General features: G+C 67.8%; 60 protein-coding genes and 1 pseudogene (1 of these 61 only partly in view). 37 read left to right on the top strand and 24 right to left on the bottom strand.

The features are described from left to right. Positions 1-37 precede the first annotated feature (37 nt). From CYAGR_RS17910 to CYAGR_RS18615, 3 genes are all read right to left on the bottom strand, one after another. Positions 38-760, bottom strand: coding sequence for a type II toxin-antitoxin system HicA family toxin (locus CYAGR_RS17910; protein WP_015110831.1), 723 nt, complete (start codon positions 758-760; stop codon positions 38-40). Positions 761-1186: 426 nt separating this feature from the next. After that, positions 1187-1903 carry an alpha-ketoglutarate-dependent dioxygenase AlkB family protein gene (locus CYAGR_RS17450; RefSeq protein ID WP_015110830.1) on the bottom strand — a complete coding sequence of 239 codons (717 nt, stop codon included), beginning with the start codon at positions 1901-1903 and terminating at the stop codon, positions 1187-1189. Between the two features lie 33 nt (positions 1904-1936). Beyond that, entirely contained in the window at positions 1937-2680 is a 744-nt protein-coding gene (locus CYAGR_RS18615) for a class I SAM-dependent methyltransferase (RefSeq protein ID WP_156818497.1), read from the bottom strand. Positions 2681-3029: 349 nt separating this feature from the next. Here CYAGR_RS18615 and CYAGR_RS15690 point away from each other — a divergent pair. Next, positions 3030-3915, top strand: a pseudogene (locus tag CYAGR_RS15690) (IS5 family transposase). A 297-nt stretch (positions 3916-4212) separates the two neighbouring features. Here the strand turns inward: CYAGR_RS15690 and CYAGR_RS17445 are convergent. From CYAGR_RS17445 to hisIE, 5 genes are all read right to left on the bottom strand, one after another. After that, a complete protein-coding gene (locus CYAGR_RS17445) occupies positions 4213-4464 on the bottom strand; it encodes a type I restriction-modification enzyme R subunit C-terminal domain-containing protein (protein WP_342662085.1) in 252 nt (83 codons plus the stop codon). Then, positions 4374-4820, bottom strand: coding sequence for a hypothetical protein (locus CYAGR_RS15685; protein ID WP_015110828.1), 447 nt, complete (start codon positions 4818-4820; stop codon positions 4374-4376). The genes CYAGR_RS17445 and CYAGR_RS15685 overlap by 91 nt, the downstream gene beginning before the upstream one ends. Positions 4821-5021: 201 nt before the next feature. Further along, entirely contained in the window at positions 5022-6383 is a 1362-nt protein-coding gene (locus CYAGR_RS18610) for a hypothetical protein (RefSeq protein ID WP_015110827.1), read from the bottom strand. Between the two features lie 203 nt (positions 6384-6586). Further along, positions 6587-6952, bottom strand: a complete 366-nt coding sequence (locus CYAGR_RS15680; RefSeq protein ID WP_043326000.1) for a hypothetical protein — start codon at positions 6950-6952, stop codon at positions 6587-6589. Continuing rightward, positions 6949-7611, bottom strand: coding sequence for a bifunctional phosphoribosyl-AMP cyclohydrolase/phosphoribosyl-ATP diphosphatase HisIE (gene hisIE, locus CYAGR_RS15675; protein ID WP_043327446.1), 663 nt, complete (start codon positions 7609-7611; stop codon positions 6949-6951). The genes CYAGR_RS15680 and hisIE overlap by 4 nt, the downstream gene beginning before the upstream one ends. A 99-nt stretch (positions 7612-7710) precedes the next feature. Here hisIE and CYAGR_RS15670 point away from each other — a divergent pair, with 99 nt between their 5' ends. The 5 genes from CYAGR_RS15670 to CYAGR_RS15650 are packed head-to-tail and all read left to right on the top strand — an operon-like array spanning position 7711 to position 11662. Beyond that, on the top strand, positions 7711-8214 hold the full coding sequence (locus CYAGR_RS15670) for a 6-carboxytetrahydropterin synthase (RefSeq protein ID WP_015110825.1): 504 nt from the start codon (positions 7711-7713) through the stop codon (positions 8212-8214). Then, on the top strand, positions 8211-9179 hold the full coding sequence (locus CYAGR_RS15665) for a permease (protein ID WP_015110824.1): 969 nt from the start codon (positions 8211-8213) through the stop codon (positions 9177-9179). Before CYAGR_RS15670 ends, CYAGR_RS15665 begins: the two co-directional genes overlap by 4 nt. Beyond that, a complete protein-coding gene (locus CYAGR_RS15660) occupies positions 9176-9883 on the top strand; it encodes a TIGR03943 family putative permease subunit (protein ID WP_015110823.1) in 708 nt (235 codons plus the stop codon). Before CYAGR_RS15665 ends, CYAGR_RS15660 begins: the two co-directional genes overlap by 4 nt. Then, a complete protein-coding gene (locus tag CYAGR_RS15655; protein ID WP_015110822.1) occupies positions 9880-11250 on the top strand; it encodes a hypothetical protein in 1371 nt (456 codons plus the stop codon). Before CYAGR_RS15660 ends, CYAGR_RS15655 begins: the two co-directional genes overlap by 4 nt. Before the next feature lie 10 nt (positions 11251-11260). Continuing rightward, on the top strand, positions 11261-11662 hold the full coding sequence (locus CYAGR_RS15650; protein ID WP_015110821.1) for a Fur family transcriptional regulator: 402 nt from the start codon (positions 11261-11263) through the stop codon (positions 11660-11662). Between the two features lie 31 nt (positions 11663-11693). Here the strand turns inward: CYAGR_RS15650 and CYAGR_RS15645 are convergent, their stop codons facing one another. Beyond that, positions 11694-12101, bottom strand: coding sequence for a tellurite resistance TerB family protein (locus CYAGR_RS15645; RefSeq protein WP_015110820.1), 408 nt, complete (start codon positions 12099-12101; stop codon positions 11694-11696). Between the two features lie 94 nt (positions 12102-12195). Here CYAGR_RS15645 and CYAGR_RS15640 point away from each other — a divergent pair, with 94 nt between their 5' ends. From CYAGR_RS15640 to CYAGR_RS15630, 4 genes are all read left to right on the top strand, one after another. Further along, positions 12196-13404: a CobW family GTP-binding protein gene (locus tag CYAGR_RS15640; RefSeq protein ID WP_015110819.1), complete on the top strand. Its 1209-nt coding sequence runs from the start codon at positions 12196-12198 to the stop codon at positions 13402-13404. Positions 13405-13488: 84 nt separating this feature from the next. Further along, positions 13489-13632 carry a hypothetical protein gene (locus CYAGR_RS18775; protein ID WP_015110818.1) on the top strand — a complete coding sequence of 48 codons (144 nt, stop codon included), beginning with the start codon at positions 13489-13491 and terminating at the stop codon, positions 13630-13632. 134 nt (positions 13633-13766) lie between these two features. Further along, positions 13767-14858, top strand: a complete 1092-nt coding sequence (locus CYAGR_RS15635; RefSeq protein WP_015110817.1) for an extracellular solute-binding protein — start codon at positions 13767-13769, stop codon at positions 14856-14858. Between the two features lie 62 nt (positions 14859-14920). Further along, positions 14921-16429, top strand: coding sequence for an ABC transporter permease (locus CYAGR_RS15630; RefSeq protein WP_015110816.1), 1509 nt, complete (start codon positions 14921-14923; stop codon positions 16427-16429). A gap of 42 nt (positions 16430-16471) precedes the next feature. On the opposite strand, the gene CYAGR_RS18605 is transcribed toward CYAGR_RS15630, so the two are convergent. The 7 genes from CYAGR_RS18605 to CYAGR_RS15600 form a co-directional block, all read right to left on the bottom strand. Further along, positions 16472-16615 (bottom strand): hypothetical protein, encoded by a 144-nt coding sequence (locus tag CYAGR_RS18605; RefSeq protein WP_015110815.1) that lies wholly within the window; start codon positions 16613-16615, stop codon positions 16472-16474. A gap of 45 nt (positions 16616-16660) precedes the next feature. Continuing rightward, the gene (locus CYAGR_RS15625) at positions 16661-17254 is read right to left on the bottom strand and encodes a Crp/Fnr family transcriptional regulator (protein WP_015110814.1); all 594 of its coding nucleotides are present in this window, start codon (positions 17252-17254) and stop codon (positions 16661-16663) included. Between the two features lie 317 nt (positions 17255-17571). Next, a complete protein-coding gene (locus CYAGR_RS15620; RefSeq protein WP_051017250.1) occupies positions 17572-18039 on the bottom strand; it encodes a Fur family transcriptional regulator in 468 nt (155 codons plus the stop codon). A 32-nt stretch (positions 18040-18071) separates the two neighbouring features. After that, positions 18072-19103, bottom strand: a complete 1032-nt coding sequence (locus CYAGR_RS15615; protein ID WP_015110812.1) for a lysylphosphatidylglycerol synthase domain-containing protein — start codon at positions 19101-19103, stop codon at positions 18072-18074. Continuing rightward, complete coding sequence (larC, locus tag CYAGR_RS15610; protein WP_015110811.1) at positions 19100-20335, bottom strand: nickel pincer cofactor biosynthesis protein LarC; 1236 nt, start codon at positions 20333-20335, stop codon at positions 19100-19102. The genes CYAGR_RS15615 and larC overlap by 4 nt, the downstream gene beginning before the upstream one ends. Continuing rightward, positions 20332-20973 carry a hypothetical protein gene (locus tag CYAGR_RS15605; protein WP_015110810.1) on the bottom strand — a complete coding sequence of 214 codons (642 nt, stop codon included), beginning with the start codon at positions 20971-20973 and terminating at the stop codon, positions 20332-20334. The genes larC and CYAGR_RS15605 overlap by 4 nt, the downstream gene beginning before the upstream one ends. 1 nt (position 20974) lies before the next feature. Further along, the gene (locus CYAGR_RS15600; protein ID WP_015110809.1) at positions 20975-21715 is read right to left on the bottom strand and encodes a hypothetical protein; all 741 of its coding nucleotides are present in this window, start codon (positions 21713-21715) and stop codon (positions 20975-20977) included. 117 nt (positions 21716-21832) lie between these two features. Here CYAGR_RS15600 and CYAGR_RS15595 point away from each other — a divergent pair, with 117 nt between their 5' ends. Further along, the gene (locus CYAGR_RS15595; RefSeq protein ID WP_015110808.1) at positions 21833-22684 is read left to right on the top strand and encodes a tetratricopeptide repeat protein; all 852 of its coding nucleotides are present in this window, start codon (positions 21833-21835) and stop codon (positions 22682-22684) included. On the opposite strand, the gene CYAGR_RS15590 is transcribed toward CYAGR_RS15595, so the two are convergent. Then, the gene (locus tag CYAGR_RS15590) at positions 22614-22961 is read right to left on the bottom strand and encodes a hypothetical protein (RefSeq protein ID WP_015110807.1); all 348 of its coding nucleotides are present in this window, start codon (positions 22959-22961) and stop codon (positions 22614-22616) included. The two genes, CYAGR_RS15595 and CYAGR_RS15590, sit on opposite strands and share 71 nt — an antisense overlap. A gap of 82 nt (positions 22962-23043) precedes the next feature. Here CYAGR_RS15590 and xth point away from each other — a divergent pair, with 82 nt between their 5' ends. Then, complete coding sequence (xth, locus tag CYAGR_RS15585) at positions 23044-23892, top strand: exodeoxyribonuclease III (protein WP_043327431.1); 849 nt, start codon at positions 23044-23046, stop codon at positions 23890-23892. A gap of 15 nt (positions 23893-23907) precedes the next feature. On the opposite strand, the gene CYAGR_RS15580 is transcribed toward xth, so the two are convergent. Beyond that, entirely contained in the window at positions 23908-24528 is a 621-nt protein-coding gene (locus tag CYAGR_RS15580) for a PAP/fibrillin family protein (RefSeq protein ID WP_245552550.1), read from the bottom strand. Between the two features lie 102 nt (positions 24529-24630). Here CYAGR_RS15580 and mqo point away from each other — a divergent pair, with 102 nt between their 5' ends. Then, positions 24631-26118, top strand: coding sequence for a malate dehydrogenase (quinone) (gene mqo, locus CYAGR_RS15575; protein WP_015110804.1), 1488 nt, complete (start codon positions 24631-24633; stop codon positions 26116-26118). Here the strand turns inward: mqo and crtL are convergent. After that, positions 26115-27371 carry a lycopene beta cyclase gene (gene crtL / locus CYAGR_RS15570; RefSeq protein ID WP_015110803.1) on the bottom strand — a complete coding sequence of 419 codons (1257 nt, stop codon included), beginning with the start codon at positions 27369-27371 and terminating at the stop codon, positions 26115-26117. The genes mqo and crtL overlap by 4 nt on opposite strands. 77 nt (positions 27372-27448) lie before the next feature. Continuing rightward, the gene (gyrA, locus tag CYAGR_RS15565; RefSeq protein WP_015110802.1) at positions 27449-30139 is read right to left on the bottom strand and encodes a DNA gyrase subunit A; all 2691 of its coding nucleotides are present in this window, start codon (positions 30137-30139) and stop codon (positions 27449-27451) included. 33 nt (positions 30140-30172) lie between these two features. Here gyrA and CYAGR_RS15560 point away from each other — a divergent pair, with 33 nt between their 5' ends. From CYAGR_RS15560 to rsmD, 7 genes are all read left to right on the top strand, one after another. Beyond that, complete coding sequence (locus tag CYAGR_RS15560; RefSeq protein ID WP_015110801.1) at positions 30173-31327, top strand: homocysteine biosynthesis protein; 1155 nt, start codon at positions 30173-30175, stop codon at positions 31325-31327. A 71-nt stretch (positions 31328-31398) separates the two neighbouring features. Further along, entirely contained in the window at positions 31399-32013 is a 615-nt protein-coding gene (locus CYAGR_RS15555) for a CAAD domain-containing protein (protein ID WP_015110800.1), read from the top strand. 72 nt (positions 32014-32085) lie between these two features. After that, entirely contained in the window at positions 32086-33249 is a 1164-nt protein-coding gene (locus CYAGR_RS15550) for a GuaB3 family IMP dehydrogenase-related protein (protein ID WP_015110799.1), read from the top strand. Positions 33250-33487: 238 nt separating this feature from the next. Continuing rightward, on the top strand, positions 33488-33811 hold the full coding sequence (trxA, locus tag CYAGR_RS15545) for a thioredoxin (protein ID WP_015110798.1): 324 nt from the start codon (positions 33488-33490) through the stop codon (positions 33809-33811). A gap of 121 nt (positions 33812-33932) precedes the next feature. Continuing rightward, the gene (locus CYAGR_RS15540; protein WP_245552549.1) at positions 33933-34907 is read left to right on the top strand and encodes an LOG family protein; all 975 of its coding nucleotides are present in this window, start codon (positions 33933-33935) and stop codon (positions 34905-34907) included. Next, complete coding sequence (hisH, locus tag CYAGR_RS15535) at positions 34904-35527, top strand: imidazole glycerol phosphate synthase subunit HisH (protein WP_015110796.1); 624 nt, start codon at positions 34904-34906, stop codon at positions 35525-35527. Before CYAGR_RS15540 ends, hisH begins: the two co-directional genes overlap by 4 nt. After that, positions 35524-36129 carry a 16S rRNA (guanine(966)-N(2))-methyltransferase RsmD gene (gene rsmD, locus CYAGR_RS15530; RefSeq protein ID WP_015110795.1) on the top strand — a complete coding sequence of 202 codons (606 nt, stop codon included), beginning with the start codon at positions 35524-35526 and terminating at the stop codon, positions 36127-36129. The genes hisH and rsmD overlap by 4 nt, the downstream gene beginning before the upstream one ends. A 202-nt stretch (positions 36130-36331) precedes the next feature. On the opposite strand, the gene petG is transcribed toward rsmD, so the two are convergent. Further along, positions 36332-36445 carry a cytochrome b6-f complex subunit V gene (petG, locus tag CYAGR_RS15525; protein WP_015110794.1) on the bottom strand — a complete coding sequence of 38 codons (114 nt, stop codon included), beginning with the start codon at positions 36443-36445 and terminating at the stop codon, positions 36332-36334. 126 nt (positions 36446-36571) lie between these two features. Here petG and CYAGR_RS15520 point away from each other — a divergent pair, with 126 nt between their 5' ends. The 10 genes from CYAGR_RS15520 to CYAGR_RS15475 are packed head-to-tail and all read left to right on the top strand — an operon-like array spanning position 36572 to position 43746. Next, entirely contained in the window at positions 36572-36970 is a 399-nt protein-coding gene (locus tag CYAGR_RS15520; protein WP_043327427.1) for a c-type cytochrome, read from the top strand. After that, on the top strand, positions 36967-37716 hold the full coding sequence (locus CYAGR_RS15515; protein ID WP_015110792.1) for an RNA methyltransferase: 750 nt from the start codon (positions 36967-36969) through the stop codon (positions 37714-37716). Before CYAGR_RS15520 ends, CYAGR_RS15515 begins: the two co-directional genes overlap by 4 nt. A 30-nt stretch (positions 37717-37746) precedes the next feature. Then, complete coding sequence (locus CYAGR_RS15510) at positions 37747-38808, top strand: serine hydrolase (RefSeq protein ID WP_051017156.1); 1062 nt, start codon at positions 37747-37749, stop codon at positions 38806-38808. Continuing rightward, the gene (locus CYAGR_RS15505) at positions 38808-40295 is read left to right on the top strand and encodes a DUF3370 domain-containing protein (RefSeq protein WP_015110790.1); all 1488 of its coding nucleotides are present in this window, start codon (positions 38808-38810) and stop codon (positions 40293-40295) included. The genes CYAGR_RS15510 and CYAGR_RS15505 overlap by 1 nt, the downstream gene beginning before the upstream one ends. Continuing rightward, positions 40292-41377: a magnesium chelatase ATPase subunit I gene (gene bchI / locus CYAGR_RS15500; protein WP_015110789.1), complete on the top strand. Its 1086-nt coding sequence runs from the start codon at positions 40292-40294 to the stop codon at positions 41375-41377. The genes CYAGR_RS15505 and bchI overlap by 4 nt, the downstream gene beginning before the upstream one ends. Before the next feature lie 24 nt (positions 41378-41401). Beyond that, positions 41402-41884 carry a crossover junction endodeoxyribonuclease RuvC gene (gene ruvC, locus CYAGR_RS15495; protein ID WP_015110788.1) on the top strand — a complete coding sequence of 161 codons (483 nt, stop codon included), beginning with the start codon at positions 41402-41404 and terminating at the stop codon, positions 41882-41884. A 44-nt stretch (positions 41885-41928) separates the two neighbouring features. Continuing rightward, on the top strand, positions 41929-42591 hold the full coding sequence (locus CYAGR_RS15490) for a 5-formyltetrahydrofolate cyclo-ligase (RefSeq protein ID WP_015110787.1): 663 nt from the start codon (positions 41929-41931) through the stop codon (positions 42589-42591). Further along, complete coding sequence (locus CYAGR_RS15485) at positions 42582-42788, top strand: hypothetical protein (protein WP_043325994.1); 207 nt, start codon at positions 42582-42584, stop codon at positions 42786-42788. The genes CYAGR_RS15490 and CYAGR_RS15485 overlap by 10 nt, the downstream gene beginning before the upstream one ends. Before the next feature lie 8 nt (positions 42789-42796). Beyond that, a complete protein-coding gene (locus CYAGR_RS15480) occupies positions 42797-43285 on the top strand; it encodes a hypothetical protein (RefSeq protein WP_015110785.1) in 489 nt (162 codons plus the stop codon). A gap of 17 nt (positions 43286-43302) precedes the next feature. Beyond that, on the top strand, positions 43303-43746 hold the full coding sequence (locus tag CYAGR_RS15475; protein ID WP_015110784.1) for a SufE family protein: 444 nt from the start codon (positions 43303-43305) through the stop codon (positions 43744-43746). Positions 43747-43932: 186 nt separating this feature from the next. Here the strand turns inward: CYAGR_RS15475 and CYAGR_RS18600 are convergent, their stop codons facing one another. Further along, the gene (locus CYAGR_RS18600) at positions 43933-44658 is read right to left on the bottom strand and encodes a hypothetical protein (RefSeq protein WP_156818496.1); all 726 of its coding nucleotides are present in this window, start codon (positions 44656-44658) and stop codon (positions 43933-43935) included. 708 nt (positions 44659-45366) lie between these two features. On the opposite strand from CYAGR_RS18600, the gene CYAGR_RS15470 reads away from it, so the two are divergent. The 3 genes from CYAGR_RS15470 to CYAGR_RS15465 all read left to right on the top strand — a co-directional run bounded on the left by CYAGR_RS15470 (position 45367) and on the right by CYAGR_RS15465 (position 47566). After that, positions 45367-45663 carry a hypothetical protein gene (locus tag CYAGR_RS15470; RefSeq protein WP_156818495.1) on the top strand — a complete coding sequence of 99 codons (297 nt, stop codon included), beginning with the start codon at positions 45367-45369 and terminating at the stop codon, positions 45661-45663. A gap of 74 nt (positions 45664-45737) precedes the next feature. Then, positions 45738-45971: a hypothetical protein gene (locus CYAGR_RS18595; RefSeq protein ID WP_156818494.1), complete on the top strand. Its 234-nt coding sequence runs from the start codon at positions 45738-45740 to the stop codon at positions 45969-45971. Between the two features lie 488 nt (positions 45972-46459). Further along, on the top strand, positions 46460-47566 hold the full coding sequence (locus tag CYAGR_RS15465; RefSeq protein ID WP_015110782.1) for a methyltransferase: 1107 nt from the start codon (positions 46460-46462) through the stop codon (positions 47564-47566). A 100-nt stretch (positions 47567-47666) separates the two neighbouring features. Here the strand turns inward: CYAGR_RS15465 and CYAGR_RS17440 are convergent, their stop codons facing one another. Next, positions 47667-48914 carry a 3-oxoacyl-[acyl-carrier-protein] synthase III C-terminal domain-containing protein gene (locus tag CYAGR_RS17440; RefSeq protein WP_015110781.1) on the bottom strand — a complete coding sequence of 416 codons (1248 nt, stop codon included), beginning with the start codon at positions 48912-48914 and terminating at the stop codon, positions 47667-47669. Positions 48915-49615: 701 nt separating this feature from the next. On the opposite strand from CYAGR_RS17440, the gene CYAGR_RS15455 reads away from it, so the two are divergent. Both CYAGR_RS15455 and CYAGR_RS15450 read left to right on the top strand, forming a co-directional pair. After that, complete coding sequence (locus CYAGR_RS15455; RefSeq protein ID WP_015110780.1) at positions 49616-50920, top strand: homoserine dehydrogenase; 1305 nt, start codon at positions 49616-49618, stop codon at positions 50918-50920. A gap of 92 nt (positions 50921-51012) precedes the next feature. Further along, positions 51013-51843 carry a hypothetical protein gene (locus CYAGR_RS15450; RefSeq protein ID WP_015110779.1) on the top strand — a complete coding sequence of 277 codons (831 nt, stop codon included), beginning with the start codon at positions 51013-51015 and terminating at the stop codon, positions 51841-51843. A gap of 1 nt (position 51844) precedes the next feature. On the opposite strand, the gene CYAGR_RS15445 is transcribed toward CYAGR_RS15450, so the two are convergent. After that, complete coding sequence (locus CYAGR_RS15445; protein WP_015110778.1) at positions 51845-52675, bottom strand: hypothetical protein; 831 nt, start codon at positions 52673-52675, stop codon at positions 51845-51847. Between the two features lie 131 nt (positions 52676-52806). Between CYAGR_RS15445 and CYAGR_RS18590 the strand changes: the two genes are divergently transcribed. Further along, positions 52807-53589, top strand: a complete 783-nt coding sequence (locus CYAGR_RS18590; protein ID WP_015110777.1) for a hypothetical protein — start codon at positions 52807-52809, stop codon at positions 53587-53589. A 62-nt stretch (positions 53590-53651) separates the two neighbouring features. Beyond that, positions 53652-54615, top strand: the 5' portion of a protein-coding gene (locus CYAGR_RS15435; protein WP_015110776.1) for an ABC transporter substrate-binding protein. Its footprint extends 662 nt past the window's final position; the window shows 964 of its 1626 coding nt (coding positions 1-964); its start codon is at positions 53652-53654; its stop codon lies off the right edge, out of view.

Raw genomic sequence — 54615 nt, 5'->3', positions numbered from 1 at the left:
TTCATGGGCTCGAGAAAGCCACTGCGGTGTGGATTACTTATCGGGTCAAGGGCCGGGGGCGACAAGAATAGAATTCCTTTAGCCCCATATCCACTCCTGCCATCCGAAGAATTGACTTCACAGTACCATTAGGAATATCAGATGACCTTCTTGGAATTACGACAGTCTTGCCATCACTAGTTTTCCACTTTCCATGGCTACCGCCACCAGGCGAAGGCTCAGGCCGAAGCCCGACCATTACTCTAAGCTTTGCAATTAGATCTCGGCCAGAGATCGCCCCTTTGAGCATCGATGCGCCTGCGACTGTGATCCGGTCTCCATCAGCCAGTCGATAGCACATCTCGACTGACAAGCCGTTTACCTTAATGGCTAGAGCAGCAGGATGAATTGTTGTAACACTGATGAATGTGATCGAGAAGAGAAAGTCCTCTAAGCTGGCACCGGCATGCACGCGAAACTCGCCCCAATCCTCGCAGTTCATTCGAGCGAGGACAACTAACTCATTGTCAGTTTCTTCCACAGGCTGAACCGATTGCGCCTCAACCTGGATGTGATCTTCAGGCATGAGCATAAAATCGCCCCCAGCTGGGGTGCCATTAACCTTAAACCTCAGAAGATGAGGATTAACTCCTATGGTAGTCAAAAAGTCATTCGTTAGATACAACCCCTCAAGATCCGTTCCTGGCTCTACGACAAACAACATCCTCCCCCCTGTGGGATTAAGCATTTGAACTGTAATCCGGACGAGTTGATTATCCATTAATTTAGATGCCAAGCGAGGAGTTTCGCATGACGCGCTCGCCAAGACTCGCCGGATAGAGGCACGTCAACAATACGTTTATCAGCGCAGAAGACAAAACTAGGTCCATATCAATAGAATGAATCAGTTTTGCGTTTCGAAAGACTCAGCAGGGCAATATCGCCTGGGTGGCAGCACGCCGCAACACAGTCATGATCAGGCACTTCAGAGCTTGCTGGAAGTTTGAGAATAGCAGTCTTCAGCCAGAGTAGTGAGTAGCAATGCTCATGGCACTTCCTTTTCGAATTGCCTGTTATTCACCCCTTAGGCATCTCAATAGAAACTACAACACAAAGAGCATTTCATTACACCTCTGCGTAACACAAGAAAATTGGCAGGATTCAGACATTTGAGTTCAGGCCAACTGAAAAATCCAGTTGGTAGTCACTAAGCGGATATCTTGCGGAATGTCAGATTAAATCTCGATCCTAGCACGCGCTTTCTTTTTGGAACAGAATGCTGCCAGTGCTGCTGGATATCCCCCATCATAACAAGCAGAGTTCCATGATGCAAAGGAAGAACAAGCTTAGTCTGATGATCTTTGTTCAGGCGAAGAACAAAGTCTCTAGATACTCCAAAACTGGCAGAGGCAATAACTGGATGATTGCCTAGCTCCGGTTCATCATCAGCATGCCAACCGAGGCAGTCCTGGCCGTCACGGTACCAGTTAAGCAGCACACTATTGAAACTGGCACCAGCAGCCTTTTCAACCATGGTCTTGAGGTAAAGAAGCCCATCATTCCATTCGTGGGGAACGGATGTGATCCCAGAGTATGAGTAGACCTTACCAGCATCGCCATACCAAGCGGTCAGACGAGGCAGAGGCACCTCTCTTCCATACATCCGTATGTAATCCTGTCTCCACTTAATGTTGAAAAACCGAATTGATTCAAACTGACTAAGAGAAAGCTTTCTCCAGCTCGCTTGGCGAAAGTCAAAGCCGTGAGCCTCTTGGAAGAAAGCGACGGCCCTGTCGGCAGTCTTTATGTCAAAGAAGTGCTGAATATAAAGCAGCTCGCCGTGGCGGATCCGTACCTTGTAGCCTTGCAATTTGTTGCACCATTTAGCTTCAGAGATGCCAGCTTGCTGGGTATTGAATGGCAAGCTGGGGCCGGGATGCGTAAGCAAGTTCACTTCCTAGACCTCTGTGGTCATATACAAGGAGACTTGAGGCTGATATCCTCTGGTAGAACGTAATCGTGCATCATGGACAATTACTCCTTCTAGAGAGCCTACAAACTCATGAAATGCACCTACCCGTCGCGACCCGCTATTACCCTTAGGGCTGACGGCAAAGATGAGGTGCGTCCCACGCCGGACAAACAACTTACGAGCAAGGCTCTCATAACTGAAAGTATGAAGGTCAAGCACATTTGACATTAAGTGCAACGTGCTGGCTCGATCACTTTTCTGAGAATCAGAAAGATCCACTTCATCCAACCCCTTGTTATGCAGTTTAATGACTGCAGCAGGACAGTAGGAGGAATAGACCGCATGAGCTCTCGCAAGGGCTATTTCAGAGATTTCGATCAACTCAATACAATCGACTCTTTCTCTGAGTTCATTGCCATAGTGATCCAAAAGACAAGATCCCGCAAGGCCCTGGCCACACCCGTAGTCAACAATATGAATCGCACCTTCTGGCAGGTTTATACCCTTCAGAAGGACATGCCACTGGCCTTGGGTCATGGGGCCATAGGAGTGAAGGTACTGGTCTAGCTGCTCAGTTGTCTCCAGAATGCTCCTTCCTCTGCGAAGAGAATCCCACATTTCTCGACCATGGTCCTTCATTCCAATTGAACGGAGCAGGTCAAATGAAATGTTTGCACTGTTGATTGCGCCAGATCCAATGGCAGACAGAATCGCATCCGAGACAGACATTTCGGTTGGGCGTGGGCAAAGCATTGACGACAAGACAGATTAACGGAAAGATTCAAGCAGCCTAGCTCAGTAGATTCCTGAAAGGACGACCCATAGATTCTCAGCGAAATACATAGACAAGCTTAACTGACTCTGAATTAGGTTCAGTCAATGGTGCGCTTTAGCCTGTTCACGTGGGCAGCACTCAAGAACCAGAACTGAGATAGGGAGCCTCTGGAAAACCATGGCCAACTACGGGACAATGGCTCTGTAATAACAGGCCAGGATTGGGTTGATGGGTAACAAGTAGCTCGACTTCTCGGACTAGGAGCAATCCAGCGGCAAGAATCACACCAAACGCGAGAAGTTCCTGGCCTGGATGGTAGTGGTAGTACTTTGGCAGGCCCAGCTTGATCTGATTGATCGCCATTACCCAAGACCAGTAGGAAGGGCGGCAGTCTTCCGTACCCACTGGCCACGATGCTGCACATCAACCCGTTGCAGGAGTGGTATCTACTCAGTGATCCTGCCATGGAAGAGCCCTTGTTTAAGGTGCCCGCCATGCGGCGCGTTGTGTGCATTAATCTGATCAGTGACCGGGTCCTGGATGAGAAGACGATCCTAGCCTTCCGCCACCTGCTGGAGAAGCACTAGCTGGGCGAGCAGATTATTGAAACCGTCAAAGCGCACCTCAACGTGCGTGGCATGAAGATGCGCTGTCGATGCCACCTTGATCGCGGCACCCTGCTCCACCAGGAACAAAGAGGGGGAAGCGGAATCCGGAGATGCACCAGAGCAAGAAGGGCAAACAGTTGTATTTCGGGATAACAGTCCACCTCAGTGTGGACAAGGATTCTGGCCTGATCCACTCAGTTGTCACCATATCCGCCAACGTCCACGACCTCACCCCGGCTGCAGAGCTGTTGCATGGCGATGAGGCCGTGGTGGACGCCGATGCCGGCTGCCAAGGGATCGCCTAGAGGCCTGAGATGTCAGGTAAGACAACAGAATTCAGGGTGGCGATGCGTCCGGGGAAACGCCGGGCATTGCCAGATTCTGAGGATGGGAGGCTGCCGGATCTGATCGAAGTGGCCAAGGCACACGTCCGCGCCAAGGTCGAACATCCGATCCGCGTGATCAAGCAGCAATTCGGATTCCACCAGGCCCGTCTGCGTGGCATGGCCACGAACTGCTCATTGATAGCGGCGCTCACGAATCTGATCGTGGCACGCCGCCTGTTGCTTGCGGCGTCATGAACGAGGGAAAGGTTAGCCTGGGAGTCCTGATTGGAGCTCATTAAGCAAAAAAGGTGAGGCGGCAAGAGCGGTAAAGCCCTGAGCGAGGCTCTGTTCAGTCAAATCCGAGCCCTGCACGGAGGCTTTGGCCTCAGCCACTGCTCAAGCACCTCTTGCCCAGAGATTCTCTAACGCCTACAGTCACCTTCGCGCCAAGAGCTCATGAGTGAACTATAAAGTGTTCGTTGGTGTGTCAAGCGCTTCGGATGGTTAGGCACTTTCATTTTCGGCGTCAGGCCATCATGAACCAAGCAGGAGTCAGGTAGAAGTCTCATAAAGATATCTCTGGAAGCCAGAAAAGATCTGGCCAATTTCTTCAGGTCTTCCCAGTTCTGCCACTGCATCAGCAATGGAGTTCTGGTAGCGGAGCCTCAGCAGCGGCGTGAGCTTTTCCTGGGCCAGCTCCTGTACGCCCATCGTCACATCGTGCTGGAGAACAAAGTCCAGGAAGAGCTGCTGCTTGCTGGTGAAGCGGGAGTGGGTGTAGAGGCGGCCTCCTTGCGCATGCAGTCGTCGATGGCGCGGAACGCCTGCTCAAAAGAGCTGGGGGCCGAGGCAGCGCGGGAACCTCTGGGGGGGCGTGTGTGGTGGGCGCGGCTGGCGCCCTGAGCATTGCCGGAGGCTTGCCCCGCCGAACCATCCACTAGGGCGACCGAGCCACCCCGGCCGCGGCCGGTCACGATCAGGCGGCGTCCTTGGAGATCGCCCTTGACGGCTTCATATTGGGCCACATCCCACTCTAGGTGCTCCCGCAAGCGGCCATTGCCTGCAGATCCGCCCAAGGCGGCGAGGGCGCCGAGGAACTCGTCGTGGAGGTCGTCGTTGGTGCCGGCGTCGCTCAGCGGGCTCTCAGCGGCGTAGGTCAACGGGGGGAGGAGTTTTGCCCTCTCAGGATGCCAGCAGGGCTACGACCGAGGCAAGTCTGGCCGGAGATGGACTCGCAGGAGTAGGGCAAGGCGATGCATGATGAGGTGAGCTGCTCTGTAGAGATAGGAAGGCAGGGTGAAGGTTTTCTGGTATCTGCCTAATGCTCAAAATCATTGGCGGGAAGAAGCCCAAAACGACCATCAAGCATCATTTCCTCCGACCGCCGGATCTTGTCGCTGGAGTGTGGCTTCATCAATCTCAGTATCACCAAGGTTGCCATCGTCGATTACATCAATACCTTCGCTCTGATCCTCTAAAGGCTCTACGGCCAAAGACTCTGCATGCAGCGCAAAGTCCTCACCAAAGATTTCAGAATAAGCAGCGAGAAACTCTTCTTTCTCTCTAAACTTCTTGAAGATGGGCCAGTCTCTATAGTGGCTTGATGGCATAGAATCACTTCTTCCAATGCGTCGCATGATCAATAGAGCATCACTAAATCTATCCGTCAGAACGGCATTGGCAAGCTGGAAGCTATCTGCCTTGGCAGACCAGTCAACGGTATTCAAGATTTCAATGCATTTGCCTGGATCGCCTTTCCACTTGTATGCTTGAGCACGGTTGATTAGCAGAGTAAGCTCTGCTGCGTCATTCGAAAACGTTTTGATTCCCTCAAACGCGAAATCGAGCAGGCAGATAGCACGTTTGTAATGTCCACGATCAATCAAGTCATATGTGAGACCAATCAGACTGGAATCCGCCTTCTGCCTATAACCTGGAAATAGCTTTCTCCAAAGTACATGACCAAGCTTAACTCCAATTTCGTAAACACATTCATGAGATTGAATGAAGTATTTAGCAGATACTGACAGAGGCGAACCTTCACCAATACTGGAATCCAAATTGCAGCCATGCTTTCTGCAATTCAACAAATATTGATTCGAGATGATACCGTCAGTATGAACGAATAGGTTCCTGCGTTCTGTGAGCTCAATAAAAACTGGCCAGCATTCAAGGCCCTTGGTAAGGGGCAAGCTAAATGCGTTTTCCATCCATTTGAATTGCTCCGAATGGCTTGATCGAAGAAGTGACTCGATCTCCTTCTTTAGGATAAAGTCTCTTGCCTCCTCAATGCTTCCTAGGCTGGCAATATCCTCAAAAGAGAGCTTGCGTTCCGAATTCCTTAGCAAATCTGGCTTATTGATAAAGATCGCCCGCAGAAGCCTTCCTAAATATGCATCGTACTGAGATACAAGCGATACAATCAAGCTTCTTGGGACAAGCTTGCTGGCGAGTGCAAAATTCTCATGCTTCCTGGAAAGTTTCTTCCACTCGCTCAGCTTCCGGTATGGAACTAATACTGTCCGCTCTTTGTCGTCGTCTATTGTCTCGCAATTATTTTCCTCAAACCTCTTTAGGTCTTCCCATGTCTGCTTAGACACTCCTTGAACTGCCATAACCATGCCAGGCAAGACACTACCAATTGAATCAACATGCCTGATAAAAAGATCAATCTCCGTGGATATACCAAGTTGGTCTTCGTCAAGAACCGGCGTGTAAGTCATCTACTAGTTCCACCTGTGCTGATCCTAGCCAACTGGGCACTACCCAGGAATCCTGTCCAACCACCAGAGGTTCACTCCAATTCAACAGACTTGGACGGGCTTCACAGGTCCGAGAACCACTTGTATGTTTCGCCACATAATGTCTGCTTCGATACAGACGCTAGGCGGGCTCCGATTCGTGACATGTGCAAAAGCATCACCCCTCACCCATCCAGCTCCAGCCACTTCCGCGCCTCCACCGCCGCCTTCTCCTGCCCCTGCCGGTGCCCGAAGGCAAATGCCGCTACGCAGATCAGCGTGATCGCCGCCGGCACCGTCCCAGACGGCAGCCGGTTGCGGCTGGCCAGATCGTCTGGCAGGCCCCCCAGCGTCAGCACCAGGAAGCCCACCGCCGCCAGGGCCGTCAGGCCATAGAGAAACGGTGTGATCGTCCGGCGCGTCAGGGCGTGCAGCAGCAGCACCGCCAGCCCCACCCAGGGCAGGCTCGAGCCCAGGGCCCACAGCCAGCGTTCGCCCGATCCATCGGTGAGCCGCCGCCGGCAGGCCAGTTCCCGCTGCAGCCGGCTCATTCGCGCCGTGGCGCCCCGCGCCGCGCCGCCAGCACCTCCTGCACCCGGCGCCAGTCGACGCCGTGGTGGGCCAGGGCCACCTGCAGGTGGAAGATCAGATCGGCGGCTTCACCGGCAATCGCGTCCGGGTCGTCGTCCTTGCAGGCCATCACGAATTCGGCGCTCTCCTCGCCGATCTTCTTGAGGATCCGGTTATCACCCCCCTCCAGCAGCTTGTTGGTGTAGCTGCCGGGCTCCGGGCAATCGCGGCGGCCGTTGATCACCCGCGCCAGTTCGGTGCACACATCCGCCGGCGGCGGCAGGGCGTCCGGGCCGCCGGCCGTGGCCTCGGCCCCCTCTTCGTAGAAGCAGCTGCGGGCGCCGGTGTGGCAGGCCACCTGCCCGGTCTGCTCGATGGTGAGCAGCAGCACGTCGGCGTCGCAGTCGTAGCGGAGGCCCCTCAATTTCTGGAAATGGCCGCTGCTGGCCCCCTTGTGCCAGAGCTCCTGGCGCGAGCGGCTCCAGTAGTGCACCTCACCGCTGGCCAGCGTCCGCTCGATCGCCTCCCGGTTCATCCAGGCCACCATCAGCACCGCCCCGTCCAGCCAGTCCTGGGCCACCGCCGGGATCAGCCCGGCCCCGTCGAAGCGCAGCGTCCCGATCAGCTCCGGGCCGGGCAGCGCCGCCCCCCCACCGGGGATGGGCGGATGACAGGATCCAGAGGAAGCGGCGGAGGGAGCCCCCACGGGACGCGACGTCAGCTGCAGTGATCCTCCCCCATGCCCATCCCCGCCGCCCACACCTGCAGCAAGAGCTACGGCGGCTTCCCCTGCTGCCACCGCCAGTGGCGCCACCCGGGTCACTGCCGCTTCGTGCACGGCTACAGCCGCAGCTTCACCTTCTGGTTCGCCGCCCAACACCTCGACATCCACGGCTTCGTGGTCGACTTCTCCAGCCTCCAGCCCCTGCGAGCCCGGCTGGAAGAGCAGTTCGACCACACCTTCCTCGTCAACCACGACGACCCCCTCCTCGCCCAGTGGCAGGCCCTGCATGACCAGGGCGCCCTCGACCTGCGGGTGATGGCCAACGTGGGCATGGAGGCCAGCGCCGAACTGGCCTGGGGCTGGGCCAACGACCTGCTCCACCCCCGCGACGGCGGCCGCAGCTGCTGCTGGCGCGTCGAGGCCCGCGAGAACGAGGCCAACGCCGCCCGCTTCACCGCCATCCCCGACTGGTTCGAGGCCGCCACCCCCGCCACCCCGGAGCCCTGGCCGGCGCCGTGATCCTCACCCGCCTGGCCACCGCCTGGGCCCTGTTCCAGGGCCTGCTGATCGAGGCGCTGCCCTTCCTGCTGATCGGCGTGCTGATCTCCGCCGGCGCCCGCTGGTTCGCCCCCGGCGGTCGCTGGCTGCGGCGGCTGCCGTCCCATCCCCTGCTGGGGCCCCTCACCGGTGCCGCCCTCGGCTTCGCCCTGCCGGCCTGCGAATGCGGCAACGTGCCGGTGGCCCGCCGCATGCTCAGCGGCGGCGCGCCCCTCGGCGCCGGCCTCGGCTTCCTGTTCGCCGCCCCCGTGCTCAACCCGATCGTGATCGCCAGCACCTGGGCCGCCTTCCCCGACCAGCCCTGGCTGCTGCTGGCCCGCCCTCTGGGCGCCGTGGCGGTGGCCGTGGGCCTGGCCCTGCTGTTGGGGCTGGTGGGCGAACCCCAGCTGCTCCAGGCCGACCTGCTGGCCGAACGGCGCCTGCACCAGCCCCTGGCGGCGGTGGGGTTGCTGGAGCGCTCCAGCGGCCTGGTGGGGGCGCCGCCACCGTCGGCCCTCAGCCCTGAGGCCGCCCCGGTCCGCCCGCCCCTGGCCGAGCTGGTGAAGCACGCCAGCCAGGAATTCCTGTATCTGGCCCTGCTGCTGGTGATGGGCAGCGTCATCGCCGCCCTGGTGCAGTCCTTCGTGCCCCGCAGCTGGCTGCTGGCGGTGGGCGGCGCCCCCACCCTCTCGATCCTGGCCCTGATGCTGCTGGCCCTGGTGGTGTCGGTGTGCTCGAGCGTGGATGCGTTCCTGGCCCTCAGCTTCGCCGCCCAGGTCACCCCCGGGGCCCTGCTCGCCTTCCTGCTCCTGGGTCCGGTGATCGACCTCAAGCTCGTCAGCCTGCTCGGGCTGCTGTTCCGCCCCCGCGGCCTGGTGCTCACCACCGCCGGGGCCGCCCTGATGGTGCTGCTGATCGGCCAGTGGGTGAACCTGTGGCGCCTGTGACGCCCCCCCTCCTGCAGCGGGCCGCCCTCTGGCGTGCCGCCAGCCTCGGCCTCTGGGCCCTGGTGATGCTCCATAGCAGCGTCGACGGCCGCCTCGACCTCCTCCTGCGGGCCGTGTTCCACCCCCTGGTGGCCCTGGCCGGCCTGCTGCTTTTGGCGGTGGCCCTGCTGCAGCTGCGCCTGGCCTTCGGGCCCGGCCGGCAGGAGCGGGGCGACCGGCGCCAGGCCCGCACCCTGCTGCTCACCGCCGCCATCGCCCTGCTGGTGCTGCTGCTGCCACCGGCCCCCTCCTTCGCCGACCTGGCCGGCCAGCGCCCCCGCGACGAGACCGCCGACAGCGAGCTCAGCTTCGTGCTGCCGCCCGCCCAGCGCAGCCTCACCGACTGGGTGCGGCTGCTGCGCAGCCAGCCTGATCCCAGGCTGTTCGCCGGCGATCCGGTGCGCATCAGCGGCTTCGTGCTGCCGATGGAGGGGGAATCGCCCCAGCTGGCCCGCCTGCTGGTGCGCTGCTGCCTCGCCGATGCCTCCCCGGTGGGGCTTCCGGTGCACTGGCCCGCCGGCCAGGCCCCCTTCCCCGCCGACCAGTGGCTGGCCATCGACGGGGTGATGGGCCTCAAGCCCGCCCCCGGCGGCGGTGAACGGCTGGAGGTGGTCCCCAGCCGCATCCGGCCGATCCCCCGGCCCGCCCGGCCCCTGGAACCATGACCCGACCCTTCCGCCTCCCCTGGGCCGGCCCCCTGCCGCTCACCCTGGCCCTGGCCGGGCTGCTGGCCCTCATCCAGCAGCAGCTGCTGCTGCGCCAGCCGCCCCGGCTCGAGCGGCTCACGCCGGTGGCCGCCAGCTCCGGCCCCGCCGCCCTGCAGGCCCGCTTCAGCCGGCCCATGGACCCGGCCAGCCTCCAGGCCGCCAGCTCCCTCGCCCCGCCCCTGGCCCACCGCTGGCTGGGGGACGGCGACACCCTGCTGCTGAACCTGTCCCCGGACCAGCGGATCAGCTCCCCCCTGCTGCTGGAGCTGGCCGGCCGCGATCGCCGCGGCCTAGCCCTGCCCCCCCAGCGCTGGCAGTGGGATCCGCGCCCCCGGTTGCTGGCGGTGGTGCCGGCGGGCAGCGGCGAGCAGCTGCAGGTGCGGGAGCACGACGGCCGCTGGCGGCCGATCTCGCCGGTCTGGCCGCGCATCACCATGGTCGAACCGCTCGGCGGTGGCGAGGCCGTGGCGGTGGTGTCGCGCTCCGAAACCGGCCGCTTCCGGGTCTGGCGGCTGCCGCTGCGCCAGCAGCCCCTGCGCCCCCTGGGCCGCGGGCGGCCGGCGGCGCCGGCCCCCGTCCAGGCCGGTGCCCCCGAGCCCATCGGCGCCGGCGAGATGGTCTTCGCCCACATCAGCGGCAACCGCCGCGGCGATCTGCTGGTGCAGGCCGGCGGCGAGCAGCCCGACCAGGTGAGCATCAGCCTCTGGCCCGCCCGGGGCGGCCCCCGAGTGCTGCCGCTGGAGGCCAGCGGCGCCTTGCGGCTGCTGCCCGAGGGGGGCGCCCTGGTGGTGCCCGAGATCGATGGGCTCAGCCTGCGGGACCTGCCCCCCCGGCCGGAGCGCCGCCAGACCCTGCCCGGCAGCCGCGACCTGAGCAGCTTCTGTCCCCGGGCGGGGCGGGCCCTGCTGGTGCGCCACTGGCCCGATTTCCGCCGCTCCCTGGAGCTGGTGGAGCCGGGGGTGGCCCCGCGCCAGCTCTGGCTCGGCCCCCAGGCCCTGGCGGCCACGGCCTGCAGCCGGGGCGGGGAGCGGATCTGGGCGCTGCTGATCGAAGGGGTGGGCCGGCCCGCCCTCACCCTGGTGAGCCTCGACCGGCGCGGCAGCGTGCTGGCCTCGCGGCGCCTGGCCGGCTGGGAACTCGAACCCGGCACCGGCCTCAGCTACGACCCCACCAGCGACCGGCTGGCGCTGGTGCTGCGGCCGCTGGGGAACCGCCCTGGAGCACCCCCGGCGGCCCCCCGGGCGGTGCTGATCGAGGCCTCCAGCCTCACCCTCCAGCCCCTGCCCCAGGAGGCCCTCCAGGCCATCTGGCTGCCGGCAGGGTAGAAACGGAACCATGCAGGCCCCCTCCGTCCCCGACCTCCCGCCGCGCCAGGCCTCCCTGCTGGCGGAACTGCGCGATGCCGACGGCGAACTGAGCGGCCAGGACCTCCATGCCCGGCTGCGGGGCGGCCCCTCCGCCATGGGCCTGGCCACCGTCTACCGCCATCTGCGCCAGCTGCAGCAGCGGGGGCTGGTGCGCTGCCGCCACCTGCCCAGCGGCGAGGCCCTCTACGCCCCGACCGAGCGGGACGAGCACCACCTCACCTGCGTCGACTGCGGCACCACGATGGTGCTGCCCCACTGCCCGGTGCACGGCCTGCACCTGCCGGGCGAGGACCTGGGCGACTTCCTGCCGCTCTATCACACCCTGGAATTCTTCGGGCTGTGCGGCCGCTGCCGGGGCACCAGGTCCTGAGGCCTGGCGTTCAGGCCCTGAGGCCTGGCGTTCAGGCCCTGAGGCTGTCGCGGTGGAGCACCGCCATCACCTCGAGGATCTGGCTGCAGCGCTCCGGCGGCACGCTGATCAGTTCCCCCAGCCGCTGCAGCATCGCCTGCTCCACCGGCTTGAAGCTGCGGTTGGTGTGCACCAGCAGGGCCGCCATCGCATAGGCCGTCTCCTGCTGGGGAGCGCTCAGCACCGGTGCGGCCTCCGCAAGCAGCTGTTCCCAGCCGTCGCTGCTCAGGCGCCCCAGCAGCCCATCGAACATCGCTCCCATCGCCTCCTCGCCGAGGTTGGCGTAGGGCGAGCGCACCTCCAGGAGCTGGCGCAGCATGGCGGCTTCGTCGCCATCGAGGGCACCATCGCAGGCCACCGCGGCCAGGGCGATGGCGGCGAAGGCTTCGCTGGGGTTCATGGAGCCGGTTCGGAGACCGCCATTCCAGCAGCCGCGGCGGCGTGGCTGGGGGGAGCGCGCCGGCAGAATCACCACATCGGTTTTCCTTCCGGCCATGACCAGCACGAAACTGGACGCCCCGACCCAGGAGGCGGCGACCGAGGCGGCGAGCGAGGCGGCGAAGGAGGCCCGGCCCATCACCGTGCCGGTGACGATCCTCACGGGCTTCCTCGGGGCGGGCAAGACCACCCTGCTCAACCACATCCTCAGCAACCAGGAGGGTCTCAAGACCGCCGTGCTGGTCAATGAGTTCGGGGAGATCGGCATCGACAACGAGCTGATCGTGGCCACTGGCGACGACATGGTGGAGCTGAGCAACGGCTGCATCTGCTGCTCGATCAACGGCGAACTGCTGGAGGCCGTCTACCGGGTGCTGGAGCGCCCGGACCCGGTCGATTACCTGGTGGTGGAGACCACCGGCCTGGCCGATCCGCTGCCCGTGGCCATGACCTTCCTGGGCAGCGACCTGCGCGACCTCACCCGGCTCGATTCGATCATCACCCTGGTGGACGCGGAGAACTTCGGTCCCGAGACGCTGCAGGGGGAGGTGGGCCGCTCCCAGATCGTCTACGGCGACATGATCCTGCTCAACAAGTGCGACCTGGTCAGCGAGGAGCGGCTGGAGCAGCTGGAGGCCGAACTGAGGGCGATCAAGAGCGAGGCCCGCATCCTGCGCTCGGTGAAGGGCGAGGTGCCCCTGCCCCTGCTGCTGAGCGTGGGCCTGTTCGAGAGCGACAGGGTGGTGGCCCAGCAGCAGGCTCCCGCCGCAGGCGACCACCACGACCACGGGCACGACCATGACCAGGGGGCCCACCACGGCCATGACCATGGGGCCGAGGACCACAGCGACTGCGACCACGACCACGGCCACTGCGCCCACGCAACGGAAGCAGGCCACGACCACGATCACGCCCATGGCCACAGCCATGACCATGGCGGCCATGCCGACCACCAGGCCATCGAGGGGTTCACCTCCCTCTCCTTCAGCAGCGACGGCCCCCTTTCCCTGCGCAAGTTCCAGAACTTCCTGGACAACCAGATGCCGGCGGGGGTCTTCCGGGCCAAGGGCATCCTCTGGTTCAACGAAAGCGAACGCCGCCACGTGTTCCACCTGGCGGGCAAACGCTTCTCCATCGACGACAGCGACTGGCCGGGGGAACGCAAGAACCAGCTGGTGCTGATCGGCAAGGACCTCGACCACAAGCGCCTGCGCCAGCAGCTCCAGGCCTGCGTGGCCGGCGAGGCGGGCAAGGGCTTCGGCTGATCGGCCGCCCCCGGCCCGTTGTGCTGCATCCACTACGGAACCACCGGCTGGCGCCGCTAGGGTGTCGTTCTACGTAGCACTCCCATGACCGAGTTCCTCCTGATGACGGGCGTGCTCGCCCTTCTCGGTCTGGTGCTGTGGATGGCGATGGATTCCGACGACGACAACGGCGGCGGGGGTCTGATGCAGCCCGCCCTGATTCCCGTGCGTCGCTCCAACTCCTACTGAGCGGTCCCCGCGAAAGGGATCTGAGCGCCATAAGTGCGCCACGGACGTAAGCATTGTTACGCGACGTCGCGTCGTTTGTTCCGACCACCCCTGGTGGACCCTCATAGGGTCCGGGCAGACACCCGTTTGTCCTGATGCCCTCGTCCAGGTTCCTCCGCCGTCGCCTCCTGCTCCCTGTCGGCGGATCCGCGGCCCTGGCCGCAGCCCTGCTCGCCGTCTTCGGCGGCGGTTCGCTGCCGGCCATCGGTCAGTCGCAGCCCAAGGCTCCCGCCGTCGCCCAGGCCGGCACCACCATCGGTGTCTACTCCGGCCGCCACTACAACACCGACAAGGAGCTCTACCGCCAGTTCACCGCCCGCACCGGCATCAAGGTGAACGTGCTGGAAGCCAAGGACGACGCCCTGCTGGAGCGCCTCAAGAGTGAGGGCAAGAACAGCCCCGCCGATGTGCTTGTTCTCGTCGACGCCGCCCGCCTCGACGCCGCCACCGACCAGGGCCTGTTCCGGCCCACCCGTTCGGCCGCCCTGCAGCGGGACGTGCCCGCCAACCTGCGGGATTCCCAGGGCCGCTGGTATGGCCTCACCCGCCGGGTGCGCGCCGTGGTCGTGAACCCGAAGCTGGTGAATCCGGCGACGATCCGCACCTACGCCGATCTGGCCAGGCCGGCCCTCAAGGGCAAGCTCTGCCTGCGGGATCGCAAGAGCCCCTACAACCAGTCCCTGGTGGCCAGCCGCATGATCCTCAACGGTGATGCCGCAACCCGCACCTGGATCCGCGGCATGGTGGCCAACGTGAGCCAGCCCTTCTTCACCTCCGACACCCCCCTGGCCCGGGCCGTCGCCCGGGGCGAGTGCGGCGTCGGGGTGGTGAACACCTACTACATCGCCCGCATGCTCTCCGGGGAAGGCGGCGCCCAGGACAAGCAGCTGGCCGAACGGCTGCGGGTGGTCTATCTCAATCCCTCCCACGTCAACATCACCGGCGCCGGCGTCACCCGCCATGCCAAAAATCCCCAGGCGGCGATCCGGCTGATCGAGTTCCTGGCCTCCCCCACCGGCGGCCGCGGCTACGCCGAAGCCAACAACGAGTACCCCCTGAAGGGCTTCGGTGACAACCCGATCCTGAAGCGCTTCGGCACCTTCCGGGCCGATGGGGTCTCGGTGGAGCAGATCGGGTCCAAGAGCCGCGCGGCCACCCAGATGATGGAATCGAACGGCTGGAAGTAGGACAGCGGATGGCGAGCGCGGCAACGGCGGAGCGGGCACCAGCCCCCCGGACAGCTCCGCCGATGCGGCGGGCCTCCCTCGCGGCGGCCGTGCTGCTGGTCTGCGCCCTGGCGCTGCTGCCGTTCCTGGCCCTGGCCGGCTTCGCGGTCCGCGATGCCGGCTCAGCCGGCCTCTGGCTGGGGGCCGAAGGTCTGGAGCAGCTGAGCAACACGCTGGTGCTGGTGGTGGGCGTCGGCCTGATCGGCGCCCTGCTGGGCACCGCCAACGGCTGGCTCACCGCCTGCTGCCAGTTCCCCGGTCGCCGCTGGCTGCGGCTGGCCCAGGTGCTGCCCCTGGCGGCTCCAGCCTTCGTGCTCGCCGCCGTGCTGGTCGACCTCGGCAGCCGCTGGGGTTTTCGCGTGCACGGCATCGGCTGGGCCCTGCTGCTGCTCAGCCTCACCACCTACAGCTATGTGTTTCTGCTCTCCACCGAGAGCTTCTCCGGCAGTGGCCAGCGCCAGCTGGAGGCCTGCCGCAGCCTGGGGGTGGGCCCCTGGGGCAGCTTCCGGAGGGTTGCCCTGCCCCTGGCGCTGCCGTCGATCGGCGCCGGTGTGGCCCTGAGCGGCATGGAGGTCGTCAATGAGCTCGGCGCCGTGGAACTGCTGGGGGTTCCCACCCTGTCGCGGGGGATCCTGCAGCGCTGGCAGGCGGAGGGCGACCTGCCGGGGGCCGTGGGGCTGGCCCTGATCGCCCTGGTGCTGGTGAGCCTGCTGGTGGGGGCCGAACGCTGGATGCGCCAGCGCAGCCGCCGCTGGAACCTGGGGCAGGGGGACGCCGGCACGCTGCAGTGGCCGCTGCGGGGCTGGCGTCGCCTGCTGGCCCAGCTGCTCACCCTGCTGCCGCCCCTGGTCAGCCTGGGGCTTCCCCTCACCTGGCTGCTGGCGAGCCGCGACCACCTGCAGAGCGATCCGCTCGAGGACCTGCTGGCCCTGACCCTGCGCAGCCTGGGGCTGGCCCTGGTCGCCGCCCTGGTCACCGTCGCGGGGGCCCTGGTGCTGGCCATCAGCCGCCGCTGGCTGGCCGACCGGCTGCTGGGCCGGCTCACCTTCTTCTCCGGCATGGGCTACGCCGTGCCCGGCACCGTGCTCGCCCTGGCCCTGATGCTGATCGGCGGGCCCCTGCAGCTCAGCCCCCTGCTGCTGCTGCTCTGGGGCTACGCCGACCGCTTTCTGGCCGTCTCCAAGCAGGGACTCGACGCCGCCTTCGAGCACATCCCCCCCAGCCTGGACGAATCCGCCACCAGCCTGGGCTGCGGATGGCTGGCGGTGCTGCGGCGCATCCACCTGCCGCTGCTGCGGGGTCCGCTGCTGGTGGGGGCACTGCTGGTCTTCGTCGACGTGGTGAAGGAGCTGCCCCTCACCTTCTCCCTGCGCCCCTTCGACTTCGACACCCTCTCGGTGCGTGTCTACCAGTACGCCAGCGACGAACGGGTGGGGGCGGCCCTGATTCCGGCGCTGCTGATCCTGGCGCTGGGACTGGCCGCCTCGATCGCCCTGATGCCCAGCCTGGAGCGGCAGGGCCGGGGCGACTGAAGCCTGCCCCTGCAGGAGCGGAGCCCATGGTGCCGGGTGATCTCAGTCGCGGCCGCAGCAGCACTTGCCGCCCTTCCATTTGGAGCATTTCTTCTGGCGGCAGCCCTTCTTCTTGGACTGGGGCTGGGGACCGCGGGTGGTGATCGGGGCGGGGACGTCGGGGAGGCTGCCGAGGGAGGGGGCCATGGGGGCGAAGGGAAGGGAAAGGGAGGAGAAGGAGAAAGGGGGGCGTCAGGCCGCCAGGGGAGCGCCGTCCACCAGGGCCGGTGCCAGGCGCAGGCCGGTCTCGCCGCTGGGGGCCTCGAGCAGATCGGCGGCCCGGATGCGGGAGATCAGCCGGGTGGTGGTGACGCGGGTGGTGCCGATCAGCTCGCCGATGCGCTCATGGGTGAGGCGGAAGGGGAGATCGCACCAGGGGCCGCAGCGGCGCCCCAGCCGGCGCACCAGCAGGGAGAGCAGGGCATGGAGCCGCTGCTCGGCGCTGCCGAGGTGGCGGATGCGCAGCAGCTGCAGGGTCCACTCGTTGACCGGATCGAAGCCATGGCCATCGAGGGGCTCGGCATCGCTGCGGAAGCAGAGGGGGGTGAGGGCCTCGACGCAGACGCCCTCGCTGCAGAGACGGTCGGTGCGGAGCTGGTCGCCGGATTGGAGGAAGGCCAGGGTCATGCCCTCGGTCTCCTCACAGGGGCAGTAGACGCGGGCGATGCCGTCGAGGACCTCGAGGCAGGAGCCGCCGGGACGGGGGGTGGGGTCGAGCAGGACCGCCTGACCGGCGGGCATGCGCACGGCACTGGCGGGGTCGTCGGGGAGGAAGCGGTAACGCATCGGGCGAAGGGAGAGGCCTTATTGCGAACGGCTCTCAACCTAGAGGACCCACCGTCACTTTTGCAAGCGATTCTCAATAGCAGCTGGTGATTGCGAAGCGGGGCGGGCCCCGGGCACCCACGCCCGTCGCCATCGATGCCCGGGGCGGTGCCCGAAACGGCGGCTGCGGCGCCGAGCGTCTGCAGCCTGGAGCGATCCCATCGCTTCAGCCCCCATGCTCCGCATCCGTGGCGACCGGTCCAGCCTGCTGGCGGCCCTGGCGGCCCACTGGGCCGATCAGCAGCTGCAACTGCCGCTGCTCGGCCCCCGCGCGCCCCTCAGCCCTGCTCCTCAGCCGCGCAGGCCGGACAGAGGGCCCGCACGTTGAGGACGCACTCCAGCAGCCGGAAGCCGAAGGCCCCGGCCGCCGCCTCGCCGGCGGCCAGCACGGCACCGCTCTCGAACTCCTCGGTGCGGCCGCAGCGGACACAGACCAGATGGTGATGGTCGCGGTGGGCGTCGCCGGCCAGCTCGAAGCGGCGCCCCCCCTCCGGCAGCTCCAGCTCCTGCAGCAGCCCCATCGAACTCAGCAGCCGCAGGGTGCGGTAGACGGTGGCCAGCGACACCCGCTCCTGGCTGCGCACCAGGCGCAGATGCACCTCCTCGGCGCTCAGGTGGCTGCCCTCGCCGATCCGCTCGAACAGATCCAGAACCCGCTGACGCTGGGGCGTGAGCCGCTGGCCCCGGTCGTTGAGGGTGGTGCGCAGGCTGCGGGGCTGGGCCAGGCTGGTGGGGGGAGTGTTCACCACGCGATCCCAGACCGTCGCAATACTAGGGCCTATTGAGAAGGGCTGTCTGGCGTCGGCGTGCTGGCCAACGTCGCGCGCCTGGCCGAAGCCCCCCGGGCCAGGCTGCCGTCCAGGCTGACCAGGGCGGCCCCCAGCAGATCGGTGAGCGTGACGATCAGGCGGTAGCTGAGGGCCACCGCCAGCAGCGGGGCCTCCGGCAGGGCCACCCCCATCCGCAACAGCAGCACCGCCTCGAACACCCCCAGGCCCCCCGGCGCCCCCGGCACCACCAGGCCGGCGGTCCAGGCCAGGGCGAATCCCGCCAGCCAGACGCCGGCATCGCTGGCCAGCGGCAGGTCGAACGCCTGGATGCAGCAGCAGAAGCCGGCGAAGCGCAGCAGCACGAAGGCCATCTGCGCCAGCAGGGGCGGCCAGGGATAGCCCGGCAGCCAGGTGGACCGCTCCATCGGCGTCTCCAGCGCGAGTTCCTCCTCCAGGCCCAGGTCCCGGGCCCGGCGCCGCTCCAGCCGCACCAGCAGGGGGTCGAGCCAGCGGGGCAGCAGCAGGGCCAGGGGCAGCAGGCACACCAGGCCCAGCCCGCCCTGAAAGCCGCCGAGGGGCACCAGCGCCAGGGCCGCCACCGCCGTCACCAGGGGATCGAGCAGCACCGCAACCAGGGCCCTGGTGGTGCTGAGCGGGGCGGCCAGGGGCGCGCCCTCGCTGCGCAGCCGCTGCACCCGCGAGGCCAGATGCCAGATCCCACCGGGCAGGAACTTGCGCAGGTTGGTGGCCACGTGCAGTTCCACCACCGCGGCCCAGTCGGGCCGCAGCCCCAGCCAGCGCAGCACCACGCCCCAGGCCACTCCGTTCACCACCAGGCTCAGCAGGCTCACACCGACCCCCAGCAGCAGCCACAGCCAGCCCTGGCCATCGAGCCGCAGCTGCACCAGCTGGCGACCGTGGCTGAGCAGGGCCGCCATCACGAAACCGATGCTGCCCAGGGTGATCCAGGGGCGCAGGCCGCCGGGGAGCGCCGGCAGGCGGCCGCGCAGGCGCAGGAGCCGGGAGGACCAGGCGCTCATGGGGCTTCCCCGCCGGAGGCCAGGGCCCGGCGCACCTCGTCGCGCACCTCCTCGATCGAGCGTCCCAGGCGCCCGGCCAGCTCCACGAGGTCGGCGTGCTCCGGCTTGGCCCGCCGGCGGCCGTCGGGCAGGGTGGCCCACTTGATCCGCACCGGCCCCAGCGGGGTGGCCAGCGTCTCGCTCTGCCGCGGCAGGATCCAGCGGTCCTGCAGCTGCTCGCGCACCCCCAGCGTCGTGCCATGGCGCCACCACACCCGGCGCAACCGGGGCCCCAGCTCCGGGGGCATCAGGGCGGTCATCAGGGTGCCGGTGCGTCCCTTCTTCATCGCCACCGGCTGGCTGAACACCTCCAAGGCCCCCTCGAGGCGCAGGGCCTCGGCCAGGTAGGCCAGGTCCTCGGCCGTGGCGTCGTCGATCTGGGCCTGCTGGTGCAGCAGGGCTTCGCGCACCTCGCCCCCCTCGCTGCCCCCCTCGATGGCCCCCTCCGCACCCGCCTCCCCCAGGGGCCGGGCCAGGGTGAGCCGGAGCAGGTTGGCCCGATCCAGCTGGCGGCTGCCCAGACCAACCCCCACCTGCAGCGGCAGGGCCGCGGGGGAGGGGCCGAAACGGTCGGCCCAGCAGGCCGCCAGGGCCATCCCGGTGGGGGTGGTGAGCTCGCCGGCGGGGAAGCCCTCGCTGGAGCCCAGGGGCAGACCCCGGGAGCGGGCGATCTCCAGCACCGCCGGGGCGGGCAGGGGCAGGGCCCCGTGGGCGGTGACGACACGGCCGTGCCCGGCGGGCGGCACGCCGCAGACGAGCTGCTCCACCCCCAGATGGAGCAGGCCGGCGCAGACACCGACGATGTCCACCAGGGCGTCGATCGCCCCCACCTCATGGAACGCCACAGCCTCGGCGGGATGGCCGTGGACCGCCGCCTCCGCCTCGGCCAGCAAGCCGAACACCGCCAGCACCTTCTGCTGCAGCGCCGGTTCCAGCGGGGCGGCCTGGAGCTGGCCGCGCAACGCCCCCCAGGGGCGATGGTGCGGCTGGGGGTCCAGCGACTCCACATCCAGGTGGAGTCCCCGCAGCCCGGCGCTGCGGCGCTCCTCGATCCGCAGCCGGTAGCGGCCCTCCAGCCCCAGGGCGGCCAGGGGCACCGTGATGATCTCCTCGGGCACCCCGAGGTCCAGCAGGGCCGCCAGCAGCATGTTGCCGGCCAGGCCGGTGGGGCAATCCAGCAGGGCCAGGGTCATGAAGGGGTCCGGCGTCCGAACCGGGGGGCCGCCGCCAGCAGCCGGTCGGCCTCCGCCTCGATCTCGGCGCGGCGCGCCCGCAGGGCCTGCTCCACCTCCCGGCGCGCCCGGCGCTGCTCCAGCCGGGCCATCTCGACGTCGAAGCCGGAGAGGCCCCAGAGACGGCCCAGCAGGGCCCGGTCGTCATCGCCGCCGACGCTGTCGCCGTAGACCAGGGTCTCGGCCACCATGCCGGCCTGCAGCACCCGGCTCCAACGGCGCAGGTCCTCGGCGGAGAGCCGCACGCTGTCGGGCAGGGCGAATTCGGTGCAGCCGCCGCTGTCGACGCCGGCCCGCAGACAGGCCAGGCTGCCCACCAGCACCCGCCGCACCGCCAGGCCGTCGCTGTCCGCCGCCAGGGCGTGGCCGGCCTCGTGCACGGCGATGCGGCGCAGGCGCCCCTGGCCTCCCGGCAGGGCTTCGGCCAGCAGATGGCCGCCCCGTCCACCGAAGCGGGCGGCGTCCACGGTGAGGGAGCCCAGGCCCAGGACCACCAGCAGGCTGATCCACCAGGGGGAGAGTCCGACGAGGGGGCCAGCCACAGCGGCCAGACTGACCAGCAGCACCACGACCCCGGCCGTGAAGGCACCGCTGGTCATCTCAGCGGCCCTGTCGGGTCACGGCCCGCCCATGGCCCTTCGGTTTGGCCGGGCCGCCCTTGTCAGCCCCGGGGCGACGGGCCCGGCCGCCGCGGTTGCCCCGCTGGGCCACCGGGCCGATCACCTCGAAACGCTCGACGGCGAGCTGCTGGCCCTCGCGGCGCAGGTCGAGGGCGACGAAATGGCGCAGGTGCTCCAGGGGTATCTCCCCCCGCAGCTGGAGCTTGAACGGCACCGGCCGGTTGCCGTCGGGGCGGGGCTGCTGGCGCACCTTGATCACCAGATCCCCGGTCTCGGGGCGGGTGAAGATCAGCTCGCCGCGGATGGAGAAATAGTCGTCGCCCTCGGGGAGCTGGTCGGCGGCAGGGGGCGCCGCGGCGGTGGGCCCATCGGCCTGGGGCCCATCGACGTCGCTCGCGGCGGCGTCGCTCGCCGCGGCGTCAGGCCCTGGCGTCGAGAGGGTGCTGGGTTCCCACACCCCCACCATCTGCAGGTGCAGCTGGTTCTCCTCCCGGGAGCGGGGGTAGACGACCCACAGATGGGGGGTCTCCAGGTCGAGGTGGCGGCGCATCAGGGTGAGCAGGCGGCCGAGCACCACCGCTTCGATCTCGGTGCCTTCGGCCGTGCGGATCACTCCCCGGGTGAGCTGGGCCGGATCGGCCGGCAGGTAGAGCCCGCGCACCACTCCGATGGCCCGGTACTGGAGCGGCTCGGTGACCGGGGAAATGGGATGCTGGCGCATGGTGGAAGGAAAAACCCCGTGGCGGTACCTGGACTGGCCCGGGTCAATGTAAGCAGCAGCGGAAGCGCGATGCCCAGGCCAGACTCGGTCGCGACCCCGAGCCCACACCGTCAACGGATGCCCTCCCCGAACCGAAGCCTGAGCGGCCTCTGGTCGCTGCTGGCCGTCAGCCTGGTCGGGATCCTGGCCCTCGGGGGGGGCTGGTGGCTGGGTCATCGCCAGTCGGCGACGCAGGCCAGCGCCGACCCGAAGCGGACCCTGCTCACCAAGGAGGCCACCCGCCTGCGGCTGCGGCTCGATGCCGATGAGGCCACCCCGGCCGACCGTCAGCGGCTGCTGGAACTGCTGGTCGCCCTGGACCGAAAGGGGGAGGCCATCGGCCTGCTGGAGCCGATGGCCGACCGGGAGCCCGAGCGCTGGTCCCTGCGGCTGATGCTGGCCGAGCTGCGTCGGGACCAGGGCGACCGCAGCGGCGCCGAACGGGAGCTGCGCCAGATCCTCAACCTGCGCCCCACCCAGGTGGAGGGCCTGCAGCTGCTCAGCCTGCTGAACCTGGAACAGGGTCGTGGCGCCGCCGCCGAGGCCCGCGTCAAGGCGGCCTACGGGATGGCGATCAGACCCGACGTGAGGCCGGAGGCCCTCGGCATCGGCCTGTTGCTGGCGGAACTGCAGCTCAAACGCAATCAGGCGGCAACGGCGGCGGCCACCTACCTGCAGCTGGCCAACCTGTTCCCCCAGGACCAGCGCCCCCTGCTGGGTTTGGCGATGCTGCGCCACGAACAGGGGGATACCAAGGGGGCCCAGGAGGCCCTGGCCCAGGCACGGCTGCGCAGTCCGGATCCCGACAAGCCGGATCCGAGGCTGGACAAACTGGCGGCCAGCTGGGGACTGGAGCCGCTCAGATCCCCTTCAGCTGCCCTGCCGACGCTGCCGGCGCCGGCTTCGGGGCCTGGGCGTCGAACTCCCTGAGGGCCTGATCGATGGCGGAGCTGGGGGGGGTGGCGTCCTCGAGGGCGGTGCTGCGCTTCAGCTTGTTCATCAGGTCGAGCGGATTGGTGCTGTCGAGGATCGAACCGCTGCCGGACCCCGACTTGCTCGGCCCGTAGTCGTAGAGCTGGCGCTCCTGGATGCTGGTACCCAGGGTCTGGCCGTAGCCGGCCTGCTGGGCGCGGGCCTCGCCGAGCATGAGCAGGGCGAAGGCCCCGGCGCCGACGGCCCAGACACGTTGAGAGAACGAAGGGTTCATGGCTCCTGCCGGCGGAGGGTCAAATCACCAAGGCCTTCATGATAAGGGCCCCCAACCGGTTCCCCGTCCCGTCGCCATGGCCCTGCGGATCGCCACCTGGAACGTCAACTCGGTGCGCACCCGGCTCGATCAGGTCTGCGCCTGGCTCCAGGCCGAGGCCCCCGACGTGCTCTGCCTGCAGGAGACCAAGGTGGCCGATGACCTGTTCCCCCACGCCGCCTTCGAGGCCCTGGGCTACCGGGCGGTGATCAGCGGCCAGAAGGCCTACAACGGCGTGGCGATCCTCAGCCGGCAGCCGATCGAGGATGTGCGGGTGGGCTTCGCCGCGCTCCTCCCGGGCGATTCGGCCGCCGTGGAGCTCGGCGAGCAGAAACGGGTGATCAGCGCCTGGATCGAGGGGGTGCGGGTGCTCAACCTCTACGTGCCCAACGGCTCTTCCCTGACCTCTCTGAAGTACCCCTACAAGCTGGAATGGCTGGCCTGCCTGCGGCGCTACCTGGAGGCCCAGGACGCTCAAGGGGAACCCCTGGCCATGGTGGGGGACTTCAACATCGCCCTGGAGGCCCGCGACATCCACGACCCGGAGCGCCTCAGCGGCGGGATCATGGCCAGCGAACCCGAGCGCCAGGCCCTGAGGGACGCCTTGGGGGACCGGCTGGAGGACGTGTTCCGTGTCTTCGAACCGGATGCCGGCCACTGGAGCTGGTGGGACTACCGCACCGGCGCCTGGGACCGGGACATGGGCTGGCGCATCGACCACATCTATCTGTCCGAGGAGCTGCTGGCCTGTGCCATTGGCTGCGTGATCCACAGGGACCAGCGGGGCAACGAGCAGCCCAGCGACCACGCGCCGGTGACGGTACGCCTGGCCTGGCCGCCCGAACCGGCGCAGGACGGGGACGGCGAGGGGGACGACGCCGGGGGCTGGTGAGGGGGCTCGGGCCCTTCAGTCCAGAAACGCCGCCAGCTCGAGGTCCGCTCTCCGCACCAGGGCGAACAGGGTGCCATTCTGGCCGCGGCTCACCCGCAGCTCGTCATCGAGCACGGTGACATCGAGCCAGGCGGCAAAGCTCTGCCGCACCTGCCGGAACAGCTCCAGCCGCTGATCGCCGAACCGGGGCCCCCGCCAGCCGCCACGCTCGAAGCGCACCGACACCCGCTGGTGGGGGGCCTCGGAAGCCACGGCGATGCTGGCCTGCACAGCGATCCCCGCCAGGGGCCCGAGGGGCCCGGCCGGCCGCAGCAGGTTGAGGGCCCGGCCGCCGGCCGGATCGAGCAGTTGCAGATTCTCCAGCCAGGGCCTGACCGCCAGATAGGGCTGGGAACTGCTGCTCCAGCGCAGCTCCCACACGCCCGCCAGCTGGGCGGCCTGGGACCTGAGATCGGCGGGCAGCAGGAGTTCCAGCCGCCCGATCAGGGCCTCGATCCGCCGGGCGGCCGGGGGGGCAGCGCCGGGGGATCCACCCCGCAGCAACCTCAGCAGTTCCTGGCGGCAGGCCGGGGCCCCGCCGGCGGCAGCGGCCGGGCCATCGGGGGTGGCAGGGGGAGCCTGGGTCACTGCTCTCACCCGCGGCACGGGGCGCATCAGGATCCATGCTGCCAGGCGCCGACGGCCATCGGATACCGTGTCGCCCGGCCCGCTCGCCGAACCGACCCCACCGCTGACCCCGTGACGCTGACCACCGTCGATGTGACCCTGGTCGGGGCGGGGATCATGGGCGCCACCCTCGGCACCCTGCTGCGGCAGCTGCAGCCGGACCTGAGCCTGCTGCTCGTCGAGGGCCTCCCCCGGGAGGCCCAGGAGAGTTCCAGCGCCTGGAACAACGCCGGCACGGGCCACGCGGGGAACTGCGAGCTCAACTACACGCCGATGGCGGCGGACGGCTCGATCAGCCTGGCCAAGGCGCTCGACATCAACGAAGCCTTCGATCTCTCGCGCCAGTTCTGGACCCATCTGGTGCGGGACGGGGCCCTGGGCTCCCCCGGGGCCTTCATCCAGGGCGTCCCCCACATGAGCTTCGTGCTGGGGGAGGAGCGGCGGGCCTACCTGCGGGAGCGCCACCGGCGGATGGCGGCCCACCACTGCTACGCGGGGATGGCCTACAGCGAAGACCACGCCCAGGTGGCGGCGTGGGCACCGCTGCTGATCGAAGGACGGGATCCCGCCCAGGCGATCGGCGCCACCCACATCGCCGCCGGCACCGACGTGAACTTCGGAGCCCTCACCAGCCAGCTGCTGGATCACCTGCGGGCCAGCGGGGCCTTTGAGGCGCGGTTCTCCACGGCGGTGCAGTCGCTGCGGCGGCGGCCGGAGGGTGGCTGGCGCCTGGAGACCCGCGACCGGACCACCGGGGAGACCCGGCTGATCGATACGGGCACCGTGTTTCTGGGGGCCGGCGGCGGCGCCCTCACCCTGCTGCAGAAATCGGGGATCCCGGAAGGGCGCGGCTACGGCGGCTTCCCCGTCAGCGGCCTGTGGCTGCGCTGCGGCGACCCCGCCCTGGCCAGCCGCCACCACGCCAAGGTCTATGGGATGGCCGCCGCCGGCTCACCGCCGATGTCGGTGCCCCACCTCGACACGCGCCTTGTCGACGGCCGTCAGTGGATCCTGTTCGGGCCCTACGCGGGCTTCTCCAGCAAGTTCCTCAAGAGCGGCTCCCTCTGCGACTGGCCCCGCTCCCTGCGGGCCGGCAATCTCCTGCCGCTGCTGGCGGTGGCGCGGGACAACCTGCCCCTGACCGAGTACCTGATCGGCCAGGTGTTCGCCAGCGCCGAGCAGCGCTTCGCCGCCCTGCGCGACTTCTATCCCGACGCCCGCCCCTCCGACTGGACCCTGGCGGTGGCCGGCCAGCGGGTGCAGATCATCAAGGCCGATGCCAGGCGCGGCGGGGTGCTCCAGTTCGGCACCGAGGTGGTGCATGCCGCCGACACCTCCCTGGTGGCCGTGCTGGGGGCCTCCCCCGGCGCTTCGGCCGCCGTGGCGATCGCCCTGGAGATCCTCCACTCCTGCTTCCGCGAGACGCTGCCCGACGGCTGGCAGGCCACCCTGAAGCGGATCCTGCCCTCCTACGGCGCCTCGATCCGCGACGATGCCGACCTCTGCCGGCGGATCCGCAGCGAGAGCGCCGAGGTGCTGGGGCTGGCGGCGCCGGCCTAGGGCCGGCGCGGCGGCAGCAGCAGGCCGGCCCGGACGGACCACGGGGACAGGGCGAACAGGCGCAGCATGGCCGCCAGGAGCTGCGGCACCGTCAGGGTGTTGGTCAGGAAGCCATACCACTGAGGGCCACCCAGGGAGAAGAAGCTGGCGAAGAACTGGCGCAGCTCGGCTTGGGAGAAGCCCATCAGCTTGCCCAGCCCGAACTGGTAGAGGGCGTGCTTGCTGCGAAGCTCCGGGGGCCAGAGGGCCTGCCAGCCCGCACGGGCCAGCACCTGCGAAGGTGCCGTGGTGTCGGCCATCGCCGCCGCCACCGCCGCCGCCACCGCCGGAGCCCGGCGCAGCAGGGCGCCCACCATGTAGCCCGAGGCCGGGTGCACCATCGACGCCGCCCCCCCGAAGCCCAGCACCGGCTGCTGCAGATCCGGCAGGGGCAGGTTCATCGGGAACAGGCAGAACTCCTCGTGCTCCACCGCCAGCACCTGCACGCCGCGCTGGGCCAGGCGCCGGTGCAGGCGCTGCCGGAGCACCTCGAACGGGACCGGGGGGGCCAGGGCCAGCGACGTCTCCTCGACGAAGAAGCGACCGCTGCCCAGGTCCATGGCATAGAGGAAGGTGGGGGGCCCGGCCCGCTCCGCCTCGCTGAGGTGGTCGCTGCGGTAATCCATCAGCACGAACTGATCGGGCTCGACGGGCGGCGCCGAGAAGCGGCCGATGACGCCGTAGGCCGACTGGCCGGCCACCGGGCCCCGGTCGGGTCGCTGCACCAGCGCCGGCTGATGGCCGGTGGCGTCCACCACCAGCCGCACCTGCAGCCGGCGCCCATCCGCCAGCTCCACCACACTCAACGCCCCGGAGGCGTCGCAGCTGCTGGCCAGACCCTGGAGCAGCTCCACCCCGCCGCGTCCGCAGCCCTCCAGCCAGTGCCGCTGCAGGGCCTCTCGATCGAACAGGCCGTAGTCGCGGCCGTGGGCCGTGGGGCGGTTGGCCGCCGCGCCCGGGTCCGGATCACCGGCGCCGAAGTAGCTGACCGTATGGCTCCAGCGGTGCTCCAGCAGATGGCCCAGGCCCAGGGCATCCACCTCGTCTCCCCAGATCCCATAGGTGTTGGGCCACGGGGCGCGCGGATCGTCGGGCGCCAGCAACGCCATGGCGAGCCCCTCGTCCGCCAGGGACGCCGCGATGCAGAGGGCGGCGGGGCCGCCGCCGAGCACCAGCACATCCCTCGCCATCTCGCCGGTACGGAGAGGGCTCATCCTGCACCACAGCCATGCGAGGCTACGAAATGCTGCTGCTCTGGGCCCTGGGCCAGCGCTGAGACGGCCGGAGGCATTCAGTCGTCGGTGGGCTCGTCGGTGGCCTCCTGCTCGGCCGCAGCATCCGCCGTGGCTTCAGGACCCATGTCCGGGCTGGCTTCGCTGGCCACCGCAGTGGCCTCCCCCGCATCGGCGGGCTCCTCCTCCTCCTCAGCGGCCGGCGGCACCAGCACCACCTCGGTGAGGCGATCGCCGGCATCCAGCTTCTGCAGCCGCACACCGGTAGCCGCCCGGGACTGCTGGGGAATGGCGTCGGCCTTCATGCGCACGATCACCCCCCGCTCGCTCACCAGCAGCAGCTCCTCACCGGCGCCGAGCACCTTGAGGCCCACCAGCACGTCGCCGTCGCGGCGGAACTTGATCGCCCGCAGCCCCATGCCGGCGCGGCGCTGCAGCCGGAACTGATCCACCGGCACCCGCTTGCCGAGGCCGCTGGCGCTGGCCACCAGTACCCAGGGGCCCTCACTGGGGGCCACCTCATCACCCTCCTCGTCGTCAAGGCCGGTCTCGGCCGTGCTGGCGACACGGTCGGCCAGTTCCGCCGTGAGCACATCCATGCTCACCAGTTCGTCGCCGGGTCGCAGGTTCATGGCCCGCACGCCGCGGGCACTGCGACCCAGGGGGCGCAGCTCCTCGTCGCTGAGGCGGAAGTGGATCGTCATCCCCTTGAGGGAGCCGATTAGCACGCTGTCGCCGGGGAGGGCCAGCCGCACCCAGCGCAGGGCGTCGCCATCCTCGAGGGAGATGGCGATCAGGCCGTTGGAGCGGATGTTGCTGAAGGCCGACAGACGGGTGCGCTTGATGTAGCCGCCGCTGGTGAGCATCACCAGCTGGACGTCGTCGTCAAAGGCGCTCACCGCCAGCAGGGAGGTGATGGCCTCTTCCCGCGGAATCGGCAGCAGCTGCACGATCGGTGTGCCCTTGGCGGAACGGCTGCAGATCGGCACCCGGTAGGCGGGGATGGAATACACCACCCCCCGGTCACTGAACAGCAGCAGGGCGTCGTGGTCGTTGCAGCTGATGAACAGCTTTACCGCCTCCTCGCCCTGGCTGCGGGTGCCGGCCTTGCCGCGGGTGCCGCGGCTGGTGGCCTCGAACTCGCTCACCGGCATCCGCTTGAGGTAGCCGTTCTCGGTCAGCAGCACCACCGAGCGCTCATTGGCGATCAGGTCGATGTCCTCCAGCCCGCCCTCGAGGTCGAGGATCTCGGTGCGGCGGGGGGAGTCGTAACGGGTGCGGAGCACCTGGAGCTCCTCCCGGATCAGCCCCAGCACCCGCTCCTTGCGGCCGAGGATGTCCTTGTAGTCGGCGATCTTGGCGACGAGGTCGTCGTGCTCCAGGCGGATCTTGTCGGCCTCCAGGGCCGTGAGGCGCCGCAGCTGCATCTGCAGGATGGCGTCGGCCTGGATCTCGCTGAGGCCGTGGCGTTCCTGCAGCTGGACCCGGGCGGTGGCGGTGTCGGGGGCGGCCCGGATCAGGGCGATGATCGGATCGAGCTGGTCGAGGGCCAGCAGCAGACCCTGCAGGATGTGGTCGCGCTCCTCCGCCTTGCGCAGGAAATAGCGGGTGCGCCGCTCGATCGTCTCGATGCGGAACTCGAGGAACACCCGCAGCATCCTGCTGAGGGTCAGCAGCACCGGTTCGCCCTTCACCAGGGCCAGCATGTAGGCGCTGAAGTTGTTCTGCAGCGGCGTGAGCTTGAACAGGTTGTTCAGCACCACCTGGGGGTAGGCATCGCGGCGCAGTTCGATCACGATGCGCATGCCATCGCGATCGCTTTCGTCGCGGATGTCGGCGATGCCCTCCAGCTTCTTGTCGTTGACGAGTTCGGCGATGCGCTCGATCAGGGAGGCCTTGTTGGTCTGGTAAGGGAGTTCGGTGATGATCACCGCGTCCCGATCGGGGCGGCCCTTGGCCTCCACCGTCTCGATGGAGGCCACGCCGCGCATGGTGATCGAACCGCGGCCGGTGGTGTAGGTCTCGCGGATGCCGCGGCGGCCGAGGATCTGGCCCCCGGTGGGGAAATCGGGGCCGGGGATGATCGCCATCAGGGCCCGGTCCTCGATCTCAGGATCGTCGATCAGGGCCAGAAGCCCGTCGATCAGCTCGGTGAGGTTGTGGGGGGGGATGTTGGTGGCCATCCCCACGGCGATGCCGGAGGAGCCGTTGAGCAGCAGATGCGGCACCCGGGCCGGCATCACGGTGGGTTCCTGCTGGGAGCCGTCGAAGTTGTCGATGTAGTCGACGGTCTCGGCTTCGATGTCTTCGAGCAGGCTGTCGGTGGTCAGGGCCTGCAGACGCGATTCCGTGTACCGCATGGCGGCCGGCGGATCGTTGTCGACCGAGCCGAAGTTGCCGTGCCCGTCGATCAGGGGCATGCGCATGGAGAAGTCCTGGGCCATGCGCACCAGGGCGTCGTAGACGGCCGTGTCGCCATGGGGGTGGTACTTGCCGAGCACCTCCCCCACCACACGGGCGCATTTCCGGTACGGCCGATCGCTGGTCAGACCGAGCTCGTACATCGCGTAAAGGATGCGCCGGTGCACCGGCTTGAGGCCGTCGCGGGCATCGGGCAGGGCCCGGCCCACGATCACGCTCATCGCATACTCCAGATAGGAGCGCGACATCTCGTTGCGAAGGTCGGTCTGGATGATCCGTCCGTCGGAGTCGCCGGGGGTGGATTCACCGGGTCCGGTTGGATCCGCCATGCAAGACCGTATGGGGCACAACCCACTCTATCGATGACCCTGCCGGCCCGTAGTGAATCGGCCCTGCGCCAGCGCCAGCGCAAGGGGGTGCTGCGGGTGCGGGCCGCCGCCGACTTCCGCCGGCTGGTGGCCGAGGCCGGGCTGGCGGAGGCCTACGACGCCACCGACGTGGTGGTAGCCGCCAATGCCGAATTCACCGATCAGGGCAGCCTGCACCTCAACATCGGCCCCAGCGATCCGCCGATCCGCTTCCGGGACGCCCAGCTGGAGTCCCTCGGCGCCCAGAGCGGCGGCGGCGGCGGCGATCTGGTGCTGCCCATCGGTGGCGGGCTCGGGGAAGCCCAGCGCCAAGGGGGAGCCCACCTGCTCGACCGGCTGCTCCGGGGCGGGACCGTGACCCTTGCCGCCACCGGGGAGATCACCGCCCTGCATCCCCGCCGGGACCTGCAGGCCCAGCTGGATCTGGAGCGGATCGGCTCCGGCCGGCTGCTGCTGCACCGGGGCATCACCGAGAACGGCCTGGTGGCCGTGAGCAGCGCCGAAGGGGTGCTGCGCAGCCCGTGGGGCCCCGTGCTGGGACCGTTCGGCAATGCCCTGCACAGCTGCGGCGGCGCCGGCAGCATCGGCCTGACCATGCCGGGGCTGGCCCTGCTGGGGCCGGGCTCACCGGTGCTGGTGGCGGGGGCCATCGGCTGGGTGGTGGGCAGCGGCAGCGGCCACCAGCCCGGCGTGCCCCGCTCCGCCGCCGGCCACGCCCTCAGCCCCGGGGCGGTGGCGGCGGTGAGCGTGGATCTGCACGGTCTGCGGCCCGAATGGCTGCGGCCCTGCTTCTTCGAGGGCCACGGCGCCGCCCTGCTGGTGGGCCTGGCGGCTCCGATCCCCCTGATCAACGAAGCGGTGGCCCGCCAGGCCGCCTGCGGCGACGAGGACCTGGAGGCGCCGGTGCTGGATGTCTCGATTCCGCGTCGCCTGCGGCCCCGCCTCGGTTCGGTCAGCTACGCCCGGCTCAGGTCCGGCCGGATCCAGCTGGAGGGACGCCGCGTCACCGCCGCTCCGGCCCACAGCCCACGGCTGGCCGAGGCGATCGGCGCCGAGCTGATCACCTGGCTCCAGGACGGCCGCTTTCCGCTCCGTCTCCCGGTCCGACCCCTCTCGGGCCGCGGCGGGCTGATTCCCCTCGACAGCTGAACACCCTGCACACCTCCGGGGCGACGGGAGAAAACGGCCGTAAGCTCCGCCGTGAGCTTCCGGCGCCTGCCATGGCCGAGACCCCCTTCAGCCCCGAGCCCCCCTCCAGCCCCGAGCCCCAGGAGAACGGACCTTCGGCGCAGCCGTGGGCGACGGAACCGACCGTGACCCCTGAGCCGGAGCACGTGGCCCCCGAGCCCGAAGCGCAACCGGAGCCGGAACCGGTCCTGGCCGGTTTCGAGCCCCTGGCCGAAGCCGACAGCGCGATCCCGACGCCGGTGCCGGCACCCGTGAGCGAGCCGGAACCCGGCATCACCGCCACCCTGGAGGTGCCCCCCCTGGAGGGCTCCGCCGAGCCGGGCGCCGAAGGCGGCGGCGAGTTCGAGCTGCTGCTGCAGAAGATCAAGGACTGGCTCGGCAGCGGCGAACTGCAGGCCCAGTGGCAGCGCTTCCGCGGCCCGCTCAAGGGGCTGGCGATCCTGATCGGGGTGGTGCTGCTGCTGCGGGTCTACGCCTCCCTGATCGGCACCCTCGACAGCCTGCCCCTGGTGGGCGGCCTGCTGGAGCTCGTGGGCCTGATCGCCGCGGTCCGCTTCACCGCCACGCGGCTGGTGCGCAAGAGCGACCGGGAGCAGGTCTTCGCCGACTGGAGCCGCCGCTGGAACGACTTCCGCGGCCGGGAGTGATCCTGGGCACGGGCACGGGGCGGGGCCGTCGCGGACCGGTTGATAGTTTGTGCCCACTGTGTCCGTCCAACGGTGAACATTCAGCTCGGTCGCTCCCGGACCGTACGCCGCGCCTACGGCATCGATGAGATCGCTCTGGTCCCGGGCGGTCGCACCGTCGATCCCGAGGTGACCGACAGCAGCTGGAGCCTGGGGGGGATCCAGCGGGAGATCCCGATCATCGCCAGCGCCATGGACGGGGTGGTGGATGTGGGCATGTGCATCGAGCTCACCCGGCTGGGGGCGCTCGGGGTGCTCAACCTCGAAGGCGTCCAGTGCCGCTACGACGATCCCGAGCCGGTGCTCGAAAAGATCGCTTCGGTGGGCCGCGACGAGTTCGTGGGCCTGATGCAGGAGCTCTACAGCCAGCCGGTCCGCGAGGGGCTGGTGCGTCAGCGGATCGCCGAGATCAAGGCGGGCGGCGGCATCGCGGCGGTGAGTGCCACCCCGGTGGCCGCCCTGCGCTTCGGGGCGGCGGTGGCGGAAGCGGGCGCCGACCTGTTCTTCGTGCAGGCCACGGTGGTCTCCACCGAGCACATCGGCCCCGAAGGCCGCCAGACCCTCGACCTGGCCGCCCTCTGCCGCGACCTCGGCGTGCCGGTGGTGATCGGCAACTGCGTCACCTACGACGTCACCCTGCAGCTGATGCGGGCGGGGGCCGCCGGGGTGATGGTGGGCATCGGCCCCGGCGCCGCCTGCACGTCCCGGGGGGTGCTCGGCGTCGGCATTCCCCAGGCCACCGCCGTGGCCGACTGCGCCGCCGCCCGGGATGACTACGAGCGGGAGAGCGGCCGCTACGTGCCGGTGGTGGCCGACGGCGGCATCGTCACCGGTGGGGACATCTGCAAGTGTCTGGCCTGCGGGGCCGATGCAGTGATGATCGGCTCCCCCATCGCCCGGGCCGCCGAGGCCCCCGGCCGCGGTTTCCACTGGGGCATGGCCACCCCCAGCCCGGTGCTACCCCGTGGCACCCGAATCAAGGTGGGCACCACCGGCAGCCTCGAGAAGATCCTGCGCGGCCCGGCCGGCCTCGACGACGGCACCCAGAACCTGCTGGGCTGCATCCGCACCTCCATGGGCACCCTGGGGGCCCGCACCCTCAAGGAAATGCGCGAGGTGGAGGTGGTGGTGGCGCCATCCCTGCTGACCGAGGGCAAGGTTTACCAGAAGGCCCAGCAGCTGGGCATGGGCAAGTAGGTCGTCCCAGGTCTGGACGCCACGGCCTCAAGGCGAGATGGGGGCTAACCTCTGGATGTGGGGGCTCCGGCTCGCACACTCCTCACACCCCCCGGCCCGGCGTGTCCGGGCTTTTTGTCTTCTGCCGCCACCTCCCGGCGGCCCTGGCTTCCGCTACGGCCTGCAACGCTGGCCCCCATTCCCGGGAAGAGTGGCCGAACCCGGTTGCTAGATTCACTACATCCCGAGTCTGCAAGGAATGTCCAGCGCCGCTGCCGTCACCGACGCCTCCTTCGAGCAAGACGTGCTCAAGAGTGATGTGCCCGTGCTGGTTGATTTCTGGGCACCCTGGTGCGGCCCCTGCCGCATGGTGGCGCCGATCGTCGATGAGATCGCCAAGGAATACGAGGGGAAGATCCGCGTCTACAAGCTGAACACCGACGAGAATCCCAACGTCGCCAGCCAGTACGGCATCCGCAGCATTCCCACCCTGATGCTCTTCAAGGGTGGCCAGAAGGTCGACACCGTGGTCGGTGCCGTTCCCAAGAACACCCTGTCGGGCACCATCTCCAAATACCTCTGACACAGCTCCGCTGACGCCGCCCCTCTCCCCGAATCCCCCGCCGGCGGCGGGCATCAGTCCTCTTCAGGCCCTTGCCGAAGCTCTTCGCGGCCACCCCCAGCGCCGCCAGATTGAGCGCGCCGTGGTCTCCCTGCTGCAGGTGGCGCGCCAGGAGAAGGAGGAGGAGGAGTGGCGGCTGATCGCCGGTTGTCTGGCTGACATCAGCGAAGCCCTGGAGGTGTTCCGCCCCAGGCGCAGCGCCCGCAAGATCAGCGTCTTCGGCTCCGCCCGCACCCGCCCTGACGATCCCTGCTACGTGCTGGCCGAGGAGGTCGCCCGCCAGGCGGTGCAGGCCGGCTTCGAGGTGATGACCGGAGCCGGGGCGGGCGTGATGGAGGGCGCCAACAGCGGCGCGGGTTGTGACCACAGCATCGGTCTCAACGTGGATCTGCCCTTCGAGCAGCATCCCAATCCCTACGTGAGCGCCTGCGACGGGCGCCTCCTCTACTTTCGCTACTTCTTCACGCGCAAGCTGTTCTTCCTGATGGAGAGCGATGCGCTCGTGGTGATGCCCGGGGGATTCGGCACCCTCGATGAACTCTTCGAGTGCCTCACCCTCATCCAGACCGGACGCACCTCGCCCATTCCCCTGGTGCTGCTCTCCCCGGACGGCGACGATTTCTGGAAGGTCTGGAAACGCAACGTGCATCAGGAACTCGCCACCCGGGGGCTCATCTCCCCGGAGGACGTGGATCTGATGGTGGAAGCCTCCGATGCCGAGGAGGCCGTGGCCCACATCTGCCGGTTCTACCGGGTGTTCCACAGCGCCCAGCTGGGCCAGGACCGCATCGAGCTGCTGCTCAACGCCGAGGTGCCCCGTGCCCTGTTGCCGGAGCTGAACCGACGCTTCGCCGATCTGCTGGAGGAGGGCGCCATCCAGACCGGCGAGAGTGTCGACGACAACGGCCTGCTGCGGCCGTGCCTGTGGCTGCGCTTCGACAAGCGCCGCGTCGGCCGGCTCTATCAGTTCATCGACCACCTCAATGGCCTCGACCTGCCGGCCTCACCGGCCCTGGAACATCCGGCCGAGCGGGTCCCGAGCGTCAGCCAGCCATGACCCGCATCGGTCTGATCGACTACGGCATGGGCAACCTGCATTCGGTGCAGCGCACCTTCGGGCGGCTCGGTGCCGAGCTGGTGAGCGTGCACGGCCCGGCGGATCTGGAGGCCTGCGACGCCCTGGTGCTGCCGGGCGTCGGCGCCTTCGATCCGGCCATGGAGCGGTTGCGCTCGGCGGGGCTGGAGCAGGCCCTGCGCCGCTCCTGCGCCAGCGGCCGCCCGCTGCTGGGGATCTGCCTGGGCCTGCAGCTGCTGTTCGAGGCCAGTGAGGAGGGCCGAACCGACGGGCTGGGCGTGCTGGCCGGCCGCGTCCGCTCCCTGCCGCGGCTGACGGGCCACCCCCTGCCCCACATGGGCTGGGCCCCACTGATCCCAGCCACCGCCAGCCCGCTGCTGCCGGCCGCCAGCCCGGAAGCCTGGGTCTACTTCGTGCACTCCTTCGCCGCCGAGCCGGCCGAGGCCATGTCCACCACGGCCCTCGTCGACTACGCCGGCACCCCGGTGACGGCGGCGGTCTGGCAGGGGACCATCGCCGCCTGCCAGTTCCACCCAGAGAAGTCCGGCCCCGTCGGCGAAGCGATGCTGCGTCGCTGGATCGACTGGGTCAGCTCTCTGTGACGCTGCGGCTGAGCGGCGGGCGCCGGCTGCAGAGCCCCCCCGGCAGCACCGCCCGCCCCACCGCCGCCCGGGTGCGGCTGGCGGTGATGAACCTGCTGGCCACCCGGGTCCCCGGCAGCCGCTGGCTGGATCTCTGCTGTGGCAGCGGCGTGATGGCCTGCGAGGCCCTGCAGCGTGGCGCCTCCGAGGTGGTGGCCGTGGAGCGGGATCGGCGCATCGCCGCCGTGGCCCGGGCCAATCTGGAGCTTGTGCGACGGGACCGTCCGGCGTCGCCGGAAACCGCCCCCCGCTGCCGCGTTGACGGCGACGAGGTGCTGCGCTGGCTGACGCGCCGCGGCGAGGCCTCCTTCGATCTGATTTACGCCGATCCGCCCTACGCCGCCGGCCTGTACGGGCCGATCGCGGCGGCGGTGCTCAGCGGAGGCTGGCTGGTTCCCGGGGGAATTCTGGTGTGGGAGTGCGCCAGTGACGCCGTGCCGGAGCTGCCGCCGGGATGGCACGGACGTGATCAACGCCGCTACGGCGGAACCACGGTGGTTCTGCTGGAGGTGGAGGCCACCGCCGGCGGCCCAGGCGAGGGCACCGCTGCCGGTCGGGACTAGCTGGCCGACCTGACGTGGGGCGGTGTTGCGGCTCGATGGCTGGCCCCCACCTCCAGGGCAGGGATGGAAGCCAGCCAGCCTGGGTCGGCTCGCCATCCCCGTCCAGGGCTGGATGGGCGGTGCGATCGACGCCGGCGTGGTTCCGGCCCCCGGCGCCGTATCTGGGGCAGCCGGACTGGCTAGGGTGTGCTGAAACGGACGCTCAGCCCCCCAGAGCGCTTCCCCGGCGGTACTGATTCCACGCCGCCACAAACAGACCCACGAGCGTCACGGGGATCAGTCCAAGCACGATGCCGCAGAGGAGGGGTTCGATCATGGAGGGGCCGTCAGTTCTGGCGATGCACAATTCTTCCACGACCACCGCCGGCACCGCGAGCCCCACCCCAGCACTGTGATCAGTCCGTCCTCCACCACCCCGGCCGCCGCGACGCCCTCTGCCCCCATCGGGGGTGAGCAACCCTCCGTCGGGGGTGAACAGGTCCCAGCCCAGCGCCGCAGCCTCGCGGCGGCCCTGGCGACGCTGGCGGCAGTGGCCTGCATCCTGCTGCTGGCGGTGGTGGTGCTGCCGGCGGCCCGCAGCGATCCCTACACCCGCCAGACCCTGGAGCTCACCGGCTCGGCCACCGACGGGGGCCGCCTGTTCCGGCTGAACTGTGCCGGCTGCCACGGCCTGGCCGCCCAGGGGCTGGTGGGCCCGGATCTGCACGGCGTCGATCGGCGCAAGAACGATCGCCAGCTGATCCAGCAGGTGGTCAGCGGCCGGACCCCGCCGATGCCCAGCTTCCAGCCCGAACCCCAGGCCATGGCCGATCTGCTGGCCTTCCTGCACTCCCTGCCTTGAACCCCAAGCTGGTCCTGGTGGAACCGGCCGGCCCCCTGAACGTGGGCAGCGTGGCCCGGCTCTGCCGCAGCTACGGCATCGAGGATCTGCGCCTGGTGGCTCCGCGCTGCGATCCCCTCGGCGAGGAAGCCCGTCTCATGGCCGTCAAGGGTCTGCCCCTGCTGAAGCAGGCGACCGTCTTTCCCACCCTGGCCGCCGCCCTGGCCGACTGCGGGCGGGTGGTGGCCGCCAGCGGCCGTCCGGAGGGCGAGCCCCTGCCCCTGGAGGACCCCGAGGACGCCCTGGCCTGGCTGCTGGCCGGCGAGGTGGCCCTGCCGTCGGCCCTGGTGTTCGGCCGGGAGGACCGAGGGCTGAGCAACGACGAGTTGCTGCAGGCGGGCCGGCTGCTGCAGATTCCCACCCCCACCCCCCACGGCTCCCTCAACCTCTCCCATGCCGTGGCGGTGGTGCTGCACGACCTGCACCGCCTCGGGCGCCGGGGCCCGGCGCGGGTGCCCCCGCCGGCTGCCGCCGGGGAAGGCCCCTGCCCTCGGGGAGTGCTGGAGGCCATGCTCGACGACGCCCGGGAGCTGCTGCTGGAGGTCGGCTTCCTGCTGCCCCACACCGCCGCCGCCCGGATGGCCAAGCTGCGGGCCCTGCTGCAGCGCGGCCAGGTCAGTGGCCCGGAGGTGGCCCTGCTGCGGGGCATGGTGTGCCAGTTGCGCTGGGCGAGCCGTCGCCCTTTCCCTTCTTCCCAGGACCACTAGCGTCGGACATCGCCCCAACGTCCTGCTTCCGTGAGCGCTGGCCGTCCATCCCGTCCCCGCAGCAACCCCTGGCTCCGCCCGGTGGGGCTGGTGCTGCGGCTGATCGTGCTCGGGGTGGGTCTGGGGGTGATCGTCGGCACCGCCCTCAAGCTGATGGCGCCGCGCCTGGTCCAGGGGGCGCTCGGCACGCCGGCACCGGCGGCACCGGTGGCGACGAAACCCGGCAGCGGCCCCATGGCCCTGGGACGGTTCGAACCGCGCCAGGAACTCGTCGGCCTCAGCCAGCAGTGGGCACGGCTGGCGGCGGCCCAGAAGGGTCTCACCGCCAGTGGCTTCCTGCTGGTGCTCGATGACGGCCGCTACGCCGAGTTGCAGCCGGATCTGCCCCTATCGGCGGCCAGTTCGATCAAGGTGCCGATCCTCCTGGCGGGCCTGGAGGATCTCGACCGCGGCAAGCTGCGCTGGAACGAGCCCATGCCGCTCACCAAGGAGGTGGTGGGCGGCGGCGCCGGCTGGATGGCCAACAAGCCCCTCGGCACCCGCTTCCCTTTCTTCGAGGCGGCCACCGAGATGATCCGGGTGAGCGACAACACCGCCACCAACCTGCTGATCCGCCGCCTGGGCGGCAAGACCGAGCTCAACAGCCGCTTCCGCAGCCTCGGTCTGACGGCCACGGTGGTGAACAACTGGCTCCCGGACCTGGATGGCACCAACACCACCAGCTCCCGCGATCTGGCCCGCTCCATCGCCCTGGTGGACACCGGCGACAAGCTCACCCCCCGGGCCCGGGATCTCTTCCGGGAAATCATGGGCACCTCCCGCACCAACACCCTGATCCCGCTCGGGATACTGATGGGCCTGGGCAAGGACTCCTCCGATCCCGACAGCGAGCTGCTGCCGGAGGGCATCACCGTCTACAACAAGACGGGCGACATCGGCATCGCCTACTCCGACACCGCCCTGATCCAGATGCCCAACGGTCAGCGGGCCGTCCTGGCCGTGATGGTGAAGGGTCCGTTCAACGATCCCCGCTCCGCCGAGCTGATCCGGGCGATGGCCGGGGCCGTCACCAAAACCCTCGTCAAACGCTGATGAACACCACCATCCGCGCCCTGGTTCTGCCCGCCCTGGCTCTGGCCGTCCTGGGCGGCCCCCTGCTCGCCCAGCCGCAGCCCGCCCCAGCGCCCCAGCCCGCCCCGACGCCACCGGTGCTGCGCCCGGGGACGGTGGCCCCCCTGCCGGGCCGGCTGGACGCCGTACCGATGGTGAACGACAACAACCCCGAGGTGATCAAGGGGCCCGGCATCCTGCTGTCCACCTTCGATGGCCAGCGGGGTTACGCCGGGCGCCCCCTGGGCGTGCCGTCAGCGCACCTGAACGCAGCCATCAGCGGCCCCTTCGAGCTGTTCAGTCATCACATCTACGCCGGCACCCCCGAAAGCCTCGACTCCACCCTCTGGCTGGCGGTGGTGGCGGCCCCGCGGGGCAAAGTCCCGGTGAAGCTGCGGACTGTGGCGGGCTCCACCGCCCTGTCCCAGTCGGTGAACCCCGACCAGCCCTCGGCCCCCTTCCTGCCCCTGCCGGCCCTGATGGAGCAGGGCAGCACCCCGATCTGGGCCGGCCCCGGCAGCAGGGTGGCCACCGAGCTGCTGGCCCGGCAGCGCAGCCCGCTGGTGCCCGAGGGCTGGACCCTGCCGTCGGGGCAGCTGAGCACCCTGATGGTGCTGCCGCTTCCGGTGCGCGGCCTCGATCCGCTGCTCAACGGCCTCAACCTGCAGCTGCGCCTGAACAGCGACGGGCCGGTGGATGTGGCCACTCTGGCCGCCTTCGGCCCCGTGGATCGCCCGCCGGATCCCGCCGTCTGGCAGCGCCTGCTCCAGGGCGGCCTCAGCCCCAGGGAGCACAGCCCCAGCCCCCGGGGCGCCAGCGGTCCGATGATCTATTCCCGCGTCAGCGGGGTGCAGGAGGGCAGCGCCTGGGTGGGGCGGATCACCGATCCTGGCCGGACGACCCTTTCGGTGGGCCGGGCACCGATCTCCTGGCCGATCGCGTCCCTGGAGCGGGGCACCCTGGGCACCGGCCAGGTGCAGACCGCCCCCCTGCGCGCCTTCTATCCGGGCACCGCCTGGGCGGCCCACGGCAACTACGGCGTCGCCTACGACCTCAGTCTGCCGCTGCGCAACGACACCCCCCGGCCGGTGCAGCTCGCGGTGGCCCTGGAATCGCCGATCAAGACCGACCAGCCCCTGGGCGGCCTGCGCTTCAACACCACCCCGGCACGGGCGGTGATGTTCCGGGGCACCGTGGAGGTCAGCGGCCTCGACAACGCCGCCGGCGGCCCGGGGGGACGGCGCCGCTTCCACCTGGTGCTGCGGGCCGGCCAGGAGGGCCCGCCCCTGGGCACGGTCAGCCTGCGCCCCGGCCAGGAACGGCAGCTGCGGGTGCGGCTCATTTACCCGGCCGATGCCACCCCGCCCCAGGTGCTGTCGCTGATTCCGGTGGCGAAGCCGGTGGCCCCAGAAACGGCTCCGGGGGCGGCTGTGAAACAATCCGAGGCTCCGCCCGCAAGCCGTCCGTGACGCCAACCAGGAAGCGCAGGGTCTTCCCCTTCACCGCCATCGTCGGGCAGGAGGAGATGAAGCTGGCGCTGCTGCTCAACGTGATCGATCCCCGCATCGGCGGGGTGATGATCATGGGCGACCGGGGCACGGGCAAATCCACCACCATCCGGGCCCTCGCCGATCTGCTGCCGGCGATCGACGTGGTGGCCGGCGACCCCTACAACAGCTCGCCGAGCGACCCCGACCTGCAGAGCAGCGAGGTGCGCCAGCGGGCCGAACGGGGCGAACAGCTGCCGGTGGAGGCCCGCCAGGTGCCGATGGTCGACCTGCCCCTCGGCGCTACCGAAGACCGCCTCTGCGGCACGATCGACATCGAGAAGGCCCTCAGCGAGGGCGTGCGCGCCTTCGAGCCGGGGCTGCTGGCCAAGGCCAACCGGGGCCTGCTCTACGTGGATGAGGTGAACCTGCTCGACGACCACCTGGTGGACGTGCTGCTGGATTCGGCCGCCTCGGGCTGGAACACGGTGGAGCGGGAGGGCGTCTCGGTGCGGCACCCGGCCCGCTTCGTGCTGATCGGCTCCGGCAACCCGGAGGAGGGGGAACTGCGCCCCCAGCTGCTGGATCGCTTCGGCATGAGCGTGGAGGTGCGCACCGTGCGCGATCCGGAGCTGCGGGTGCAGGTGGTGGACCAGCGCACCAGCTTCGATGCCGACCCCGACAGCTTCAGCGACCGGCTGCAGACCGCCCAGGAAGCCCTGCAGGCCCGGGTGGTGGAGGCCCAGGAGCGGCTGCCCCAGGTGGCCATCGACGACGATCTGCGCATCCGCATCTCGGCGGTCTGCGGCGAACTGGACGTGGACGGCCTGCGGGGCGACATCGTCACCAACCGGGCCGCCCGGGCCCTGGCGGCCTTCGAGGGCCATCAGGAGGTGAGCGACGACGACGTGGCCCGGGTGGTGGCCTGCTGCCTGCGCCACCGGCTGCGCAAGGACCCCCTCGAGCAGATCGACTCCGGCGAGCGGGTGGTGAAGACGTTCTGCAAGGTGTTCGACCGCCCCGCCGGCGACCCCTCCGCCTTCCAGCTGGCCCTGGCGGGGTGAGGGGCGTGGCGTGAGGAGAGTGGCGTGAGGATCCTTGGCATCGATCCCGGGCTGGCGCGCGTCGGCTACGGGGTGATCGATGTGGAAGGTCGCTCCGGCGCGGGAGGCGGCCACCAGCGCCTGCTCGACTGCGGCATGATCCGCACTGAACCCGGCCGCAGCGACGGGGATCGGATGGTGGAGATCGCCCGCGATCTGCGGGTGATCGTGCGCCGCTGGCGCCCCCAGCTGGCGGCGGTGGAGAAGTTCTTCTTCTACCGCTCCAGCACCACGATCGCGGTGGTGCAGGCCCGGGGGGTAGTGATGATGACCCTGGCCCGCTTCTCCGTTCCTGTGGTGGAGTTCCCGCCGATGCAGATCAAGCTGGCCCTGGCCGGCTCCGGCCACGCCGAGAAAGACGAGGTGCTGGCGGCGGTGATGCGGGAGCTGGACCTGGAGCACCCCCCCCGCCCCGACGACGCCGCCGATGCCCTGGCAGTGGCATTGACGGGGTGGTTTCAGCGGTGAGGGCCGCCGATGGGCCATCCTGATCGACAGCCATGCTTCCTGGGATGGAGGGGTCCGAGAAATCCCAGCTGCGGCGAAGATTTCGCCGGACACGCCGGCTGAGCCTTCCGGAGGCGACCGCCGGCATCGTGGCGGTCGCCCGCAGGGAACTGCCTGGCCGGGTGCCCCCCGGCCGGCACCTGGGGCTCTACTGGCCCCTGACCCAGGAGCCGGACCTGAGAATCCTGGCGGAGCAGGCGCCTTGGCCCATGGCCCTGCCCGCCGTCCGCCCCGGAGCAGGCCTGATCTATCTCCCCTGGAGCCCGGGGGATCCGTTGGGCCCCGATGCCTGTGGCATCGCCGCACCGCTGGAGGGCACCCCGCTGGAGCCGGAGACCCTAGCCCTGCTGCTGGTGCCGGCGCTGGCGGTGTCACCCGCAGGGCTGCGGCTCGGATCGGGCGGAGGCTGGTACGACCGGCTGCGGGCCGATCCCCGCTGGCGGGCCGTGCCGGCCCTGGCGGTTCTGCCGGCGGCCTGCGTCGCCGCCACCCTGCCCTTGGATCCCTGGGACATTCCATTTTCTGGCTGGCTCGATGAGGAGGGCTTGCATTGGATCGGGCCGGCGGCAGAAAACATTGCAACCCATGAACCAACGGGGCCGTTGAAAGCAGTAGCGACCGCCCTTTGCCAAGATCAACTCAGTCATCCTTTGCGTTGTTGGACCTGACCTCCAGAGGCCTCCGATCCCTGACTCAGCCGGGCCGGAGCGACGGCAGCCTGGCTCTCACCGCCGCCGAACGGGTGCTGGCGGCAGAGCTTCATAACCGCAGCGACGACAACAACGCCCTCTCGATGATGGTGAGCTCGATGGCCCGGATGGTCCAGGTGGGGAAAATGCGGGATAGTCGCTGGAAAGCCTCCTGAGGTTTCCCATGGCGCGTCGTTTCGTGTTTCTGGCCCTCCTGGGTGGGGCCGCCGCCTTCATGGCCCCCGTCGCCTGGGCCCACGGCATCCAGAGCACCCTCGACTATCTCCCTTCCGCCGCTGGCGGGACACTGGAGCTTGAGAGCCACTTTTCCAGTGGGGATCCAGCCCGTGATGCCACCGTCCGGCTGCTGCCTCCTGATGGGGGTGAAGCCATCGCGATCGGCAAGACAGGCCCCGATGGGCGCCTCACCTTCACCCTTCCGCCGGGGGCCCGCAACGACTGGGAGATCCAGGTAGATGCCGGGCCTGGGCACCGGGACTATCTCTCGCCTGACGATGCCGGGCGACTCCCCGCGCCCGGCAGCCTCACCGGTGATGCCGGCGGGCCGGTCCGTCGTCTGAACCGCTGGAGTGGTCCGCTCCCCTGGGCCCTCACCGGCCTCGCCCTGATCGGCGGGCTGGGCCTTGCCGCACGTCGTGGGAAGCGATCCTGAATCGATAGGATCGGCCCATGAGCTACGGCAGTCCGACCCTCGATCGTCTGGTGGATCGCCTGAGCAGCACCCAGGATCCACGGCGCCGCTATGAATTCGTGCTGTGGCTGGCCAAAAAGCTCCCGCCTCTGCCCGAGGACTTCCGGCGGGACGCCTTCAAGGTGAAGGGCTGTGTCTCCCAGGTGTACGTGGTGGGGCAGCTGGCCAACGGCACCCTGCACTGGCAGGGTGATTCCGATGCCCAGATCACCAAGGGCCTGCTGGCCCTGCTGATGGAAGGGATGGAGGATCTGACCCCGGAGCAGGTGACGGCGATCGATCCCACCTTCCTGGCGGCCACGGGGTTGCAGGCCAGCCTGACGCCCTCACGGGCCAACGGATTCCTGAACATTTTCCGGATGATGCAGGCCCAGGCAAGAGACCTTGCGGCGTTGAGCCCGGCCACCGAATCCCCATCCTGAAAGCCAGCCGACAAAGTCCTGCTCCGTTGATCAGTCGCTTTCCCAGAACGCCTGGCCGGAGGTGGTGGGAGCCGAAGAGGTAGACACACCTGAGGTTGGCTGAACAACGGCCCATCAAAAAGGCCCTGCTCTTTAGGCAGGGCCTGGAAACGAGATGACCAGAAATTGCTGAGACTGAAAATAGACTCAGACGACAGCGGCCGACTTCACACGCTGGCGGAGACGACGGGAGAAACCGAAGGCCACACCAGCGCCGAGAATCGGCAGTGGTCCTGGCACCTCCTGCCCATCGCTGACATCAACCTGTGCAGAATAAGAACCAGGTGTACTCGGGAGGGTGTCATTGAAGGTGAAAGCACCATCAGTCACGAACACGCTTCCAGCAGGAAGACCTGTGACAAACGACGTAAGATTAGCGGGAAGATTTTGAGTAACATCAACCTGCACAGTGCCGTCGAGCCCTTGGGTCACAAGGAAGTCGACCCCACCAAAGATACCAACCGTAACACCGTTAGAGAAAGTGAAAGCGGTATTGTTGGCAAGTTTGTATAGAGCCGCGCCTGGCGCAACGGGGGCAAACCAGTTAAAAACTGCCGTTGGTGATGAAACGGCAAGATCAACCGACGAAGGAGGCGCTGGCGCGAACGGTGGAGTGAACAGGCCCGTGGCGCTGTTGATCAGCACAAGACCCGTGGGTCCCGGGGTGTTGAACAGAACGCTGAAGGTGTCAGTGGGATCAGCGATGTTGACCTGGCTCGCGAAATCGCTGGTTCCATTCGAGAAGGCCAGTGAGCCGGTCAACGCGTGGGCGGAAGGAGCGCCGAAGGTCAGAGCTCCGGTGATGGCTGCCGCAGGAACAAGAAACTTGAGAGGTCCGCTCGTTCTCAGGAGCGTTTGGAGGGTAGGTGCCATGGGGGAGGTCACGGTGCACGAAGCTTCCGCATAGTAGGGCATGAATGGCGACTTAACCAATCCGGTGGAAGCCTGTTGGAAAACCGCAACACAGCCCAGGGGGCGGCAGTGGGGCCCCGAGGCGATCCGCTGCCACCAGATCGTCCGGCTCGCAAGGGGTCTGATCAAGGCCCCGGGCCAGGGAAGCGGCTAAACGCGGCTCCGGCGCTTGAACGGGATCGGCTTTGGAGGGCGTGGGTGGTGCGGACCTCCTTGACCCCGGCAGCTCGACCATGCACGGACCCCCGGGGTGGGACAGGCACTGGGGCAGGGTTGGTTGAAGGTCCGTCACAGGTGCGCTCTGCAGGGCTGCGACCATTGGCTTGGGCGGCGGGAATGGATTCCTTCTTTGCCAGAACCTTCTCCTGACCAATGTCTCTGCCGACCTGATCGGGTTTCTGCAGGCGATCCTCGAGGGACGGATGCGCCGCGGGGTGCGCTTCCCCCAGGTTTTTGCTCCTGGTGGCGGTGCTGGGGATCTTGGGCGGCCGCCAGAGCCTGAGGGATCTGGAACGCTTTGCAGTTCGCCATCACGCTGCGCTGAACCAGGCGCTGGGTCTTGAGATCAGGCGGCCCCCACTGATTCCACCTTCCGCTATCTGTTCCTACAGGTGGATGGGGCCGAGATCTGCCGGCAGCTGCAGAGCTGGATCCTGGCCGAGATCCCAGATGATTCAACGGGTCTGGATCCGTTTGGTGTGCGACGGTAAGCCCTTGCGAGGCTTCATCGACGCGACCGATGGCGGTGGCGGGGCCTTCATAGCCCAGGTGATCCTCTACTCCAAGGCTCTCGGTGCGGCGATGGCCCAAGCCACCGATGCCACCCGCGAGAACCACGAGCGAGCGGTTCTGCGGGGGCTGCTTTCCACCGTGGATCAGGAAGGCGTCTTGATCCAGGCCGACGCGCTCCACACGCAGAACCCGTTTTTCGGCAGCTCACGGAGCAGGGGGCCGACTTCCTCTTGACGGTGAAAGGGAACCCACGGACCCTTCATTGCCAGATCAGCGAACAGTTCTTCTACTCGCGCAAGATCCCTTTCATGGCAACGGTTTCGGAACATGGTCACGGGCGCGAGACCACCTGGAAACTCAGGTCCGAACAGTCTTCTGATTTCATCACCGAGGCCTGCCGCGGCAGCTGCTGGATTTTCGAACTGGTCGTCAGCGGCAAGCGCGGCGGAAAGCGTTCCCTCCAGCGGCACCCTCTTTCTCACCAGCCCGCGAACCACGCCAAAAGCCTTGCCGCATTTGATGAGGCACCGCTGGTGCATTGAAAGCTTCCAATGGCTCCGCGACGCCCAGCTCCATGAGGATGCTCACCGCTATGGCGGCCCCGGTGCAGCGGTGCTGGCCACGATGCGCACTCTGATCCTGAACTGCTTGGGCTCCACGGCCACCACTCGGTGAGAGCTGGGCTTGCCGCGGTGGCCCATGACATCGCCAAGCTGCTCGCCATGGCTGGGATCAGCGCGGGATGGACCACTGGGATGGTCGGTTCGGCTGGAGCACACGTCCTCGACAACGGGGTTGGGCTCCACAACTGTGAAGAAAGCCCCTCTGCTTTCATCCATCGTCCGGGAAAACCGATGCTCCCATCCCTTTTGCATTCAAGTTTCAGTCACAAGAAAGATCTAAATTAAATAGGCCAAAGCCAGCAAGTTTCAGGAGCATCGAATAATCCTGTTAAGGATTCATTTTCTCAATTCTCAGTCTGCTTCCTGGTCCCCAAAGGCTTGGGACGCTGTTGCTGCCTTCAAAACCGATGATTTCCATTCCGATCACCCCAGCCACCGCCCAGCCCGCACGCACGCTGATCGGCAACCTCCGCCGACTGCTGCAACGCCTGGTGGCGGATCCCGCGCCCCTGGAGCGAACCATTGCGGGCACCCTCGCCCAGCGCTCGCTGGTGGCGGCGGCCAACACCGGCATCCTCGATGCCCTGATCGAGCATCCGGGAAGTGATGGCCAGGAGTTGGCCAGACTCTGCCACTGCTCCCCCGAGGGGGTGGACATCCTCGTCCGTGCCCTGGCAGGAACCGGTCTGTTGTCCCGCCAGGGCACGGGATGGAGGGTGCGACAGGCCTACACCCCGCTGCTCAGGAAGGACTCCTTCCTGCGCTCCTGGCTCGACTACTCGGACTCCGTGATCGCACCCGCCCTGCTGTCCCTCGAAGACAGCGTCCGCCATGGAACACCGGAAGGCCTCACAAGGCTCTATGGCCACGACCGGCAGAACTTCTACGCAGCCGTCGCCACCGATCCGGTCAACGGCCCCATCTTCTCGAAGTTCATGCGGGCCTACAGCAGCATCAACCGCGACGCCGTCGCCCGGCACAGCGTCTTCGCCGGGCCCCTGAAAATTCTCGATCTCGGTGGCGGCGACGGCGACCTCGCCATGGCGATCGTCACGCACCATCCGGATGCAGAGGTGACGGTGGCGGATCTTCCTGCGGTGATCGAGAGGACCAGCGAGTCGTTCTCTCACCATCCCCAGGCCTCCCGACTGCAGACCGTGGCCGTGGACCTGCTGAAGGATCCACTGCCACGGGGATACGACATCATCCTCTGCGCCCATGTCATCGATATCCTTTCGCCGGAGGAAATCCGCGGCCTGCTGACCAAGGCTCGCGAAGCCCTCGTCGCGAAGGGGAAACTGGTGGTGTTCACACCCGTCACCTCCGACCATGGCCGCGGCCCCCTGATCAACAGCCTGATGGGCATCTACTTTCTCGCCCTGGCCCGCGGCAAAGGGCGCTTCTACAGCACCAGAAAGCTCAGGGAGATTGCGGCCTTCTGCGGCTTCAAGGCCTTTCGCAATGTCCCCCTGCCCTGCGATGAAGTGATCCTGATTGGAGAGAAGGTGGACTGATTCACCACATGAACCACAAAAAAGTGGTTGGAGAATCTCCAACCACTTTTCGATGAATCCATCAGCGCAATCAGTCGGTTCGTTCTACACGCCTCCGGATTCAAACCACTCTCAGTATGGCGCCTGCTGCCGTGAGCCCTGGTCCGAAGACAATCGTGGTGATCAGGTTGCCCGGGCGGACGGCGTGATCCGAAAGAATCTGAGCCCACATATGGGGGGCAGTCGCCGAGGAGAGATTGCCGCGCTCGAGCAAGATTCTGCGTGACCACGCCATTCTCTCTTCCGTAACGCTCAGCGCATCCCTGACTTTGTCAAGAATGCGCGGACCACCCGGATGCACGGCCAAAATGGAACCCGGGAAGTCACGGGATTTCACTAGGCCAGCACGTTCATAAAGATCGTGTACGAACGTGTTGACATGCTGGGCAATCTGGTCGGGGATGGCTTTGTCCAGAATCATATGCATGCCACTGTCAACAATGCTCCACTGCATCAGATCACTGGTATCGGGAATGATGAATTCATGGGTAGCCAGCAATTCAAACGCTCGCTTTGACCCATGGGTTGAGCCATCAGGCGACCACATTTTGTAGGCAATGACCCCATCGCCGAAAAGACTGTGGCCAACGATCTGATCAGGGGTTCGTCGGACAGGATCGGCATGGAGGGTATGGAGCTCCGTGTGCACAACGTCCACCGAGGCATGCTCCGGTCTGCCCTGAGCCATAGCACTGGCCACAAGACCGGAGCCGACACGCAGGGCGGGCACCGAAGCGTGGCAACCATGGTGGTACACCTGGGTGACATGGGTGGCGTTCCAGCCTTGGGAATTGGCGAGAAGCTGGGGGGCGCTGGGCGACTCATAGGCCGTGCACGTGACGTGCAGGAGATTGGAGGGCGGCTGCCTTTGGCCGGCAAAGAGATCTTCGAAGATCTGCTTGGTATAGCGCTTGAAGGCCTCACGGCGGCGTCCCCAGCCGCCCAGGCTGAGAGGATCTTCAGGATCAAATACCTTCCATTCTTCGGGAGGCAACAGAAAATCCTCCGTGTAGGTGAATCGACGCGAAAGAAGTCTCGGGCTACAGCCGAAGCGGTCAAACAATTTTGCGTACAGGGCCCTTGCGGACTCGATGCTGGTGTGTTCCCCTTGGGCAACAGCTGCCCGAGAGAAGATGTTGACGAGAAAGCCAAAGAGCTGTTCCTGGGGGATGGCAAAGGGAGGATCGACGATTCGGAAATCTCCGATCCTGCAAGCTGCCGGGGCCGATGGGCGGATCGGCTGGAGGCTCCGCGTGGAGGGGTAGCGAGCTGGGGCGGAAACGGGAGGCCGCGAGAGGGTTGAGGTCATGGGGAGAGAAGGGAATTGCTGAGCGATAAAACCGAATCACTTTTTCGGATTGCCAGAACCGAACATCATGGGGAGAGCAATCCTCAGAACGAATGTGAACAATGTTCTCGGATACCGAACCCAACGTCAAGTGTGCGGCTTTGCCATTGGCACAGATAGACGGCACTGTTTAACAAATAAATGTTTAGTTAATGCTTCAGCGGCAACACAAAGAAGTCACGCTTTCTCTATGTTTCTTTTCATAAAGCTTTCAATCCGGTCAAAGACTCACCGACAGCCGCACCGAAGTTAGTAACTTTTGATGCCTGAATACCGACCACCCCATGGGTGACGTCTAAGCATAGAAATCAGAATCCGATATTCAGCCTCCGCTCCCGCTCCACTGCTGTTGACTTCATCAACTCCTGAGCATTCCGTCAGACATCCTGCGGTTGCAAGGCGGAAGAGCGTAGTCTCCACTACCGATCTCACCCCCCTGAGCTGACTGGCCGCCTGGGGTCAGGGGCGGTGCCCAGGTCTCCAGAGGCTTGGGGGCCTGGCGATGGCTAAGGAACAAATCCCGATCCGTTTTGGCGGTTCTGGCCCGACGCCGCAGACTGGCTCGACTAAGGGAAGAAGGATGCAGCCCTCCTATGGGAACCGTGCCAGGCCGCTCAAGGAAGGAGCCTTTCTACTATGTGACGTTTCCAGGATCCCGGCCCATGACCATCGGTGTTGGCCTGCTCGGACTGGGCACGGTGGGAGCCGGCGTGGCTTCCATCCTCACCAATCCCGAGGGGCGCCACCCGATGGTGGCGGAACTCGCTCTGCGCCGGGTGGCCGTTCGGGATCAGCAGCGCTCCCGGCCCGTGACCCTCCCCCCAGGGAGCCTGGTCACCGATCCCCTGCTGGTGGTGGACGATCCGGCGGTGGAGATCGTGGTGGAAGTGATGGGGGGTCTGGAGCCGGCCCGGACGCTCATCCTGCGTGCCATCGCCGCCGGCAAGCCCGTGGTGACAGCCAACAAGGCGGTCATCGCCCGCCACGGCGAGGAGATCGTCGCCGCCGCCGCTGAGCATGGCGTCTATGTGCTGATCGAAGCGGCCGTGGGTGGGGGAATTCCGATCATCGAGCCGCTCAAGCAGTCCCTCGGGGGGAACCGCATCCAGCGGGTGAGCGGCATCATCAACGGCACCACCAACTACATCCTCAGTCGCATGGCCGATGAGGGAGCGGCCTATGCAGACGTGCTGGCGGAGGCCCAGGGGCTGGGCTACGCCGAAGCGGATCCAGCCGCAGACGTGGAAGGCGGCGATGCTGCCGACAAGATCGCCATCCTCGCCGGGCTGGCCTACGGCGGAACAGTCTCCCGCGCGGGCATTGCCACCGAAGGCATCGACCGGCTGGATGCCCGCGATGTTGCCTACGCCGCCCAGCTGGGCTTTGTGGTGAAGCTGCTGGCCGTGGCAGAACATGTGGGGGACAACGCCGATGGCAGTGCGTCGCTGGACGTGCGGGTGCATCCCACCCTTCTGCCGACGTCCCACCCCCTGGCCGGCGTCCATGGGGTGAACAACGCCATCCTTGTGGAAGGGGAACCAGTGGGTCGGGTGATGTTCTACGGGCCGGGGGCAGGGGCGGGCCCCACCGCCTCGGCAGTGGTGGCCGACATCCTCAACATCGCCGGCATCCGCAAGGTCAGTGGGCCCCAGGCGGGCCTTGATCCACTCCTGGCCGCAAGCCGCTGGCGCCGCTGCACCCTTGTGGACGGCTCCCGCACCAGCCATCGCAACTACGTGCGCCTGCGCACCCGCGACGAGGCCGGCGTCATCGGCAAGATCGGCACTTGTTTCGGCGATGCCGGGGTCTCGATCCAGTCGATCGTTCAGTTCCCAGGCCACGAGGGGGGCGCCGAAATCGTGACGATCACCCACGAAGTGCTGGAAGCCCGGTTCCGTGACGCTCTCGCCGCCATCAAGGCCCTGGAGGAGGTGGAAGCGGTGGCGGCCTGTCTGAGAACCCTGTAGCCAGCCGATCGACTGATTCGGGAGACCGTTCGTCCTGGGGGAGCTAATTTTGCGCCATCCCCCATGTCCTGCCGACAGGATTTCAGCCAGCGATGCTCCATCCCCTGAGCGGTCAGACCATCGACCCGGACGCCGATCCGAACGATGGACCCATCGACGAGAGAACAGCGGCCCGGATCGCTGGGAGTGACCTGCTGATGGCGGTAGGGACAGGCCTTTTCATCGTCTTCCTGGGCTACGCCATCGTGGATGCTCTGCCCTTCCAGCTGCTGAATCCCAGCTGGCAGCTGCGCTTCACGGCCCTGATCCTTTCGCTGTCGTCGATTCCACTGGTCGGATTCGCCTGCGTGCACCTCGCGGCGATCCTCAATCCGGCGAACATCCGCATCCGCCAACGGCTGCTCACCTTGCGGCAGTGGGCGATGGCTGCGGCCATCGGCTTCCTTCTGCTGATCCCCCTGCAGGGCTTCGCCACCTGGAAGGCCTACAACGAGGCCAAGGCCAACCAGCAGGCCCAGATCCAGCAGTCCAACCAGCGAGTGGCGCCCCTGAAGCGGGTCATCGAATCCGCCACCAGCACCGCGGACCTGCAGCAGAAGCTGTCTCAGCTGGAGGGTGGTCGTCTCAAGCTGTCGCCGGAGGATTTCTCTCGGCCCCTCGCCGAAGTCAAGAAAGCCATCCTTAACAATCTCGCCCGCTCTCAGAATCTCTACGTCGACCGCATCACCAGCACGACAGCTCCGACCCAGATCTGGGCCGCCCTCCAGAGCGCCGCAAAAACCATGGTGGCCTCGATCGGCTTCTTCATCGGCTTCGCCGCCGGAGCCCAGTTGAAATCTTCCCCCCAGACCCTCCAGGACAGGATCTCAGGCTGGACCCAGTCGTTGTTCGGCCGGCGTCGCAGGCGACCGCGGCGACACTGATTCAACACGCCTGTCGCAGGCGCTGCCGCAGCCGACGGCTGCATCGCCAGGCCATGGCCGCCCCGGCCACGGGCAGGGGTCCGGGCACCGAGGCCGGGGCGTCGGGGTCGTCGCTGGCGGGATCGGGCTGCACCGTGGGGCCGTTGCCGGGCAGCTCACCCGAGGGGGCCTCCGGGGCCGGGAGAAGCAGGGCCGTCTCGAACACGCCGTCGTCTTCCGCAGGGCCGGGAGTCTCCTCGATGGGATCGTTCGTTAGGACGATCACCGGATCAGGGGAGGGGGCCTGCCGCCCGGGAAGGAGACCGGCAGGAACCATCCGGGGCAAAATCGGGGGGCCGGGTACCCCGTCAAAGACGTTCTCAAAGCCATTGCCGACCGGCGGGGTGGGCGGCGTCGGCGGTGTCGGTGCCGTCCCGCCCCGCCCGACGGCTGGGGGAGTCGTCGGGCGGAAGCCGCCGCGGACGGGGACGGCGCCGGGTCGAGCGGGTAAGTAGCCAGTGGGGATGACGAAACCGTCGATGATGGTGCCCTTCCCGGAAGGCGTGCTGAAGCCGGAGAGACGCTGGGTGGAGGGCACGACCTTGCCAGTGAGGGGATCGTTCAGGGGGAGGCCACCGACGCCGATGGGGATCTCGAGCCCTCGGCCGAAGCCGGGAACCAGCAGCTCGCGCAGCTCCTGAAGCTCCGCCAGGGCCTGGTGCTCATGGTTCCCCCCCGCCGGGGCGGCGGTGCTGGCCAGCAGACAGCTCAGCAGGACGACGGGAGGACCGAAATGGACGGAAGGGCGGAAACGGCTCAGACCGAGGGCACCGGACCCCAGGAAGCGCACCATAAACAATCAGTAAGGTTTCACTATTCTATCAGCTCGCTTTCAGGTTTGCAGGAGGTGCCGTTCACGGGCGGGACCCCCTAAGGTCTGGGCCGCTGGCCAGCCCGCACCACCCTGTCCTGCCCGGAGCACGGATGCCTGACCATTCCGCCAGCCGCGAGGAGACGATCGCCGGCTTCAGCCGCCTGTTCGCCTGGAGCGGTGGCGGCCTGCTGCTGGTCTTCCTGGCTTTCGTCCTGGTTGACTCCATGCCCCTCCAGCTTCTGAGTCCGGCCTGGCAGCTGCGGTTCACCAACCGCATGGTCAACACCTCGCTGCTGGCCCTGCTGGGGTTTCTGCTGCTGCACCTCGCGCTCTTCATCGAACCCACCAACGGCTTCCTGCGGGCGAAGCTGGCCATCGCCCGCCAGTGGGCCATCGTCGTGGTGTTCGCTTTCCTGCTGCTGGTGCCCCTGCAGGGCTTTGCCACCTGGCGCGTCCTCTCCCAGGCGAAGGGCGCCCAGGCGATGCAGCGCAACGTCCTCGGCGAGCGGGTGACATTGATTCGCCAGGCGATCGAGGCGGCTACCAGCCCGGAGGACCTGCAGGCCCGCTTCTCGCGGCTCCCGGCCCCCCGGCCCCAACTGCCCCCGGCGGCCCTGAGCCTGCCCCTGAACGAGCTGAAGCGCAGCCTGCTCGAGGAACTCCAGAAGACGGAGACCCGCGCCTCCGGCCGGCTCGGCGGGCCCGCCCCCACCGACGTCTGGGCCCTCGGCCAGGGGGTGGCACGGGTGAGCATCGCCGCGGTGGGGTTCGCCGCCGCCTTCGCTGCCGGCGCCCAACGGCCGGGGAGGTCCCTCACCCTGCTCCAGCAGCTGATCCGACAGCTGGAGATCCTGCGTGGGCGGCGCCCCAGGAGCAACCGACGGACCCCCTGAGCTCCGCCGTCGGGGACGCGCTGGACAGGCCGCTTGAATGGGCCCCACCGGATCGCAGGGTCTTGCCGACGACCAGGGGGACAACACGCCGTGGGCCGGCGGCGACGGCCGCCGCCCTCGCCACCCTGCTGCTGGCCCTGCCGCTGCTGACGGGCTGCCAGCCATCGGGATCGCGCCGCTCCCTGGTCGTGGCCACCAAGAGCCGCATCGATTCCCTCGATCCGGTCCAGGCCTCCCGGATCGGCGTGATGCAGGTGCTCAGCGGTCTCGGCGACCCCCTCTACGCCATCGACGCCAGCGGCCGCATCGAGCCCCGGCTGGCCACGGCCCTGCCGCGGCTGAGCCCCGATGGGCTGCGGGCCCGCATCCCCCTGCGGCGGGGGGTGCTCTTTCACGACGGCACCCGCTTCGATGCCGCCGCCATGGCCTTCTCCCTGCGGCGCTTCATGGCGATCGGCACCCTCGGCTACCAGCTGAGCGAACGGGTCGCGAGCGTGCGGGTCACCGCTCCCCACGAGATCGAGCTGGTGCTGAAGCGCCCCTTCAGCCCGCTGCCGCGGCTGCTCAGCGCCATCTTCCTGACCCCGGTCTCCCCCACTGCCTACCGGCAGCACCGGGACAAGCCCCTGAACGACCGCTTCGTGGGCACCGGCCCCTACGCCCTGGCCTTCTTCGGCGGCCAGCAGCAGCGGCTCGTGCCCTGGTCCCGCTACTGGGGCCGGCGCCCGGCCAACGGGGGCATCGACCTGGTCACCCTCAGCAATTCCACCGCCCTGTTCGGAGCCCTGCGCAGCGGCGAGGTGGACCTGCTGCTCAGCACCGGCCTCGAGATCGACCACCAGCAGGCCCTGAAGCGGGACGCCGCGGCCGGCCGTCTGCGGCAGGCCGTCGGCCCCTCCCAGGAGATCAGCCTCGTCTCGCTCCTGACCGACCAGCCACCGCTGAACCGGCCCGGCCTGCGCCAGGCCGTCGCCCGCAGCCTCGATCGGGCCACCATCGTGCGGCGCGTCACCCTGGGGCTGCGTT

Origin of the sequence: Cyanobium gracile PCC 6307 (assembly GCF_000316515.1) — a bacterium.
In the GTDB taxonomy this organism is placed as follows: Bacteria; Cyanobacteriota; Cyanobacteriia; order PCC-6307; family Cyanobiaceae; genus Cyanobium; species Cyanobium gracile.
Note: the sequence above shows the minus strand (reverse complement) of the source record. Positions and strands in the feature narration are given on the sequence as shown.

Coding starts and splice junctions, on each gene's coding strand:
- CYAGR_RS17910 (WP_015110831.1), bottom strand. CDS start 760: ATGGATAATCAACTCGTCCGGATTACAGTTCAAATGCTTAATCCCACA.
- CYAGR_RS18615 (WP_156818497.1), bottom strand. CDS start 2,680: ATGTCTGTCTCGGATGCGATTCTGTCTGCCATTGGATCTGGCGCAATC.
- CYAGR_RS18610 (WP_015110827.1), bottom strand. CDS start 6,383: ATGACTTACACGCCGGTTCTTGACGAAGACCAACTTGGTATATCCACG.
- CYAGR_RS15680 (WP_043326000.1), bottom strand. CDS start 6,952: ATGAGCCGGCTGCAGCGGGAACTGGCCTGCCGGCGGCGGCTCACCGAT.
- CYAGR_RS15670 (WP_015110825.1), top strand. CDS start 7,711: ATGCCCATCCCCGCCGCCCACACCTGCAGCAAGAGCTACGGCGGCTTC.
- CYAGR_RS15655 (WP_015110822.1), top strand. CDS start 9,880: ATGACCCGACCCTTCCGCCTCCCCTGGGCCGGCCCCCTGCCGCTCACC.
- CYAGR_RS15650 (WP_015110821.1), top strand. CDS start 11,261: ATGCAGGCCCCCTCCGTCCCCGACCTCCCGCCGCGCCAGGCCTCCCTG.
- CYAGR_RS15645 (WP_015110820.1), bottom strand. CDS start 12,101: ATGAACCCCAGCGAAGCCTTCGCCGCCATCGCCCTGGCCGCGGTGGCC.
- CYAGR_RS15640 (WP_015110819.1), top strand. CDS start 12,196: ATGACCAGCACGAAACTGGACGCCCCGACCCAGGAGGCGGCGACCGAG.
- CYAGR_RS18775 (WP_015110818.1), top strand. CDS start 13,489: ATGACCGAGTTCCTCCTGATGACGGGCGTGCTCGCCCTTCTCGGTCTG.
- CYAGR_RS15635 (WP_015110817.1), top strand. CDS start 13,767: ATGCCCTCGTCCAGGTTCCTCCGCCGTCGCCTCCTGCTCCCTGTCGGC.
- CYAGR_RS15630 (WP_015110816.1), top strand. CDS start 14,921: ATGCGGCGGGCCTCCCTCGCGGCGGCCGTGCTGCTGGTCTGCGCCCTG.
- CYAGR_RS18605 (WP_015110815.1), bottom strand. CDS start 16,615: ATGGCCCCCTCCCTCGGCAGCCTCCCCGACGTCCCCGCCCCGATCACC.
- CYAGR_RS15625 (WP_015110814.1), bottom strand. CDS start 17,254: ATGCGTTACCGCTTCCTCCCCGACGACCCCGCCAGTGCCGTGCGCATG.
- CYAGR_RS15615 (WP_015110812.1), bottom strand. CDS start 19,103: ATGAGCGCCTGGTCCTCCCGGCTCCTGCGCCTGCGCGGCCGCCTGCCG.
- larC (WP_015110811.1), bottom strand. CDS start 20,335: ATGACCCTGGCCCTGCTGGATTGCCCCACCGGCCTGGCCGGCAACATG.
- CYAGR_RS15605 (WP_015110810.1), bottom strand. CDS start 20,973: ATGACCAGCGGTGCCTTCACGGCCGGGGTCGTGGTGCTGCTGGTCAGT.
- CYAGR_RS15600 (WP_015110809.1), bottom strand. CDS start 21,715: ATGCGCCAGCATCCCATTTCCCCGGTCACCGAGCCGCTCCAGTACCGG.
- CYAGR_RS15595 (WP_015110808.1), top strand. CDS start 21,833: ATGCCCTCCCCGAACCGAAGCCTGAGCGGCCTCTGGTCGCTGCTGGCC.
- CYAGR_RS15590 (WP_015110807.1), bottom strand. CDS start 22,961: ATGAACCCTTCGTTCTCTCAACGTGTCTGGGCCGTCGGCGCCGGGGCC.
- crtL (WP_015110803.1), bottom strand. CDS start 27,371: ATGAGCCCTCTCCGTACCGGCGAGATGGCGAGGGATGTGCTGGTGCTC.
- gyrA (WP_015110802.1), bottom strand. CDS start 30,139: ATGGCGGATCCAACCGGACCCGGTGAATCCACCCCCGGCGACTCCGAC.
- CYAGR_RS15560 (WP_015110801.1), top strand. CDS start 30,173: ATGACCCTGCCGGCCCGTAGTGAATCGGCCCTGCGCCAGCGCCAGCGC.
- CYAGR_RS15555 (WP_015110800.1), top strand. CDS start 31,399: ATGGCCGAGACCCCCTTCAGCCCCGAGCCCCCCTCCAGCCCCGAGCCC.
- trxA (WP_015110798.1), top strand. CDS start 33,488: ATGTCCAGCGCCGCTGCCGTCACCGACGCCTCCTTCGAGCAAGACGTG.
- hisH (WP_015110796.1), top strand. CDS start 34,904: ATGACCCGCATCGGTCTGATCGACTACGGCATGGGCAACCTGCATTCG.
- petG (WP_015110794.1), bottom strand. CDS start 36,445: ATGATCGAACCCCTCCTCTGCGGCATCGTGCTTGGACTGATCCCCGTG.
- CYAGR_RS15505 (WP_015110790.1), top strand. CDS start 38,808: ATGAACACCACCATCCGCGCCCTGGTTCTGCCCGCCCTGGCTCTGGCC.
- CYAGR_RS15490 (WP_015110787.1), top strand. CDS start 41,929: ATGGAGGGGTCCGAGAAATCCCAGCTGCGGCGAAGATTTCGCCGGACA.
- CYAGR_RS15480 (WP_015110785.1), top strand. CDS start 42,797: ATGGCGCGTCGTTTCGTGTTTCTGGCCCTCCTGGGTGGGGCCGCCGCC.
- CYAGR_RS15475 (WP_015110784.1), top strand. CDS start 43,303: ATGAGCTACGGCAGTCCGACCCTCGATCGTCTGGTGGATCGCCTGAGC.
- CYAGR_RS18600 (WP_156818496.1), bottom strand. CDS start 44,658: ATGGCACCTACCCTCCAAACGCTCCTGAGAACGAGCGGACCTCTCAAG.
- CYAGR_RS15470 (WP_156818495.1), top strand. CDS start 45,367: ATGATTCAACGGGTCTGGATCCGTTTGGTGTGCGACGGTAAGCCCTTG.
- CYAGR_RS18595 (WP_156818494.1), top strand. CDS start 45,738: ATGGCAACGGTTTCGGAACATGGTCACGGGCGCGAGACCACCTGGAAA.
- CYAGR_RS15465 (WP_015110782.1), top strand. CDS start 46,460: ATGATTTCCATTCCGATCACCCCAGCCACCGCCCAGCCCGCACGCACG.
- CYAGR_RS17440 (WP_015110781.1), bottom strand. CDS start 48,914: ATGACCTCAACCCTCTCGCGGCCTCCCGTTTCCGCCCCAGCTCGCTAC.
- CYAGR_RS15455 (WP_015110780.1), top strand. CDS start 49,616: ATGACCATCGGTGTTGGCCTGCTCGGACTGGGCACGGTGGGAGCCGGC.
- CYAGR_RS15450 (WP_015110779.1), top strand. CDS start 51,013: ATGCTCCATCCCCTGAGCGGTCAGACCATCGACCCGGACGCCGATCCG.
- CYAGR_RS15445 (WP_015110778.1), bottom strand. CDS start 52,675: ATGGTGCGCTTCCTGGGGTCCGGTGCCCTCGGTCTGAGCCGTTTCCGC.
- CYAGR_RS18590 (WP_015110777.1), top strand. CDS start 52,807: ATGCCTGACCATTCCGCCAGCCGCGAGGAGACGATCGCCGGCTTCAGC.